Here is a 57,671-nt window from a genome sequence, read left to right as displayed (position 1 = left end):
TATCGAAGGTATGTTCCGCCCCGCGATGCACACCGCCAATACCACCGGTGGCAAATACTTTAATTCCGGCAAGCGCCGCAATAATCATCGTTGAAGCAACGGTGGTTGCGCCATTTTTTCCGGCGGCAACAACAAAAGGTAAATCGCGACGGCTAACTTTGGTTACGTTATGTCCTTCACGACCCAGCAATTCAATTTCTTCTTTGCTTAACCCCACTTTCATCACGCCACCAATAATGGCGATAGTGGCAGGTACAGCGCCCTGTTTACGAATAGTTTCTTCTACTTCAATTGCCGTCTGGGCATTTTGTGGAAACGGCATACCGTGAGAGATAATGGTCGATTCCAGCGCAACTACTGGTTTTTTGCTTTTTAAAGCATCCTGAACTTCCGGGGAAATTTGTAATAATTCAGGGGAAATGTTTAATTCAGACATTCTGCGTTCTCCACTAACGATATAACGTTGGCAATCGATAAATTTGGGTTATTGGTGTATTCACAGGAGAGCGCCATTGACGAACATCCCTGTGCAAAACGAACAGATTCGGCAAACGGCATTCCGTCGACCCAACACGATGCAAGACCTGCCATCATGGCATCGCCCGCTCCGGTAACATTAATGACATTGGTTTTAATCGCTGCAGACCAGCCGTTTTCACCGCCGATTTCACTGTAGTAAACACCGTCTCCGCCCATACTCAGTACCAGGCGGTTCAGGCCATGTTGATGGAACCAGGCGGCAACTTTTGCGACATCTTCACGCCCTGACAGCGCAATCCCGCTCAGGGTTTCCGCTTCAAGACGGTTTGGCTTCAGGGTGTGGATCTGACTTAGACGGTCGCGCACTTTGACGCATTTCCAGGCCGAAACCGGATCGACAAATACAGGTACGTCGGCGGCATTATCCAGAATCCAGACCAACGCCTCTTCACTGATATTACAGTCAGCGACAATGACCTTTGCTCCCTGGATAAATTCACGGTGCTGTGCGAGATATTCCGCAGAAATACAGTTGCTAATATTCATGTCATTTATAGCAACCAGCATTTCACCGGTATTATCGAGCAATGATAAATAGCTCGAGGTATTTTCCCCTGGCACAATCAGGCATTTATCGACATAAACACCGGATTGATTGGTTTGCGTCAGGAGCGATTGGCCATAAAAATCACTGCCTACAGCGCTAAGTAGCCAGACTTTGTTCCCCAGCAACGCCAGATTTTGCGCGATATTGCGCCCTACTCCACCAGGAGTAAATTTTATTTTCCCTGGATTTGAATCCGCATAATTTAATGATTCATGTGAATATCCGGCGACATCAATATTCGCCGAACCTATAATTACGACATATTCCTTTTCGCGCATAGTACGTCCCCTGGTAAAAAATTACCAACTCTGTCAATCCACAAGAATATAGGTACTGCAAATAACGTTTAAACATGTGTTCATATTTAAACATGTGCTCATAGTATGCATGTTTTACTTAAAGTAAATTGCCGCCAGATGGGCAAAATGGGCAGATTTGAACAGGCTCACAAAACGCTATTAAATGCATGGATTAAAAAAACGGAGAATTTGTGATGGGATGCACAGAACAGGAACAATAAAAAAGGGCAGAAATTAATCTGCCCTTGAGGAAATAACGTTGATGTTCGATGAAGATTTCAGGTTTTCACTTAAAGATAAACCATATAAATTCATATAGTTACCTTCAAGAACTTGTCAATCACCTTGCGATCATCAAATGATACAGGGCAGGAAATTTCTGCCCTGTTGTTCACGTTTTATTATGCGGCTTTCGCTACCGCGTCCACTTCCGGACGTTTCAGGAAGGCATAAGCCAAACCCGCCACCAGCGTACCGGCAATAATTGCTACCAGGTAACCCAGTACCGGCGTAATAGCGCCAGGGATCAGCAGAACAAACAGACCACCGTGCGGTGCCATCAGTTTCGCACCAATCGCCATTGAGATTGCGCCAGTCAGCGCCCCACCAACGATACAGCACGGCAGCACGCGCATCGGATCACGAGCAGCAAACGGAATTGCACCTTCCGAAATAAAGCACAGTCCCAGTACCAGAGCGGCTTTGCCGCCTTCCTGCTGCGCTTTGTCGAATTTGCGACGCGCCACCATCGTTGCCAGCCCCATTGCCAGAGGAGGCACCATACCTGCCGCCATAATCGCTGCCATTGGGCCATAGGTTTGGGTACTCAGCAGACCCACACCGAACGCGTATGCCGCTTTGTTAACCGGGCCGCCCATATCAGTACACATCATGCCGCCGAGGATCGCACCCAGCAGAACCGCATTCGCAGTCCCCATCGTTTGCAGCCAGTGAGTCAGAGCTTCGAGGATGCCAGCAACCGGTTTACCGATCAGGTAGATCATCGCCAGACCAACAACCAGACTGGAAATCAGCGGAATGATCAAAATCGGTTTCAGCGCCTCCATACTCTGCGGCAGTTTCAGCTGCGTGCTGATTAGCTTCGCGATGTAACCTGCCAGGAAGCCCGCAATAATACCGCCAATGAAACCAGAACCTGTGCTGACCGCCAGCATACCGCCAATCAGGCCAGGCGTGAGGCCCGGACGGTCGGCAATAGAGAAGGCAATATAACCTGCCAGTACCGGCACCATCAGCGCAAAGGCTGAACTGCCACCAATCTGCATCAGCGCCGCGGCCAGCGTACCCGGCTCTTTAAACGCTTCGATACCAAAAGCAAAAGAAAGCGCGATACACAGACCGCCAGCAACCACCATCGGCAACATGTAGGAAACGCCCGTCAGCAAGTGACGATACGCGCCAGCACTCTCTTTCTTGCCTTCAGTCGCCGCCGTTTGAGCTTTGCCTGCTGGTTCGTAAGGCGTCGCTTCAGCAACGGCTTTATCCAGTTCCTGCGCGGTTTTCTTCAGCGCCAGACCGGTAGAGGTGCGATACATCGGTTTACCAGCAAATTTCGCCAGATCGACTTCAATATCTGCCGCCACAATGACCAGATCCGCCGCTGCCACTTCTTCAGGGGTGATGGCATTACCCGCGCCTACAGAGCCACGAGTTTCAACTTTCACCCACCAGCCACGTTTTTTCGCTTCGGTTTCAATGGCTTCTGCAGCCATAAAAGTGTGCGCCACCCCGGTCGGGCAAGCTGTCACCGCTACTACGCGTTTCGGACCACTGGCAGCAACCGGTGCTGTCGCAGCGACCGGCGCAGTGTAAGGTTTCGCATGGCCTTTGGCTTCACTCAGGAACAGCTCAGGGTGCGCAACTGCCCGGGAAATATCACCCAGCCAGACATTTTTACCGTTCAGCGCGCTGTCATTCGGGATGGAATCACCGAGAACAATCGCCATTTCGGCGTCGTTCGGATTGTCGATGATTTCCAGTTTTGCTTTTCGCGCCGCCGCGCCCAGCAGGGTCTTCGCCATATAGGCGCGTGCCTGACCGAGATTAGCGTCAATAATCAGCAGCGTTTTCATTATGCCTCTCCTGCTGTCAGTTAAAAGGTTGTAAGTCGACGCGCGCCATCATTGCGGCCAACTGCGGACGATCGGTAATACCCACATTGCTTTGACTTACCGCCAGGGCAGCAACAGCTGTCGCCAGACGCAGAGTGTGTTCACTGGATTCACGCATCAGCAAGCCATAAATCAGGCCACCAACCATAGAATCCCCTGCGCCAACGGTGCTTACGACATCGACTGACGGTGGTTTGGCGATCCATTCGCCGGAGGCATTAACCCAAAGCGCGCCTTCGGCACCCAGTGAAATAACGACATGCGCGATACCTTGTTCACGCAGCGCATGCGCAGCTTCAATCACATCTTTCATTTCAGGCAGTTTACGGCCAGCCCAGATTTCCAGCTCGCGGCGGTTAGGTTTCACCAGCCACGGTGCCGCTTTTAAACCTGCCACTAACGCTTCACGACTACTATCAAAGATAATGCAAGGACACTGACTACGCAGGCGAGTCATCCAGTCGGTGAAGGCTTCCGGGCTGACGCCTGATGGTAAACTGCCGCTGACACAGACCATATCGAACTGACCAAGCCAGCTCAGAGAATCCGTCACAAAGCGTTCCCAGTCGGCTGGAGTGACTTCAAAACCCGAGAAGTTGAGGTCGGTCACTTCGCCGTCTTTTTCCGTCAACTTGACATTAATACGGGTGCGCCCCTGTACAACCTGGAAACGGTTGGCAATGCCCAGCTCGCTGAACAATTGCTGAAACCCATCCTGGTTATCTTTACCGAGGAAGCCGCCAACAGTGACATCAATCCCCAGATCTTTCAGAACTTTGGCAACGTTGATACCTTTACCCGCCGCATGCAGACCGGTGGTTTTCACCAGGTTCACTTCGCCGCGTTCAATTTCCGGGCAAAAACCAACAAGGTCATAAGCCGGATTAAGGGTGATCGTAGCAACACGTCTGCTCATTACGCGCCCTCCCCAAGACCTGCGGCGATGGCGTCGCCAATGGCGTTCAGCGCCTGTTCAGCATCTGGTCCCTGGGCGGTAAAGCGTAGGCGATGACCTTTCTTAACGCCAAGTGCTACAACTTTCATCAGACTACGTCCGTTTGCCGGTTTGCCGGTGCCATCAAGGTTTGTCACGGTAATATCACTGTTAAATTGTTTAATGGTATTGACCAACATGGTGCCTGGACGGGCATGCAGGCCGTGTTCATTGCGCACCACAAACTCCGCGCTTAACACGTCGTCGGTCGGCGCATCATCGCTGGTCAGCAGCGCCAGCAACGTTGCTGCATCTGCTTTCAGCAAGCGGTCAGCTTTATTGTCGAGCAGCAAATCGGCGAGACGCTTAAGAACCGCGACGGGCTGATCGTCATTCATCGCCACACTCACCAGCATGGCAGCCGTTTCGCCGTCCACATCAAAAGCATTTGCCGCACGGCTTACCGCAATCGCGCTACGCAGATTACCTTCGGCGCTATCGCTCAGCCAGATGCCTTGCCCGAGATTTAATGGCTGCTCGTTGATGGCTTTGGTGACGAAGGTAGCGTCAACTGCGCCCGCTTCTTTCAGACGAGCGGCGTTTAACGCTTGCAGGGTCAGCAAATCACTGGCAACGATATCCAGTGTCAGCATTTCGTTATCAAGCTTCAGCTGCTCACTCTGCTTTTCGCCCATCAGCAATGCGCGAAGTTCTTCTGCTGTTGTTGCTGACTTCAGTTGTTCAGCAACGGAATCATCGCTCAGTACATGGGTTAGTTGGCGCAGCAAGCCCAGATGTTCATCGGAGCTGGCGGCAATACCGATAGCCACGTACGCGACTTGACCTTCACCCCATGTCACACCTTCCGGGAACTGAAATACCTGAACGCCGGTTTTCAGTACCTGATCGCGGGTGTCGGTAGTACCGTGTGGAATAGCAATCCCGTTGCCGAGAAAGGTTGAGGTTTGCTGTTCGCGTGCCAGCATGCCATTGACGTAGCCTTCCGCTACATTACCGGCTTGCACCAGCGCCGCGGCGACCTTGCGAATAGCCTCTTCTTTGTCTCCGGCCTTCTCGCCCGGATGGATGTCCTGTACGGATAACTGGAACATAGTTCTCCTCTCTTGCTGAATTGAAACGATTCAGCTTCTATGAGAAAAAAAGCGCCAACCTGGCTTAGGATTAAAGACAAGATCGCGCTGAAACGTTTCAATCAAGAATAATACTTCTTCTTCAGCACGCAAGGGAAGCCGCTAAATTATGTCCAAAAGTTTGATGTGCTGCACATTTTTTTGCCAAAAATCTGAAATGCTGACAGTGAAATTAGCCATCAGCATTAGCATTTCGACGGCGTCAGCTGAGGATCAGCAAGAGTGAAATGCCATTTTGATTATTCGTGGCGAGTTTGATTTCACTGACTGTTTATTTTCTGACAGGCAGCGTAAACTCCGCGTCTTCATCTTTCACTGATCGACCAGCATGCATAACTCCCCCGCAGTTTCCAGCGCGAAATCGTTTGACCTGACGTCAGCGGCGTTTTTAATTGTTGCCTTTCTCACCGGTATTGCAGGCGCCCTGCAAACCCCGACGCTAAGTATTTTCCTCACTGATGAAGTGCACGCGCGCCCGGCGATGGTGGGATTCTTCTTTACCGGCAGCGCCGTTATCGGAATTCTGGTCAGTCAGTTTCTCGCCGGACGCTCTGATAAACGCGGCGATCGTAAATCACTGATTGTCTTTTGCTGCCTGTTAGGCATGCTGGCCTGTACCCTTTTTGCCTGGAATCGCAATTACTTTGTTTTGCTATTCGTTGGCGTCTTTCTTAGCAGCTTTGGCTCTACCGCCAACCCGCAAATGTTTGCTCTTGCTCGTGAACATGCCGACAAAACCGGACGTGAGGCGGTGATGTTCAGCTCTTTTTTACGCGCTCAGGTTTCACTGGCATGGGTCATTGGCCCGCCGCTGGCTTATGCCTTAGCGATGGGTTTCAGCTTTACGGTAATGTATCTGAGCGCAGCGGTAGCGTTTATTGTTTGCGGCGTGATGGTGTGGCTGTTTTTACCGTCGATGCAAAAAGAGCTTCCGTTGGCGACCGGCACGGTTGAAGCGCCGCGCCGTAACCGTCGCGATACGCTGTTGCTGTTTGTCATTTGTACATTGATGTGGGGCTCGAACAGCCTGTACATCATCAACATGCCGCTATTTATTATCAACGAACTGCATCTTCCCGAGAAACTGGCCGGTGTGATGATGGGGACCGCCGCCGGGCTGGAAATCCCGACGATGTTGATTGCCGGATATTTTGCCAAACGTCTGGGTAAGCGCTTCTTAATGCGCGTTGCCGCCGTGGGTGGCGTCTGTTTTTACGCAGGAATGCTGATGGCGCATTCACCTGTCATTCTGTTGGGCTTGCAGCTGCTAAATGCTATTTTTATCGGCATTCTGGGCGGTATCGGGATGCTCTATTTTCAGGATTTGATGCCCGGTCAGGCAGGTTCAGCCACCACGCTCTATACCAACACTTCGCGCGTAGGCTGGATCATCGCAGGTTCAGTGGCGGGCATCGTCGCCGAGATCTGGAATTATCACGCGGTGTTCTGGTTTGCGATGGTGATGATTATCGCCACCCTGTTTTGCTTACTGCGGATTAAAGATGTTTAAGGCGCGGTCAACATTTCCAGATCGATAAGCCAGGTCATGGCCTGCTGACGCGTGTTACCGCACATTTCAGCACTGGCCTGCAAGCCTGCGCAAACTTTCGGCCGTAGTGGAGATGTGAAAATTTTACAGCGTTGCTGTTCATCAAGCTGAATGCAGGGCGTATTGGCGGGCTTGCCATCTGGCATACCGGGAATAGGACTGGAGATTGAGGGGGCGGTGCAACACGCCCCGCAACCCGGACGGCATTCCATACGTTGTTCTCTTAAGGTTAACCACCGGATTGAGGAGCGCGCACATTACCACCTTTTTGGCACCAGCAAAAGTGCGAATAGCACTTGCCTGAAAGGCCCGTCGCGAGTAGTTTGTCGCGATATTTTTGACATTTTCGACAACAGGAATTTTTCGATGCCAAGAGCGAACGAAATTAAAAAAGGTATGGTACTGAATTACAACGGCAAACTGCTGCTGGTTAAGGATATTGATATTCAGTCGCCTACCGCCCGCGGTGCCGCTACGCTGTACAAAATGCGTTTTTCAGACGTCCGTACCGGGCTGAAAGTGGAAGAACGCTTTAAAGGCGATGATATCGTTGATACCGTGACGCTGACCCGCCGCTACGTTGACTTCTCCTACGTCGATGGCAACGAATATGTCTTTATGGATAAAGAAGACTATACCCCGTATACCTTCACCAAAGATCAGATTGAAGAAGAACTGCTGTTTATGCCGGAAGGCGGCATGCCAGACATGCAGGTTCTGACCTGGGACGGTCAACTGCTGGCGCTTGAACTGCCGCAGACCGTTGATCTGGAAATCGTTGAAACCGCTCCTGGCATCAAAGGCGCTTCTGCCAGTGCCCGTAACAAACCGGCGACCTTGAGCACCGGCCTGGTGATTCAGGTACCAGAATACTTAAGCCCGGGCGAAAAAATTCGTATCCATATCGAAGAACGCCGTTATATGGGGCGTGCTGACTAACTTCAGCCACATTCAGAAAAGGGACAGCTCAGACTGTCCCTTTTTAATTTATTATACCAATCCTTCATTTTGCGCCTCCTGAACACCTTTCGCCTGCAATATTCACTTGTAAATTGATCGTCCTCACACTTCATCGCATTAACAATCCAGACCAATTTCAATTGCTGTCATATAACTTTACACTAGCGTTGTTAATCAATCGTTACTAAGACGTGACTTCTATGAACACAATTGCCTCCACTACGTTCCCGCCTCACATTCACACTCCACGTTACGATCGCCAGCAATTGAAATCCCGTATCGTTCATTTTGGCTTTGGAGCCTTTCACCGCGCACATCAGGCGTTACTGACCGACCGTGTGCTGAATGCCCAGAGCAGCGATTGGGGGATCTGTGAAATCAGTTTGTTCAGCGGCGATCGGCTAATGAGCCAACTTCGCGAACAGGATCATTTATATACCGTGTTGGAGAAAGGCGCAGACGGCAATCAGGCGATTATTGTCGGGGCCGTTCATGAATGCCTGAATGCAAAACTGGATTCCTTAGCGGCGATTATTGAGAAGTTTTGCGAACCGCAGGTGGCAATTGTGTCCCTGACCATTACCGAAAAAGGTTATTGTATCGACCCGGCCACCGGTGCGCTTGATACCAATAATTCGCGGATTATTCATGACTTACAAAGCCCGGAAGAACCTCACTCCGCGCCAGGCATTCTTGTCGAAGCGCTGAAACGCCGTCGTGAACGTGGCCTTGCGCCGTTTACCGTACTTTCCTGCGATAATATTCCCGACAATGGTCATGTGGTGAAAAATGCGGTGCTGGGGATGGCTGAAAAACGCTCTCCAGAACTTGCCGAGTGGATAAAAGAACACGTCAGCTTTCCGGGAACCATGGTCGACCGCATTGTCCCGGCAGCAACGGAAGAATCACTGGCAGAAATTAGCCAATATCTGGGCGTGAATGATCCCTGTGCCATTAGCTGCGAGCCGTTTATCCAGTGGGTGGTGGAAGATAACTTCGTCGCAGGGCGCCCGGCCTGGGAAATCGCAGGTGTACAAATGGTGGATGATGTCCTGCCGTGGGAAGAGATGAAACTGCGCATGCTTAATGGCAGCCACTCTTTTCTCGCTTATCTGGGCTACCTGGCTGGATTCGCCCATATTAGTGATTGCATGCAGGACCGCGCATTTCGCCATGCCGCCAGAACATTAATGTTGGATGAGCAAGCGCCAACGCTACGGATTAAAGATGTCGATTTAACATACTATGCGGATACGTTAATTGAACGTTTTGCCAATCCAGCGCTGAAACATAAGACCTGGCAAATCGCGATGGATGGCAGTCAAAAATTACCGCAACGCATGTTGGCAGGGATTCACATCCATCTGGCTCGCGAAACAAACTGGCCGTTACTGGCATTAGGCGTCGCAGGTTGGATGCGCTATGTGAGCGGCGTAGATGATGCCGGAAAAGCTATCGATGTCCGCGATCCGCTTTACGATAAAATTCACAACCTCGTTGCGGGCAGTAGCAGTGAACAACGCGTCACCGCCCTGCTTTCTTTGCGTGAAGTATTCGGTGATGACCTACCAGATAACCCGCATTTTGTGCAGGCCATCGAACAAGCCTGGCAACAAATCGCGCAGTTCGGCGCGCATCAGGCGCTATTAAACACCCTCAAAATTTAACGATTTCTGCGGTTAAAGCGGATGGAGCATCGCTTCGTCCGCCCTCTCTCTTCTCTTTTCCGCCTTTTTTAGCCAGGATTAACGCACAGTTAACTCATCTGATTATTGCGGAGCCGTTGTGACCAGGACCAACCTCATCACCGGTTTTCTCGGCAGCGGGAAAACAACCTCTATTCTTCATCTGCTAGCCCACAAAGATCCCAACGAAAAATGGGCGGTTCTGGTTAATGAATTTGGGGAAGTTGGAATTGATGGTGCTTTGCTCGCCGATAGCGGCGCATTGCTGAAAGAGATCCCCGGCGGCTGCATGTGCTGCGTTAATGGTTTACCCATGCAGGTAGGGTTGAATACCTTACTGCGCCAGGGAAAACCAGACCGCTTGCTGATAGAGCCGACCGGACTGGGTCATCCGAAACAGATCCTCGATCTGTTAACCGCGCCGGTCTATGAACCGTGGATCGATCTGCGCGCCACGTTGTGCATTCTCGATCCGCGCCTGCTGCTGGACGAAAAAAGCGTCGGTAATGAAAACTTCCGTGATCAACTGGCTGCCGCAGACATCATTGTCGCCAATAAATCCGACCGTGCTACGCCAGAAAGCGAGCAAGCGTTACAACGCTGGTGGCAACAAAACGGTGGCGAACGGCAATTAATTCACAGCGATCATGGGCAAATTGAAGGTCATCTTCTGGATTTACCTCGTCGAAATTTAACTGAGTTGCCCGCCAGCGCTGCCCATTCGCATCAACATAACGAGAAAAAAGGATTAGCGGCATTAAGCCTGCCAGAGCATCAACGCTGGCGTCGCAGTCTGAATAGCGGACAAGGACACCAGGCCTGCGGTTGGATATTCGACGCTGATACCGTGTTCGACACCATTGGCATTCTGGAATGGGCGCGACTTGCACCGGTCGGACGCGTAAAAGGCGTGATGCGGATACCAGAAGGTCTTGTGCGCATCAACCGTCAGGGCGATGACCTGCACATTGAAACGCAAAACGTTGCACCGCCAGATAGCCGCATTGAGCTGATTTCCAGCAACGAAACTGACTGGAACGCCTTACAGAGCGCGCTGTTGAAGCTTCGTTTAGCGACCAACGCGTAAGGTTGCCTGCGTTTTTCAGTAAGATAATTAGAGAAAATATGATCAAAAATTTGCCGCAAATAGTGCTGTTAAATATTGTCGGCCTCGCGCTGTTTCTTTCCTGGTACATTCCCGCCAATCACGGATTCTGGTTGCCGATTGACGCGGATATTTTTTATTTTTTTAATCAGAAACTGGTCGAAAGCAAGACTTTTTTATGGCTGGTTGCGTTGACTAATAATCGCGCCTTCGACGGTTGTTCACTGCTGGCGATGGGAATACTGATGCTGAGTTTCTGGCTGAAAGAAAACGCCCCCGGCAGACGGCGTATTGTGATTATTGGTCTGGTCATGCTGTTAACCGCAGTGGTATTAAACCAGTTGGGCCAGGCATTTATTCCGGTAAAACGGGCCAGTCCGACATTGACCTTTACAGATATTAACCGCGTCAGCGAACTGCTATCTGTTCCAACGAAAGATGCCTCACGAGATAGTTTTCCCGGCGATCATGGCATGATGCTGCTTATTTTTTCCGCTTTTATGTGGCGATATTTCGGAAAAGTCGCAGGAGTAATCGCCCTTATTATATTTGTGGTTTTTGCATTTCCCAGAGTGATGATTGGCGCACATTGGTTTACCGATATCATTGTCGGTTCCATGACGGTGATATTGATTGGGTTGCCCTGGTGGCTAATGACACCTTTAAGTGATCAATTAATCGCCTTTTTTGACAAATCACTGCCTGGAAAAAATAAACATTCATAAAACAAATAACTCACAGTAATTAACATCATCAGGTTTATTTTCATAGTAGGGATAATCCTGATGATGTGCGACTTTGCTCTCGTTCATTAAGTGAAATGATCATTCTCTAAGCAAATGAATGGATTGCGCATCTTTTAGACAATAGTACTTTAATTGACCAATCCCGTTTATTAACTTTCTGTATCACTTTTTCTTATAAAAAATCATGTAAAACCGCTCGCCAAGACCGCGTCAATCGGGTAATCTCGAACACGTTTTGCCTCGGCGGTAGATTATCCTCACAGCATATAATTTTGTGCGTTAGTCCACAGATTTGGCCTTAAGGAATTGTTTCAACGTGCCCAGGTAATTAGTCTCGTGTCGCTTGGCATTTTTTTATAACGATATTTGTCGTTAAGGACTTCAAGGGAAAACAAACAACATGGTCAAATCTCAACCGATTTTGAGATATATCTTGCGCGGGATTCCCGCGATTGCAGTAGCGGTTCTGCTTTCTGCATGTAGTGCAAATAACACCGCAAAGAATATGCATCCTGAGACACGTGCAGTGGGTAGTGAAACATCATCACTGCAAGCTTCTCAGGATGAATTTGAAAATCTGGTTCGTAATGTCGACGTAAAATCGCGAATTATGGATCAGTATGCTGACTGGAAAGGCGTACGTTATCGTCTGGGTGGCAGCACTAAAAAAGGTATCGATTGTTCTGGTTTCGTACAGCGTACATTCCGCGAACAATTTGGCTTAGAACTTCCTCGTTCAACTTATGAACAGCAGGAAATGGGCAAGTCAGTTTCCCGCAGTAATTTGCGTACGGGTGACTTAGTTCTGTTCCGTGCCGGTTCAACTGGACGCCATGTCGGTATTTATATCGGCAACAATCAGTTCGTTCATGCTTCCACCAGCAGTGGTGTTATTATTTCCAGCATGAATGAGCCGTACTGGAAAAAGCGTTACAACGAAGCACGTCGGGTTCTTAGCCGCAGCTAATAAACCGTTTGGATGCAATCCCTTGGCTATCCTGACGAGTTAACTGAAGGCACTGCTTAAGCAGTGCTTTTTTGTTTTCATTCATCATAGAAAATGATGTTTCCGTGCCTTGAACCAGGCTATAGTCCCGTCATTCTCTTTCACTTCAGCGTTGTCGTAATCTCGGGAATATTAACGGAACCATGTTCATACGCGCTCCCTCTTCCGGACGTAAGATCCTGCTTACCTGCATTATTGCGGGCGTGATGATTGCAATACTGGTCAGCTGTCTTCAGTTTTTGGTTGCCTGGCATAAACACGAAGTCAAATACGATACACTGATTACCGACGTACAAAAGTATCTCGATACCTACTTCGCCGACCTGAAATTAACCACTGACCGCCTACAGCCGCTCACCTTAGATACCTGTCAGCAGGCTAACCCTGAACTAACTGCCCGCGCGGCGTTTAGCATGAATGTTCGCACATTTGTGCTGGTGAAAGATAAAAAGAGCTTTTGTTCATCAGCGACGGGGGAGATGGATATACCGCTCAATGAGTTGATCCCGGCGCTCGATATTAACAAAGACGTCGATATGGCGATGTTGCCTGGCACGCCAATGGTGCCCAACAAACCCGCTATCGTCATCTGGTATCGCAACCCTTTATTGAAAAATAGCGGCGTTTTTGCAGCATTAAACCTGCACCTGACGCCATATCTTCTCTATAGCTCTCGTCAGCAAGATTTCGACGGAATCGCACTCATTATTGGCGATACCGTGCTTTCGACATTTTCGTCGCATTTGATGAACGTCCGTGAGTTATCCGGCAAACCAGTACGCGAAACCAAAATAACAGGCATTCCGCTGACTGTGCGTCTTTATGCTGATGACTGGACATGGAACGATGTGTGGTATGCGTTTTTACTGGGCGGTATGAGTGGAACTGTCGTTGGCCTGCTCTGCTATTACCTGATGAGTGTGCGTATGCGCCCTGGCAGAGAAATTATGGCTGCCATCAAACGTGAGCAATTTTACCTGGTGTATCAGCCGGTGATTGATACACCAACGCTGCGGGTCACGGGCCTGGAAGTGCTGCTACGCTGGCGTCACCCTGTTGCAGGTGAAATCCCGCCGGATGCCTTCATTCAATATGCCGAATCGCAAAAGATGATCGTGCCGCTAACCCAGCATCTGTTTGAGCTTATAGCCCGTGATGCGGCTGAATTACAAAACGTACTGCCGGTGGGCATAAAGTTTGGCATTAATATCGCACCGGAACATCTGCACAGCGAGAGCTTTAAAGCGGATATACATCGGCTGCTCGCCTCCCTACCCGCGCACCATTTCCAGATTGTACTGGAGATAACCGAACGCGATATGCTGAAAGAGCATGAAGCCACAAAACTGTTCGCCTGGCTGCACTCTGTCGGCGTGGAAATTGCTATTGATGACTTCGGCACCGGACACAGCGCGCTTATCTATCTGGAACGCTTCACACTCGAGTATCTGAAAATTGACCGTGGATTTATCAATGCTATAGGTACGGAAACGGTCACATCTCCGGTGCTTGACGCGGTGCTCACGCTGGCGAAACGTCTCAATATGCTGACGGTTGCTGAAGGTGTCGAAACACCGGAACAGGCGCGCTGGCTACGTGAGCGCGGTGTTAATTTCCTGCAAGGCTATTGGATTAGCCGTCCCTTACCGATAGATGATTTTGTCCGCTGGCTGGAGAAACCGCATACGCCGCAGTGGTAAGGTGTGCTTGTGTCCCTTATTATTCATAGTTGAAGCATGCCGGATTGCGGCTAATGATGAGTAAAAGGAAATCCGTTGCAGATGATTGTGCGCATACTGCTGCTGTTTATCACCCTGTTCACCTTCGGTGCGCAGGCGCAAGCTATCAAGGAAAGCTATGCCTTTGCGGTGCTGGGAGAACCCCGGTATGCTTTTAATTTCAACCATTTTGATTATGTGAATCCTGCTGCGCCGAAGGGCGGGCAAATAACGTTATCCTCCATTGGTACCTTCGATAATTTTAACCGCTATGCACTACGCGGAAACCCCGGCGCACGCACCGAGCAACTGTACGACACGCTATTTACCACTTCCGATGACGAACCCGGCAGTTATTATCCGCTGATTGCCGAAAGCGCACGCTATGCTGACGATTATTCCTGGGTAGAAGTCGCTATCAATCCGCGCGCCCGTTTTCATGATGGTTCGCCGATTACCGCACGCGACGTTGAGTTTACTTTTCAAAAATTTATGACCGAGGGCGTGCCACAGTTTCGCCTGGTATACAAAGGCACTACGGTCAAAGCCATTGCGCCATTAACCGTGCGTATTGAATTAGCCAAACCAGGCAAAGAAGATATGCTGAGTCTGTTTTCGCTGCCGGTATTTCCAGAAAAGTACTGGAAGGATCATAAACTTAGCGACCCGCTCTCTACGCCTCCGCTTGCCAGTGGTCCGTACCGCATTACATCCTGGAAAATGGGGCAAAATATTGTCTATTCCCGCGTGAAAGATTACTGGGCGGCCGATTTACCGGTAAATCGTGGTCGCTGGAATTTCGATACCATTCGCTATGATTATTACCTCGACGATAATGTTGCCTTCGAAGCGTTTAAAGCTGGCGCCTTTGATTTACGCATGGAAAACGACGCCAAAAACTGGGCCACGCGCTATACCGGTAAGAATTTCGATAAAAAATACATTATCAAAGATGAGCAAAAGAACGAATCAGCCCAGGATACGCGCTGGCTGGCGTTTAATATTCAACGACCGGTATTCAGCGATCGCCGGGTCCGGGAAGCCATCACCCTCGCCTTTGACTTTGAATGGATGAATAAGGCGTTGTTTTACAATGCCTGGAGTCGCACGAACAGTTATTTTCAGAATACCGAATACGCCGCCAGAAATTACCCCGACGCCGCTGAGCTGGTGCTTCTGGCGCCAATGAAAAAAGATCTACCGCCAGAAGTGTTCACGCAAATCTACCAGCCACCAGTGTCCAAAGGCGATGGCTACGACCGTGACAACCTGTTAAAAGCCGACAAACTTCTCAACGATGCAGGCTGGGTGCTGAAAGGTCAGCAGCGCGTTAATGCCACCACAGGCCAGCCACTCAGCTTTGAATTATTGCTTCCTGCAAGCAGCAATAGTCAGTGGGTATTGCCGTTCCAACATAGCTTGCAACGGCTGGGTATCAACATGGACATTCGCAAGGTGGATAACTCGCAAATCACCAACCGAATGCGCAGCCGCGACTATGACATGATGCCGCGCGTGTGGCGGGCGATGCCGTGGCCCAGTTCCGATTTACAGATTTCCTGGTCATCGGAATATATCAACTCCACTTATAATGCCCCCGGCGTGCAAAGCCCGGTTATCGACTCGCTAATTAACCAAATTATTGCCGCGCAGGGAAATAAAGAAAAATTACTGCCTCTGGGGCGCGCCCTGGATCGCGTATTAACGTGGAATTATTACATGTTGCCGATGTGGTACATGGCGGAAGACCGTCTCGCCTGGTGGGATAAATTCTCCCAGCCGGCCGTGCGCCCCATCTATAGCCTCGGTATCGATACCTGGTGGTATGACGTCAATAAAGCGGCCAAACTGCCGTCCGCGAGCAAACAGGGAGAGTAGATGGGCGCTTACCTGATTCGCCGTCTGTTGCTGGTGATCCCAACATTATGGGCGATTATCACCATCAACTTTTTCATCGTGCAAATTGCGCCTGGAGGTCCCGTCGACCAGGCCATCGCCGCCATTGAGTTTGGTAATGCCGGAGTATTACCCGGCGCAGGCGGTGAAGGCGTTCGTGCCAGCCATGCGCAAACGGGCGTCGGCAATATCAGCGACAGTAATTACCGTGGCGGACGCGGGTTAGATCCAGAAGTGATCGCTGAGATCACCCATCGCTACGGTTTCGATAAGCCGATCCACGAACGTTACTTCAAAATGCTTTGGGACTACATTCGCTTTGATTTTGGCGACAGCCTGTTTCGCAGCGCTTCGGTGCTGACGCTGATTAAAGACAGTCTGCCTGTTTCCATCACCCTAGGATTGTGGAGCACGCTGATTATCTATCTGGTGTCGATTCCGCTGGGTATTCGCAAAGCCGTTTATAACGGCAGCCGCTTTGACGTCTGGAGTAGCGCATTTATCATCATCGGCTACGCCATTCCAGCCTTTTTGTTCGCCATCCTGCTGATTGTCTTCTTCGCGGGCGGCAGCTATTTCGACCTGTTCCCTCTACGCGGCCTGGTTTCCGCTAACTTTGATTCGCTGCCGTGGTATCAGAAAATCACCGATTATCTGTGGCATATCACGCTGCCGGTGCTGGCGACAGTGATTGGTGGCTTTGCGGCGCTGACCATGCTGACAAAAAACTCATTCCTTGATGAAGTGCGTAAGCAATACGTGGTGACCGCGCGTGCGAAAGGGGTAAGTGAGAAAAATATTCTCTGGAAACATGTGTTCCGCAACGCCATGCTGCTGGTGATTGCCGGTTTTCCGGCGACTTTTATCAGCATGTTTTTCACCGGCTCGCTGCTGATTGAGGTGATGTTTTCGCTCAATGGCCTCGGTTTACTGGGCTACGAAGCGACTGTCTCGCGCGATTATCCGGTGATGTTTGGCACCCTGTACATTTTCACCCTGATTGGCCTGCTGCTGAATATTGTCAGCGATATCAGCTATACGCTGGTCGATCCTCGTATTGATTTTGAGGGACGCTAATGTCGCGACTCAGCCCCGTCAATCAGGCCCGTTGGGCGCGTTTTCGTCATAATCGTCGCGGCTACTGGTCGTTATGGATTTTCCTCATCTTGTTTGGTTTGAGTTTGTGTTCTGAACTGATCGCCAACGATAAGCCATTGCTGGTACGTTATGACGGCAGCTGGTATTTCCCGTTGCTGAAAAACTACAGTGAGAGTGATTTTGGCGGCCCGCTGGCAAGTCAGGCTGATTATCAGGACCCGTGGCTGAAACAACGGCTGGAAGATAAAGGCTGGGTACTGTGGGCGCCGATTCGCTTTGGCGCTACCAGTATCAACTTTTCCACCGACAAGCCCTTCCCCTCCCCACCTTCCCGGCAAAACTGGCTGGGAACGGATGCCAACGGTGGCGATGTGCTGGCACGCATTCTGTATGGCACGCGGATCTCTGTTCTGTTTGGCCTGATGTTGACACTCTGCTCCAGCGTGATGGGCGTGCTGGCGGGGGCGCTACAAGGCTATTACGGCGGTAAAGTCGATCTCTGGGGGCAACGCTTTATTGAAGTATGGTCGGGGATGCCGACGCTATTTTTGATTATTCTGCTTTCCAGCGTCGTACAGCCTAACTTCTGGTGGCTGCTGGCAATTACTGTCTTGTTTGGCTGGATGAGTCTGGTCGGCGTGGTGCGGGCGGAGTTTTTACGTACCCGTAATTTCGACTACATCCGCGCGGCGCAGGCGCTTGGCGTCAGCGATCGCAGTATTATCCTGCGTCATATGTTGCCTAATGCCATGGTCGCGACCCTCACCTTTTTACCGTTTATTTTATGTAGTTCGATAACCACCCTGACCTCGCTCGATTTCCTCGGCTTCGGTCTGCCGCTCGGTTCACCATCACTCGGCGAACTGCTGCTACAAGGGAAAAATAACCTTCAGGCTCCGTGGCTTGGGATCACTGCCTTCTTGTCGGTGGCGATATTGTTGTCTTTGCTGATCTTTATTGGTGAAGCCGTCCGCGACGCATTTGATCCTAATAAGGCGGTGTAGCATGACGCAAACTCTGTTAGCGATTGAAAATTTGTCGGTGAGTTTTCGCCATCAGCAAACTGTTCGTACCGTAGTGAATGATGTTTCACTACAGATTGAGGCTGGCGAAACGCTGGCGCTGGTGGGTGAGTCAGGTTCTGGCAAAAGCGTTACCGCGCTGTCAATTTTACGTCTGCTCCCTTCCCCGCCGGTTGAATATCTCTCTGGCGATATCCGTTTTCATGGAGAATCGCTGCTTCATGCCAACGAGCAAACATTGCGTGGCGTGCGGGGAAATAAGATTGCCATGATTTTCCAGGAGCCGATGGTGTCATTAAATCCATTGCATACACTGGAAAAACAGCTTTATGAAGTGCTTTCACTCCACCGAGGAATGCGTCGGGAGGCGGCTCGTGGCGAAATTCTTAACTGCCTTGATCGCGTCGGTATCCGTCAGGCGGCAAAACGGCTGACAGATTACCCGCATCAGCTCTCCGGCGGCGAACGCCAGCGGGTGATGATTGCGATGGCGCTGTTAACGCGACCGGAATTATTAATTGCCGATGAACCAACCACCGCACTGGACGTCTCTGTCCAGGCGCAGATTTTGCAGCTGTTGCGCGAACTGCAAGGCGAGCTGAATATGGGTATGCTGTTTATTACTCATAACCTCAGTATTGTCAGAAAACTGGCCCACCGTGTGGCGGTAATGCAAAACGGTCGCTGTGTGGAGCAAAATAACGCCGTTACGCTCTTTGCCTCCCCTGAACATCCTTATACGCAAAAGCTACTCAACAGCGAACCGTCAGGCGACCCGGTGCCGTTGCCAGAACCGTCCTCAACGTTGCTTGATGTTGAACAGCTTCAGGTCGCCCTCCCCATTCGCAAAGGGATCCTGAAGCGCGTCGTCGATCATAATGTGGTCGTCAAAAATATCAGTTTTACGCTGCGGGCGGGTGAAACGCTGGGTTTAGTGGGCGAGTCCGGTTCCGGCAAAAGCACAACGGGGCTGGCGCTGCTGCGACTGATTACCTCTCAGGGCAGCATCGTCTTTGACGGTCAGCCATTGCAAAATTTAAATCGCCGCCAGCTGTTACCTATTCGCCATCGCATTCAGGTGGTATTTCAGGATCCAAACTCCTCGCTCAACCCACGACTCAATGTGTTGCAGATTATTGAGGAAGGCTTACGGGTTCACCAGCCGACGCTCTCTGCCGTGCAACGCGAACAACAAGTGATAGCCGTGATGCATGAAGTGGGGTTAGATCCTGAAACGCGCCACCGTTATCCGGCGGAGTTCTCGGGTGGTCAGCGGCAACGTATTGCGATTGCCAGGGCATTGATTCTTAAGCCTTCGCTGATCATTCTTGATGAACCAACATCATCGCTCGACAAAACGGTACAGGCGCAAATATTGACGCTATTGAAATCATTGCAACAAAAGCATCAACTGGCCTATTTGTTTATCAGCCATGATTTGCACGTTGTCCGCGCGTTGTGTCATCAGGTTATCGTGCTGCGACAGGGAGAAGTGGTGGAACAAGGACCGTGCGCGCGCGTGTTTGCCGCACCGCAGCAGGAGTATACGCGTCAGCTACTGGCGTTGAGCTGACGCTTAAAATGGATTGTAGTTTGAGAAAGGTTCGGCTATGGCTACACCAAAATTTTTCAGTCGACACGTCGCCGCAAACTCGTCCTGACGATTCACAAAGAGACATGGCTCACCTTCGCACTCGAGAACAGAGCACGGAACTTCAATATCGCTTAATGCCTGGCTGAGTTTGTACATCACCGACCATGCGTTATCGCCATCAGGGCTAAGTAATTTAAGCGCCACCAGGCTGTTGTCGCCGCACTGTCCATTTTGCGGAATCGGTTCAACTTTCGAACCTGCGAAACCAGCAGACCAACGATAGTTCTGCGGCAGTCGATGGACGATTGAGAGTTGTAATGAAGTCACTTATTTTCCCCGGAAGCACATTTACTTCACAATTTATTTACATTAATTTTAACACATCATCAACAATCTGTCCTTCAACAGATCGTAAAGATTGATGCCTCGCCTGCGTGGCCGCTATTGTTCTGATTTAAATGATATCTGCGGGCGTGGTCACGTTTGCGGGGCTATATGTACCCGTTTCTGCGATCTAACTCAACCTTTTTAACTACAATGATGTGACTTTTTACATAAATTGAGTTTACATAAAATAAACATATATCGGGGGAATGATAGATTTGCGGTTGACATGCATCAACAAAGGAAGCCTTTTAGCTTCCCCGTTGTGCAATAGATCACCGTTTTTTCGGTCGACTGGCGTAAAGACAGAAGAGAATGGAACTGGTCGCACAGAAAGCAATGGACCAGATCATTGGCCATGCAGAGTTAAACGTCGCCAGCGAAAGCAGTGCACCAACAATGGCGCCAATACCAAAACGGAAGGTTCCTGCCAGCGACGACGCAGTTCCCGCCATATGGGGGAACTCATCCAGAATGACCGCCATCGCGTTAGAAGACACCATCGATACGCAGCCCACAAACGCCGCAACGCCAACCACCAGCGACCAGAATCCCAGCCCCAGTAGCGCGCTGATAACCATCCACGCCGCCATAATAAATTGTATCCATAACCCCGAGCGGAACATATTTAACGCGCCAATACGGCGAACGAAACGGCTGTTAAAGATGGTCATCACGAACAGGAAAACAATGTTTAGCGCAAAGTAATAACCAAAGTTTTCCGGCGCAACGTGGTTGATTTCAATGTAGACAAACGGTCCGGCGCTTAAGAACGAGAACATCCCGGCAAAGCTGAAACCACTGGCCAGCATATAACTCAGGACACGCTTATGGCGGAACAGCGCAGCAAAGTTACCGATAGTGGTACGAATGTGGAACGGTTGGCGACGCTCCGGCGGTAACGTTTCTTTGATCAGGAAGAAGATCATTGCCGAAGCCAGAATTGCCGCCACAGCGAGGATCCAGAAGATGTAATGCCAGCTCAACCACACCAGCACCCAACCGCCAACAATCGGTGCCATCAACGGTGCAATGGTGGTCACCAGCATGACAAACGACATCATCCGCGAGAACTCTTCTTTCGGGTAGATATCGCGCATCAAAGCGTTGATAACCACGCTGGCCGCAGCCGCAGCCAGACCGTGGAAGAAACGCATCACAATCAGCTGATCGATGGTTTGCGCCAGCGCGCACGCCACCGCCGCCGCGGCAAACACCAGCGTACCACCGAGGACAACCGGCTTGCGCCCGAAGCTATCCGCCATCGGCCCGTAGATTAACTGCCCCAACGCAAAACCCAGAATATAAGTACTCAGGGTCATCTGCGTGCTGCCCGCTGGCACACCAAACTGCGCTGAAATCACTGGCAGCGCGGGCAGATACATATCAATCGACAGCGGCATTAACATGGCCAAAAGGCCAAGGATAAAGACAATAGCAAACGACGAATGCTGTCGAGTGGTCACAACGGGCTCCTGAATAAAATGAAAGTGTTAACCGACGCTGGCAATTTCTTCTGCAGTTAATGGACGATATTCACCTGGGGCTAAATCTTCATCCAGAGTAATACCGCCAATGCGTTCACGATGCAGCTCAACCACGTGGTTACCCACGGCGGCGAACATGCGTTTCACCTGATGATAACGCCCTTCACTGATGGTCAGACGGACCTGCGTAGGGGTAATCACTTCCAGCACCGCTGGCTTAGTGAGATCTTTTTCGTTATGCAGCTGTACGCCTTTGGCAAATTGCTCTGCCGTATCGTCAGCTACGGGTGATTCCAGCGTCACCAGATAGGTCTTCTCGCAATGATGACGCGGAGAAGTAATGCGATGCGACCACTGACCGTCGTCAGTCATCAGCACCAGACCGGTGGTATCAATATCCAACCGCCCCGCCGCGTGCAGTTTCCACGCCACAGGTTCATCCAGAAAATAGAGCACCGTTGGGTGATCCGGGTCATCAGTTGAGCAAACATAGCCCTGGGGCTTGTTGAGCATGAAATAACGCGGGCCGTGTTGCTGCGCCAGCGGATTGCCATCATAAGCAACATCGTGTTCAGGGAGCAGTTTGAACGCTGCATTGCGGACGATTTCGCCATCAACGGTGACACGATTGCCGCGGATTTCACGCCCGGCAATAGCACGGCTAACACCGAGTTGCTGTGCGATAAATTTATCAAGTCGCATGTGTGTGATTTTGCCTGTAAAAACGGAGGTCGGGCATAGACCCGAAAATCAGAACTGTTGTCTGCCCAGTATAGCGGTCTAATAACTTCCCTCAAGGGAAAAAGATCCGTGGCATACTATTAGCAGATTAATCTACCTACGCTAAACCATGATTTTTACACTTCGTCCATACCAGCAAGAAGCCGTGGATGCCACGCTCAACCATTTTCGTCGTCATAAAACCCCTGCCGTTATCGTGCTGCCTACCGGAGCAGGTAAAAGCCTGGTGATTGCCGAACTGGCACGGCTGGCGCGTGGTCGTGTTCTGGTGCTGGCACACGTCAAAGAACTGGTGGCGCAGAACCATGCTAAATACCAGGCGTTGGGGCTGGAAGCCGATATTTTTGCCGCCGGGCTAAAACGCAAGGAGAGCCACGGTAAAGTGGTATTTGGCAGCGTGCAATCGGTCGCCCGTAATCTTGATGCCTTTCAGGGTGAATTTTCGCTGTTGATTGTCGATGAATGCCACCGTATTGGTGACGACGAAGAGAGCCAGTATCAGCAAATCCTCACTCACCTGACAAAAGTGAATCCCCACTTACGCCTGCTGGGGCTGACTGCCACGCCTTTTCGACTGGGCAAAGGCTGGATTTATCAGTTCCATTATCACGGCATGGTACGCGGCGATGAGAAAGCCCTTTTCCGTGACTGCATTTATGAGCTGCCGCTGCGTTATATGATTAAACACGGCTATCTGACGCCACCAGAACGGCTGGATATGCCGGTAGTGCAATACGATTTCAGCCGCTTGCAGGCACAGAGTAACGGGCTGTTCAGCGAAGCTGATCTCAACCGCGAGCTGAAAAAACAGCAACGCATTACTCCACACATCATCAGCCAGATTATGGAGTTCGCCGAAAAGCGTAAAGGGGTGATGATTTTCGCCGCGACGGTTGAACACGCAAAAGAGATTGTCGGTTTGCTACCCGCAGAAGATGCTGCACTGATTACTGGCGACACGCCCGGCGCTGAGCGCGATGTGTTAATTGAAGATTTTAAAGCCCAGCGTTTTCGCTATCTGGTCAACGTTGCGGTGCTGACCACCGGATTTGACGCCCCGCACGTCGATCTTATCGCCATTCTGCGCCCTACCGAATCAGTGAGCCTTTACCAACAAATTGTCGGGCGCGGTCTGCGTCTGGCGCCGGGTAAAACAGATTGCTTAATTCTCGATTATGCGGGCAATCCTCATGACCTCTACGCACCGGAAGTTGGTACACCGAAAGGCAAAAGTGACAACGTCCCGGTGCAGGTTTTCTGCCCTGCCTGCGGCTTTGCTAACACCTTCTGGGGGAAAACGACCGCCGACGGGACATTGATTGAACACTTTGGTCGCCGCTGTCAGGGATGGTTTGAAGATGACGACGGTCATCGCGAACAGTGTGACTTCCGTTTCCGTTTTAAAAATTGTCCGCAATGTAACGCAGAAAATGATATTGCCGCCCGCCGTTGCCGCGAATGTGACACCATTCTGGTTGACCCGGATGATATGTTAAAAGCGGCGCTACGACTGAAAGACGCCCTAGTATTACGCTGTAGCGGCATGTCTTTGCAGCATGGGCACGACGAGAAAGGCGAATGGTTGAAAATCACCTATTACGATGAAGACGGCGCTGATGTGAGTGAGCGTTTCCGTCTGCAAACGCCCGCCCAGCGTACTGCCTTCGAACAACTTTTTATCCGCCCACATACGCGTACACCGGGCATCCCTTTGCGTTGGATCACCGCTGCCGATATCCTCGCCCAACAAGCCTTATTGCGCCATCCGGATTTTGTCGTCGCCCGCATGAAAGGCCAGTACTGGCAGGTGCGTGAAAAAATATTCGATTACGAAGGTCGTTTTCGGCGGGCGCACGAATTACGCGGTTAATGGTAGTTTTGATTGATGTATAAGGCGATTGAGTATAGAATCTCGCCCGCTTTTGCATACGCAAAGCAGATCACTTACCTGTTGCTGGGTCGCCTGTAGCAGGAATCATTTAAGAGAGAAAGAAATGTTTACTATCAACGCAGAAGTACGTAAAGAGCAGGGTAAGGGTGCGAGCCGCCGCCTGCGTGCCGCTAACAAGTTCCCGGCAATCATCTACGGTGGCAAAGAAGCGCCGCTGGCTATCGAGCTGGATCACGACAAAGTCATGAACATGCAAGCTAAAGCTGAATTCTACAGCGAAGTTCTGACCATCGTTGTTGACGGTAAAGAAATCAAAGTTAAAGCTCAGGACGTACAGCGTCATCCGTACAAACCGAAGCTGCAGCACATCGACTTCGTTCGCGCTTAATCGCTGAATAAGTTGAACAAAAGAAAACGGCCTTTACGGGCCGTTTTCTTTTTTAGCGACTGACAAATACCTGCACTACTTAATCTTCACATCAAACTGATGGCAGTTGTTGCAATAGAGTGGCTGTGGTTCCTTCTCATGTGACGTATGGCATACCGTACAGCGAATTTCCCCGCCATGAGAGTTATGGAAAGAAGCAACTCGTGTTTTACCCGACTCCGGATACTCTTTTAACACTGAGTTACCTTCTGAATCCTTCTTACCATGATAATAACGCTCACCAGGCGCATGGCAGCTAACGCACGTTGGCGTCATATTCTTGTTGGCTTTAACATCATCAACATGGCAGTTATTACATTCCAGACCAATGGTCTTGTGCATTTTCATGCCAACAATCTCTTGTGCACTGGCAGAAACCATACCGATAACGGTGCACATTACGCCAGCAAGAATGATTGTGACAATGTTCTTCAATAGCTTGTTCATTTGCCACCTCCCTGTGCCTGCATTCTGGTGCTTATAATATGTTTCGCTGCCATACGTCCCGACGTCAACGCAAAGCCAGAAGCCGATCCTTCAAGTACCAAATCATAGGAGCTGTCATACAGACCGCCCATATCCTGCCCGACAACATACAGACCCGGAATAATCTTCTCATTGGTATCGTAGACCTGCAGATCGCTGTTCATTTTCAAACCACCCAGCGTCAGGAAATAAGCCCGAATACCTTTCACGGCGTAATACGGTCCTTTATCCTGAAATTTAAACAGATGCTCTTTCTTGCGCCCCCAGTCAGGATCGAAACCTTCATCCGTATACTTGTTTACTTTCGCAATCGTCGCTTTCAGATTGTCTGCAGGAACATTGATCTGTTTTGCCAGATCGTCCAACGTTTCACCTTTAAACAACCACCCTTCTTTCATGCCGATCTCGATCGCCTGATCCAGCGCCTTCATCGGTTGCCCTGGCAACACAATGGCGTTAAACGGCGTGACCGGCCCTTCGTTAACCATCTTCTGACGCATTGCGTCATCCCAGACGGAATACATGACTCCGCCATTCATGGTGATAGCGTTATAAACGAGGGTAAAACTGGAACCGAGTGACTCATCAAAGAAACGCTCGCCTTGTCGGTTAATCCACAGGAATGGCTGGCTTAATGATGTTCTGGCCTGTTTTTGGTAATCCGCGCCATTAAACTGACGGATAGGAGGGTCTTGATCGACATATGGGCTATTGCCAGCAATGGTTTGCATCCCGGCAGTATCAGCGCCAATGTCTTGCCCCATTTTGATACCATCGCCTTCGCGTCCATCAATCAGGGGGCCACGTAGTTTGACCGGCACCATGTTTTTCTGATTCACATCGGTGATGTATTTTTCAATCATGTCACGGTTGTTGGCAAAACCACCGGTCGCCACAATCACACCTTTACCATAGGCAATGATTTTTTCCCCTGTTACGCTATTAACCGCTTCGACGCCAACGACATCACCGCTTTGTTTATCGCGAATAATCTTCTTAACAGGAGTTTCGGTGTAGATTTGACCACCGCCATCAAGGATCTTCTTGTAAAAGCTTTTAGTAACAGATGCACCGTTATGCTTATACATATGCCAGGTCCATAATGAATCTGACTGAGGATAAATGGTGGTTTTTAAGGTCGTAAACTCAACGCCATTACTGGCAACCCAATCAATGGTTTCGCCTGAGTTTTTCATTAATGCGTGCAATGCACTGGCATTGGCTCGCCAGTGATGGAAATCGATCGCCTTACCAAAGGCTTGATTCAGCGTGGCACCTTTCCCCTCTTTTTTCTGCATAAGGGTGCCAATGCCTAAACTGCCTTCAGGATAAACGCCTGCCCCTCCAAGGCTTGGTAGTTTTTCAAAAATAACAACCTTGGCTCCGCCCTGTACTGCAGTCAACCCTGCGGACATGCCAGAAAGCCCACCGCCAATAACAACAACATCTGTTTGGATTATTCTCTCACTAACTGGTTCGACGGATGGATTCGACAGATTGATATGCGGGATCTTATTCATATTTCTGTCAGCATAGGCGCTTAGGGAAAGCGCCGTTAATACCCCAGCTAATAAGAATCCCCTTTTTAGTTTCCTCATAACATGGTCCTTTTGCATAAAAATTTAAATCAACATGAAACCCTTCTTGTTTTTATTTGAAACCAAACAGACATGACATTCATGTATTAATGACTAATGAACTGCTGTTGCAACTGCTGGTAATTTATGTGCAATGCCGGCATGACAATCAATGCATGTTTTCCCTTCTTTAAGAGAAGCCTCATGGAACGGCGCCATAAATTTTTTCTGTAATTTAGAAATATCGTGGCAGTTTCTGCATTCCTGCGAATTGTTTGCTTTCATTCTTGCCCATTCCGCTTTTGCCATTTCGCCACGATGTGCATCGAATTTTTCAGCCGTATCAATTACGCCTGTCATATGACCCCAAACCTCTTTAACGGCGTGGGCTTTTCTGATCATCTTAGGGACAAATTCATCAGGAATATGGCAATCAGCACAAGCGACCTTCACGCCAGTACGATTACTGCCATGAATGGATTTTTTGAAGGTCTCGGTGAGGATGTTGTCTTTCATTTCATGACAACCCAGGCAAAAGCTGTCAGTGCTGGTGTTGTGAATGACCGTGTTCATGACGACAAATAAACAGCCACTGAATACAATGAGGGTAAAGATAAAACATACCAGTAACTTTCTGGTTAAAGAGAACGTTTTTTTCGGTCGACAACACTTTTTATCTTCAGGATTTTCTTGCTCCATGCGGTGAATCCTTAAAATCATTCATACGATTAATATAATGAGTCAAACACAACGGCAATAATATTGACATTAAAAATATACTTGCATTTTATATAGGCAAAGCAAATAACAAAATATAACGCCAGGAAAACTCAATATAATTAAACAGAATGTTTTTTCCAGTGTTACAGCTCACAAAAAACGGCGGAAATAGTTACCAGACCGATTTATTATCGAATAAAGAGGAAGAGAAAAATATTTACTGCAACATTTAATATGATAACAGAGAAAATATTTTCGAATGAAAGGTCAATCAGCAAGTTATCTTACTCACTGATTGACAAGAATTGTGATTACCCCGCAACTGTTTCTCTAAAAAGAAACATTCGCGTTGGAGATTTAGTTCCCGCCAGACGTCCGGCGCTGCAATTGATCGCGCAAATTCGGCGGCGTACCTTTAATGGTCAGCGTATCGGTCGCTGGATCCCAGAAGATGCGTTCACCTAACAGCATCGCATCAAAGTTAATGGTCAAGCCACCGCCGCTACCGGCAAACTTCGTCAATTGACGCAGCGTGCTACGGTCTGCCGGGAAGCTCTCTTCCAGTTCGTAGCCTTTTTCAGCAGCAAACTCCGTGAAGCTCACTTCGCTGACGCCTGCCAGCTCCTTCGACAGCGATTCCAGTTCAATCTCTTCGCCGGCCTGCAGCTGCTCATTACAGTAGCTATAAACCTGCTGGCGCACGTTCTGTCGCTCTGCTTTATCCAGTTGCGCTTCGGCAGTGAAATCATCAACCGCTTGCAACAGACCGCGGTTTTGCGCTTTGGCGTTCAACCCTTCGCTGGCACCGAGGAAATCCATAAAGAAATCCGCCACTTTGCGTCCGACTCGCCCTTTCAGGAAAGTCAGGTAGCGTGTCGATTCCGGATTGGTTTCCCACTCAGTTAAATCAATACGCGCCACAATATCCGCATGATTGATATCAAGATAATGGGTCGGGTTGATGTCGAGATTTTCGTTGACGCGCATACTGCTTAGATTGCTCAGCACGCAAATCAGCAAATACTCAACTGCCAGATAACGATAGTGGCAAAACAGGACGAAACCGCCATCAGCAAAAGGATATTTCGCCAGTTCGTCACGCAGGCGACCGGTTGCCGCGCGGCTAAATGCCAGAAAGTCCTCTTCGCCCTGACGCTGTAAGCGCAGCGTCTGCGCCAGTTCACTCTCTTCGCTGAACAATCCGTAGGCTTTATTCTTGGCGCTATAGACCCGATGCAACTCTGCCACCATCTCAACGACGGTTTCCGTCGGTTCCAGCAATGAATCGCGCAACACCAGCTCAAGGTTCTGCTCATCACGCTTGATAAGCTGGTGCAGAGCAATCTGGTTGATATCCAGACTCATGATAAACTCTCCTTTAAGACCGGGCGGTATTCAACCACCACCGGTAAAGCGACGCAATAAAAGTTGGCGGCCATTTTACAGAAGGCTGCGTAAGGAGAATGATTGAAAGCATAAAAAAGCAGAAAAAAAACCGTTGCTACGGTAATATGTTGCCCTTTCATCAACTAACTGATTTCGATTTATGCCACAAATTTCCCGCTACAGTGATGAACAGGTTGAACAATTGCTCGCAGAGCTGCTCAACGTACTGGAAAAACATAAGGCTCCGACCGACCTTTCCCTGATGGTGTTAGGCAACATGGTCACTAACCTTATCAATACCAGCATTGCCCCGGCTCAACGCCAGGCAATTGCCAACTCTTTTGCCCGCGCTTTGCAGTCCTCGATCAACGAAGACAAAGCGCACTAAGGGAAACAGATAACAGGTTATGGTAACTCATCGTCAGCGCTACCGTGAAAAAGTCTCCCAGATGGTCAGCTGGGGGCACTGGTTTGCACTGTTCAACATTCTGCTCTCACTTGTCATTGGCAGTCGTTACCTGTTTATCGCCGACTGGCCGACAACGCTTGCGGGTCGTATTTATTCCTATGTAAGCATTATCGGCCACTTCAGCTTTCTGGTGTTCGCCACCTACTTGCTGATCCTCTTCCCGCTGACCTTTATCGTCGGCTCACAGAGGCTAATGAGGTTTTTGTCCGTCATTCTGGCCACTGTGGGAATGACGCTGTTACTGATCGACAGCGAAGTCTTTACCCGTTTCCATCTCCATCTTAACCCCATCGTCTGGCAGTTGGTTATCAATCCGGACGAGAATGAGATGGCGCGCGACTGGCAGCTAATGTTTATCAGCGTGCCAGTTATTTTATTGATTGAACTGGTGTTTGCGACGTGGAGCTGGCAAAAGCTGCGCAGTCTGACGCGTCGTCGACGCTTCGCCCGTCCGCTGGCTGCATTCTTATTTATCGCCTTTATCGCCTCACACATGGTGTATATCTGGGCCGATGCTAACTTCTATCGCCCTATCACCATGCAGCGCGCTAACCTGCCGCTTTCGTACCCGATGACGGCACGACGTTTTCTTGAGAAGCATGGTCTGCTTGATGCGCAGGAGTATCAACGCCGTCTGATCGAGCAAGGCAATCCAGACGCTGTTTCCGTACAGTATCCGTTAAGCGAATTGCGCTACCGCGATATGGGCACCGGGCAAAATGTGTTGTTGATTACTGTCGATGGCCTGAACTACTCACGCTACGAGAAGCAGATGCCTGCACTGGCGGGTTTTGCCGAACAAAATATTTCGTTCACGCGCCATTTGAGTTCCGGCAACACCACCGACAACGGTATCTTTGGCTTGTTCTATGGTATCTCGCCAAGCTATATGGACGGTATTCTGTCGACCCGTACGCCTGCGGCGTTAATTACCGCGCTCAACCAGCAAGGCTATCAGTTGGGCTTATTCTCGTCAGATGGCTTTACCAGTCCGCTGTATCGCCAGGCATTGTTGTCAGACTTCTCGATGCCGAGCGTACATACACAATCCGATGAGCAGACCGCCACGCAGTGGATCAACTGGCTTGGCCGCTACGCGCAAGAAGATAACCGCTGGTTCTCGTGGGTATCTTTCAATGGCACCAATATTGATGACAGCAATCAGCAGGCATTTGCCCGGAAATATAGCCGTGCGGCAGGCAATGTCGATGACCAGATCAATCGTGTCCTGAATGCGTTACGTGAATCCGGGAAACTGGACAACACGGTGGTGATTATCACTGCTGGTCGCGGCATTCCGCTGAGCGAAGATGAAGAAACCTTTGACTGGTCACGTGGCCATCTTCAGGTGCCATTAGTCATTCACTGGCCAGGCACACCGGCACAGCGTATTAATGCCTTGACCGATCATACTGATCTTATGACCACGCTGATGCAACGCCTGCTACACGTCAGTACGCCTGCCAGCGAATACTCACAAGGTCAGGACTTGTTCAACCCTGAGCGCCGTCATTACTGGGTAACAGCTGCGGATAACGATACGCTGGCAATTACCACACCGAAAATGACGCTAGTACTGAACAATAACGGTAAATACCGCACTTACAACTTACGTGGTGAAAGAGTGAGAGACGAAAAACCACAGTTGAGTTTGTTATTGCAGGTGCTGACAGACGAGAAGCGTTTTATCGCTAACTGATTAATTATAAATCAGTTAGCAAAATATCTTACTTGCAATCGGTGTGGAAAACGGTAGTATAAGCAGCCACGAGTCGGCACGTAGCGCAGCCTGGTAGCGCACCGTCATGGGGTGTCGGGGGTCGGAGGTTCAAATCCTCTCGTGCCGACCAAAAATCCCAAGAAAACCAACCGCAAAGGTTGGTTTTTTTATATCTACGTCATTCCCCTTCTACCCACACTTACAGTTTTCACTACATGCCCATACATAAAATGGGGTAACATTCACGCGCCTGGTAGCGTAACCAACGCTACGCTAAAACATAATGATTCTAATAAAACCTCAGGAGACTACTATGCCTGAAGCAACGCCTTTTCAGGTGCTGATTGTGGATGATCATCCACTTATGCGACGCGGTGTTCGTCAGTTACTGGAGCTTGACCCTGGCTTTGAAGTGGTCGCCGAAGCAGGCGACGGCGCTAGTGCTATCGATCTGGCGAATAGACTGGATATCGACGTGATCTTGCTGGATCTCAATATGAAAGGTATGAGTGGCCTGGATACCCTCAATGCCTTGCGCAGGGATGGCGTTACCGCGCAAATTATAATCCTGACCGTTTCAGATGCCTCCAGCGATATCTTTGCATTGATAGACGCAGGCGCTGACGGTTATCTGTTGAAAGATAGCGATCCGGAAGTGTTGCTGGAAGCGATTCGCGCCGGAGCAAAAGGTAGCAAAGTCTTTAGTGAACGCGTAAGTCAGTACTTACGCGAGCGTGAAATGTTTGGCGCTGAAGAAGACCCCTTCAGCGTGCTAACGGAGCGTGAATTAGATGTTCTGCACGAACTGGCACAAGGACTGTCCAATAAGCAGATCGCTTCGGTACTGAATATTTCTGAGCAGACGGTAAAAGTCCATATCCGCAATCTGCTGCGTAAACTCAACGTCCGCTCACGCGTGGCGGCCACCATTCTGTTCCTGCAACAACGCGGGGCGCAATAAAAAAATAGCCCGATGGATTTACCATCGGGCTGATATTGATGACAAACGCAAAACTGCCTGATGCGCTACGCTTATCAGGCCTACACGGATCGAGCAATGTATTGAATTCGCACGATTTTGTAGGCCGGATAAGGCGTTCACGCCGCATCCGGCATAAACTAAGCGCACTTTGTCATCAGTCTGGCCCCGATGGCATCACCATCGGGCTGATATTGATGACAAACGCAACACTGCCTGATGCGCTACGCTTATCAGGCCTACACGGATCGAGCAATGTATTGAATTCGCACGATTTTGTAGGTCGGATAAGGCGTTTACGCCGCATCCGGCATAAACAAAGCGCACTTTGTCATCAGTCTAGCCCGATGGCATCACCATCGGGCCTCTTTTTATTTACTCTCCTGCGGCGACAAATGTTGCATCGCCTGCGCGATACTGCGTTCAATCACCGCACGGCGAGTATCGTTGGCAGGTAAGAGTTTCAACATCATCTCCCACGCGGCAACGGCTTCGCCAAATCGCTGCTGCTCAAAGGCATTAAACGCATACATGCTTAACACACGGATATTGCTATGGTCCGTTCTCACCAACTGGCGCAGCAGTTCGCCGCCGAGGCGGTTGTCGCTGGGATCAGATGAACGTGTCAACGCTTCAGCGTATCCCAGTGCAGCATCGCTGTTCTTCGGATCGAGGCGATACGCAGTGGCGTATGCATCGGTCGCGATACTGGCGTTACCCAGCGCCATGCCAACGCGGCCCAACATAATCCAGCCTTCTATATCTCCCGGATTTTTTTGCAGTTGAGTACGCATTCCAAGCGCAAGGCGCGACATCTCTTCTTCGTTGAGCGGATCGGCTTTCGGATCCAGCGCCCTGTCCAGCAATGCCGGAGCCTGTGCCGTGGCCTGCTGCCAGATTTTTACCTGCTGATAATTGCCAGTCTGGTAGTAGCTGACGCCAGCCACAATTAACGCCACCACAATACCTGGCAGGTAAACAGCAAATCCGGCACGCTTACCTTCCGGCACGCTTTGTTCAGGAAACGCTTCCGGCACCACGCGTACCCGACACCGCGAGCGGGCGTAAATGACCCAACCGCCAATGCCAATAGCCACTACCGGAAGCACCCACAGCAACACGGTCAGCGGCGTTAACGGCGGATCGTAAGTAACGAAGTTGCCATAACGCGCCACCATATAATCGACAATCTCTTTCTTACTTTTACCTTCCTGCATCAGTTCGTACACTTTCTGGCGCAGGTCGGTGGCAATCATCGAGTTAGAATCGGCAATGCTGTTGTTCTGGCATTTCGGGCAGCGTAGTTCTTCAGTGAGTTGGCGAAACTGCTGTTCCTGTGCTTCATCTTTAAACTGCAACACATCGATGGTCGCCAGCGCTGAACCGGAGATCATCAGCATCAGCACACCCAATAAAAACCTCATTGTGCGGCCTCCTTACTGTATTTCTCCCACAGCGGCTTGATCTCTTCTTCCCAGACGCGAGGATTGAGATCGCCCGCATGGCGGTAGCGAATAATGCCATTGCCATCGATGAGGAACGTTTCTGGCGCGCCATAGACACCGAGATCCAGCCCTAACATGCCGTCGCCATCAAACAGGCTTAGCGCGTAAGGATTGCCCAGCTCTTTCAGCCAGCTAATTGCCTTCTGGCGATCGTCTTTATAGTTCATGCCGACCACGCGAATGCCCTGCGCAGAAAGCTGATTCAGATATTGATGTTCCGCACGACAGGTCGGACACCAGGTCGCCCAGACGTTAAGCAGCACCGGTTTGCCCTGAGTCAGCACATCCGCCTGATAAAACTGCCCCGGATTGTCCAGTGATTCGAGGCGAAATTTCGGCACTGGCTTGCCAATGAGCGCCGATTCCAGATTGGTCGGATCATCCCCTTCGGCATTACGCGCCAGCTGCCACAGCAGCGCCGCGGCAATCGCCAGGAAGATAATCAAAGGAAGTAACAATACTTTGCGCTTCATACAGCCTCCGGCGCAGTTTTTTGCGGGTTCACGCGCTTACGATAGCGAGGATCAAACAGACACAGCAGTCCGCCCAACGCCATCATCAGCCCGCCCGCCCAAATCCAGCGAACAAACGGTTTGTAGTAAAGGCGCACAGCCCACGCGCCGTTTTCCAGCTCTTCACCGAGCGCGGCGTACAGATCACGCGTGATGCCGCCGTCAATCGCCGCTTCGGTCATCATCGACCCGGCAGTGTTGTAATAACGTTTTTCCGCATACAGCACCGTTTCCGGTTTACCCTCTCGCGTTACGCCGATAGTCGCCACACCGCCACGCCAGTTCGGGCCAGTCACCTCTTTGACATCACGGAAGGTGAAGCGATATTCATGAATATCGACGCTATCGCCGGACTTCATGCGCACATCACGCTCAACGCTATAGTTCTGGCTAAAGGCAATGCCAACAATTGTCACCGCCAGCCCCAGGTGAGCCGCCACCATCCCCCAATAACTGAAGGTGGTTTTCGTGCCGCGTGAAATACGCAGCACAGCTTCCGCAATTGCCAGCACCGCAATCCAGCAGGCCATTGCCAGGCCGAGCACCGTCATCGCCACAACTTTGCTTTCGAACAGCCACGGCAACAGCAGAGACAACACCAGCGTAGAGATGAAGGCGATAATCAACAAATTGCGGATTTTACGCGGTCGGTCGCGCCCCCAACGCACCAGCGGACCAATGCCCAGCACCAGTGCAAATGGCACCATCAGCCAGGTAAACATGCTGTTGAAGAACGGTTCGCCAATCGAAATACTGCCGAGTCCCAGTTGCTTGTGCACCAGCGGCAGCAGCGTCCCCAGCAATACCACCAGCATCGCGGCGACCAGCAAAACGTTGTTCGCTAACAGCAAAGATTCCCGCGACCACAGCGCATTGTTTACGCGTGAGCGAACTTTGTGTCCACGCGCGGCAAACAACAGCAGCGAACCGCCAATCACCAGCACCATAAAGGCGAGGATAAACATACCGCGCGCCGGATCAGACGCAAACGCGTGTACCGATACCAGCACGCCGGAACGCACGAGGAAGGTCCCCAGCAGACACAGCGAGAAAGCACTGATTGCCAGCAGTAATGTCCACGCTTTGAAGCTGGCGCGTTGTTCAGTCACCGCCAGCGAGTGCATCAGCGCAGTCCCCACCAGCCACGGCATAAACGAGGCGTTTTCTACCGGATCCCAGAACCACCAGCCGCCCCAGCCGAGTTCGTAATAGGCCCATGCGGAACCGAGTACGATACCGAGCGTCAGGAAGATCCACGCTGCCAGCGTCCACGGACGAGTAAAACGCGCATAAGTGCTGTCCAGACGCCCACTCAGCAAAGAAGCAATAGCAAAAGCAAACGCCACCGAGAAACCAACGTACCCCATATAAAGCAGAGGCGGATGGAAGATCAGCCCCGGATCCTGCAACAACGGGTTAAGGTCGCGCCCTTCAATCGGGAAGTTCGGCAATGTGCGAGAGAACGGGTTAGAGGTAAAGAGAATGAACAGCAAAAAGCCGACGCTGACCATGCCCATTACCGCCAGTACGCGCGCCACAATATCCAGCGGAATACGCTGGCTAAAAATCGCCACCGCAAACGTCCAGCCGCTCATTAGCAGCACCCATAGCAGCAGCGAACCTTCATGCGCCCCCCACGTGGCCGCCACGCGATACCACACCGGAAGCTGGGTATTGGAGTTACTGGCGACATAGGTGACGGTGAAGTCGTTTACCACGAAGGCGTTAACCAGCACCAGAAACGCGCCAGCCACGCACATAAACAGCAGCCAGGCAAACAGCCGGGAGGAGGCCATCATCCGCGCATCTCCACGCGCCACACCCCATAGCGGATAAACAGACAGCAAAAGTGCAATCCCTAACGCCAGGCACAGCAGTCCGTTACCAATTTCTGGCATCATGATGCGGGATCCTTATAAGCACTTGCCGGGCGACGATGGTTAGCATCCATCGCCTTTTCAACTTCTGGCGGCGTGTAGTTTTCGTCGTGTTTCGCCAGTACTTCTTTAGCGAGGATATGATTGCCTTTTTCCAGCTCGCCCTGAACCACAACGCCCTGCCCTTCACGGAACAGGTCCGGCAAAATGCCTTCGTAAGAGACATCAACTGAACCTTCAGCATCGTAAATGGTAAACGTCACTTTCAGTGAGTCAGGATCGCGCTGCACGCTACCCGGCATCACCATCCCGCCCACGCGCAGACGCTGACCAACTTCCGGCATCTGCTGCGTTTCACGCTTTCCGTAGAGAATTTCTCCCGGTGTATAGAAAAGATCGATATTAGAGCGCAGCGCATACAGCACCAGACCGATGGTCAGCGCCAAACCTGCCAACACGGCGCAGGCAATCCACAAACGATTTTTACGGCGAATATTCATGCGGCCTCCTGCTGTTGCATGGCACGTAACCGCGCCTCACGCGCCCGCTGTTGCGCCACACCACGCAAAATTGCGCGATGCCGCATCACCGAGTGCACGACCAAAGCCACCAGCGGAATAACGGTCATCACCACCGCCAGCCAGACAAAAAAGGCGTAACCGCCCATTGCGAAAAATTCATTCCAGGAAGCAAATGCAGGGGTCATTTACGGCCTCTTTTCAATATCAGTTCACTCACCCACGGACGGCGTTTTTCCATCAGCAAAATCAAATTGCGCATCCGCATTAGCGTCAGCGTGGCAGAAAGCAGCAGGAAGCCAAAAATCGACCAGCGCAGCGGCGAACGCATTGCCGGATCGATACTTTGCTGCATCCGCGTTGATCCCTGATGTAGGGTGTTCCACCACTCCACGGAATAATGAATAATCGGCAGATTCACCACGCCAATCAGCACCAGAATACCTGCCGCACGGCCCGCCAGACGGCGGTCGTCGAAGGCGTGCCACAGGGCAATCACACCAACATACAAAAACAGCAGCACCAGTTCAGAAGTCAGACGCGCGTCCCACACCCACCAGGTGCCCCACATTGGTTTTCCCCATGCAGAGCCAGTAACCAGGGCAATAAAAGTAAATACCGCGCCAATAGGCGCCATCGCCGCGACCGCCAGGTTAGCCATTTTCATCTGCCAGACAAGACCGATGAACGCCGCTACCGCCATCGAGGCATAAATACCCATCGACCAGATTGCCGCTGGCACATGTAGATAAATAATGCGGTAGCTATTTCCTTGCTGATAATCAGCCGGAGCAAAGCCGAATCCCCAGATCCAGCCGACGGTGAGCACGACCACACTGGCGATTGCCAGCCACGGTATAAACCAGCCACAGATTTGATATAACCGTGGAGGGATCGCCAGTTGATGTAGTGTTTTCCACATAGTTTCGATACCAGACTCGAACAAAAATCAGTAATCCAGCGTTATTGAATGCTGATTCGTAACGCTGCCGCCGTCGCAAAAGGACTTAATGTCGCGGTGCCAGCCAGCAACGCGCCTAAAATTGCCAGATACCCGTCCACGGGCAAATGCATCGAAGCCGCGTCCATCGCAGCGGTGGCAAAGATGAGTAAGGGGATGGTGAGTGGTAACACGAGAATGCTGAGTAGCACTCCACCGCGCTTAAGTCCGACCGTCAGCGCCACGCCTGGCGCACCAAGAAAGCCAAGCGTGGGGGTTCCCAACAACAGCGTAAGCGCCATCACTTGCCAACCGTACACGTCCATTCCCAGTAGCAATGCCACCAGTGGTGAGAGAATGAGCAGAGGCAAACCTGTCACCATCCAGTGCGCCATCACCTTCGCCAGCACAACGGCGGGCAAGGGTAATGGCAACAACATCAGTTGTTCAAGACTGCCGTCCTGCAAATCGTCACGAAATAGTCGCTCCAGCGCCAGCAAGGAGGAAAGCAGCGCCGCCACCCAGATAATGCCCGGTGCAATCCTCGCCAGCAATTGCGGCTCCGGACCGATACTAAGTGGAAAAAGGGTAATAACAATCAGGAAGAACCACAGCGGGTTAGCGATTTCGGCGCTATGGCGAAACGCCACGCGCAGCTCAAGACGGAAAATGCGCCAGAACATCATGCGCCCCTTGTATGCGTCAGAGAAATGCGGCGGATTTTACTTTCAGCAACGTTGAGCGGCTGGTGGGTGGTCAGAATCACAATTCCCCCCTGCTCCGTATGCTGCGCCATGCGCTGGGTCAGACGATCGACGCCGTTGACGTCAATCGCGGTAAAAGGTTCGTCGAGGATCCACAACGTAGCGCGGGTCAGCCATAATCGCGCCAGCGCGACGCGGCGTTGTTGCCCGGCAGAGAGCTGGTTTACGGGAATATCTTCGAATCCGGCAAGCCCGGCCTGCGCCAGAGCGTCCAGACATTGTGCGGTATCACCGTCACGGTGATAGAAGTGCAGATTTTCTAACGCCGTCAGCCGGGTTTTAATCCCCGGCTGATGGCCTATCCATAACAGGTTTTGATGGTAGCTGTCGCGTACCTGATGCAAGGGCTGCCCTTGCCAGAGAACCTCACCGGCGTCAGGGCGAGACAACCCAGTCAGCAGACGAAGAAGCGTTGTCTTCCCCGCACCGTTGCTGCCGGTGATTTGTACCCACTCTCCTGCGTTCAGCGTAAATGACAAACCACTAAACAAGGTTCGTTCATCCCGCTCGCAGAGCAATTCTCTGGCTTCAAGCATCCCCACGCAATGACATCCTGTTAAAAACCTGGTTCGACTTCACGCATATCGGGTAGCTTGTGCGCGATCCCTTTATGGCAGTCAATACAGGTTTGCCCATCTTTCACCGCTTGATCGTGCATCTTCGCGGCAACACCTTTCTGGGCGGTTAAATCCATAAACTCGAAGTTGTGACAGTTACGGCACTCCTGCGAATTGTTGTCCTTCATTCGCCGCCACTCATTCTGTGCCATAGTCAGGCGATGAGCTTCGAATTTCTGCGGCGTGTCAATAACGCCCAGAATTTTACCATACAGCTCTTTACTTGCTTTGAGCTTGCGTATCATTTTCGGCACAAACTCGTGCGGAACGTGACAATCCGGACAAGTCGCACGAACGCCGCTACGGTTGTTGTAATGCACGGAATCCATGTATTCCTGATACACCGTGTTGCGCATTTCGTGGCAGCTAATGCAAAACTCTTCAGTGTTAGCTTTTTCCATCCCAGTGTTAAAGCCGCCCCAGAAGACGATGCCGCCGACAAAACCGATCAACAGCAGCGTCCCCAGCGCCAGACGGCTGGGGGTACGCCACCATTTCCACAGGCGCTTAATCAGACCAGGCTTACGGTCAGAATTTCCCATAATAACCTCTTATTTCCCGTAACCTTTTGATGGGGTAAAGGTATTCCCCACGATTGGCGCGGTATCGGCCTGCGGTACGTGACATTGCAGACAGAAATAACGACGCGGAGCCACTTCTGCGCCCACTTTGCCGTCGCTGTCCATAAAGTGAGTAGGACTGATGCGCGGTGCGCCAGTGGTGCGATAGCTTTCAACACCGTGGCACTGTAAGCAGCGGTTGGTATTGGTCGTTACCTGATAACCTTCAACGCTATGCGGGATCATTGGCGGCTGATTCACATAGTTCAGCGGCATCCGATCCTGCTCTTTTGGCATCCGAATGGCCCCTTCCTGCGTCCCGGATACTTCCGGCGACTGGCTAAAATCGACGCCATTTGCCGCCCAAACCGCGCCGCTCACCACCAGGGCCAGCATCGCCGTCCATTGACACAGCGCTTTCTTCAGGTCATGGCTTTTCATGATTTCGCTCCCGAACTCCATCGTGTAGTTATTGTAAATACATCCTCAGAACAGACATCCACGCAGCGACCGCACGTCATGCAATCGCGGCTGGTGACCTGCACCGGGCTTTGTTCATCCAGCACCGGGGCACGTAGCACATGCGGTTCCGGGCAAACATGAAAACAATCCATACAGCGGTTACATTTCTGCCGATCGGTGGCCGCAACGGTAATTACACCTTTGCTACCCAACACGCCATACAGCGCGCCGACCGGACAAATATGGCCGCACCAGCCGTGTTCAACGACCAGTAGATCAAATAAAAACAGCGCGAGAATGAGCAGCGCGCCGCTGCCGAATCCCATTACCAGGCTACGCCCCATCAGAGATACGGGGTTGATCCATTCCCAGATGAGCGTGCCAGTTAAGGCGGATCCCACCAGAATGACCACCAACAGCACGTAGCGAATGTGGCGAGGGATCGTCGCAGACTGATTGAGATCAAATCGTCTGCGTAACCAGTTTGCTAAATCGGTAATCGGGTTCAGCGGGCAGACCCAGCTGCAAAATAATCGCTTTCCTGCCAGGGCGTAGAGTACGGTGATAATCACCGCACCGATCAGCGCCACCGTGGCAGGCAGATGACCGCTGGCAAGGCTTTGCAGCGTCATCAGCGGATCGGTCAGCGGAACGGTGTCGAATAACAGGCTACTGCTGTAGTTGCCATGTAAGATCCACACACCAAACCACGGGCCGCTCAAAAACATCCCCAGCACGAAGAACTGACAAAGGCGACGTAACACCAGCCAACGGTGACTGCGCCACCAGCCTTTTTTCTCCAGCGCCTCGCGCCCGGCGTCACGTTTACGATTTGCCATTGTTCCCCTCCAGCCAGCCGAAGCGGTAATGGTGACCTAACTCCCCTTTCGCCAGTGACAGCGGTAACACCTTGATTGCCGGTTGTTCCAGCACGCATACTTTTTCGCACTTACCGCAACCGGTACAGGCGTCGCTGTGAACCGTCGGCAGAAAACGGGCGTGCTTACCGGTACGCGTGTTGCGCTCCAGCTCCAGGGTGATTGCCTCATCAATTTTCGGGCATTCGCGATAACAAACATCACAGCGCAGCCCCTGAAAGTTGAGACAGTTTTCCTGGTCCACCAACACCGCCAGCCCCATCCGCGCGTCGTCGATCGATTCGATCTCACGATCCAGCGCGCCGCTGGGGCATACTTTGGCGCACGGGACGTCCTCACACATTTCGCAAGGAATATCCCGTGCGACAAAATATGGCGTACCCGCCGACAGGCCAGAGGCCAGCGTCGCCAGTTTTAAGGTGTCGTAAGGGCAAGCCTGAACACACTGACCGCAACGCACACAGGCACTGGCAAAGGCGTTCTCGTTTATGGCTCCGGGCGGGCGCAACCGCACGCCTGATGCGCGTGCGGTTTGCTGTTGTAACCCCAGCGCCACACCCACGGCAGCCAGACCGCCTGCTGTGCGAACAACATCACGCAGAAAGCGGCGGCGACCATTTTGAGGTTTCGCTGACCGGGACATAATGGCTTACACCTTCTCCAGTTTGACCGCGCACTTCTTGAAATCCGTCTCTTTCGAGAGCGGATCGGTCGCGTCCAGCGTCAGTTTGTTAACCAGCTGTGCGGCGTCGAAGAACGGCATGTACACCAGGCCCTGCGGCGGACGGTTACGACCGCGCGTTTCGACAATCGAGATCACTTCGCCACGGCGAGAAACCACTTTCACTTTGTCGCCACGACGCAGATCGCGCGCTTTCGCATCCAGCGGGTGAATAAACAGGACCGCTTCCGGGAAGGCGCGGTGCAGTTCCGGTACACGGCGAGTCATACTGCCGGTGTGCCAGTGCTCCAGAACGCGTCCGGTAGAGAGCCACAGGTCGTACTCTTCATCCGGTGCTTCCGCCGCCGGTTCGAACGGCAGCGCGAAGATCACCGCTTTGCCATCCGGTTTACCGTAGAACTTATAGCCTTCGCCCGCTTTCACGTACGGGTCGTTACCTTCGCTGTAACGCCACTGCGTTTCTTTACCGTTCACCACCGGCCAGCGCAGACCGCGCGCTTTGTGGTAGTCATCGAACGGCGCGAGATCGTGACCGTGACCGCGACCAAACCATGCGTACTCTTCGAACAGCCCTTTTTGCAGATAGAAGCCCAGCTCGCGGGATTCATCGTTCAGCTGATCTTCCGCCAGTTCGGATACCGGGAATTTGCTCACTTCGGGGGTGGCATACAGAACTTCGTACAGCGTTTTGCCACGCAGTTCCGGTTTCTTCGCCAGCAGCTCTTCCGGCCATACTTCTTCAGTTTTGAAGCGGCGGGAGAACTGGACTAACTGCCAGAGATCCGATTTCGCTTCGCCCGGAGCCTGTACCTGCTGACGCCAGAATTGAGTACGGCGTTCGGCGTTACCGTAAGCGCCCTCTTTCTCTACCCACATTGCTGTCGGCAGGATCAAGTCCGCTGCCAGCGCACTGACTGTCGGATACGGATCGGAGACGATGATAAAGTTGCGCGGATCGCGCCAGCCCGGCATACGCTCCTCATTAATATTCGGCCCGGCCTGCATGTTGTTGGTACACATGGTCCAGTAAACATTCAGCTTGCCGTCTTTCAGCGCACGGTCCTGTGCTACCGCGTGCAGACCGATTTTCGCCGGAATGGTGCCGCTCGGGATATTCCACTTCTTCTCGCAGATATCACGGTGTTTCTCGTTAGTCACCACCATGTCCGCAGGCAGACGGTGAGCAAAGGTGCCCACTTCACGCGCAGTACCACACGCGGAAGGCTGCCCGGTCAGAGAGAACGGGCCGCAACCCGGCTGGGAAATTTTGCCGGTCAGCAGGTGCAGGTTGTAGACCAGGTTGTTGGCCCACACGCCACGGGTATGCTGGTTGAAGCCCATCGTCCAGTAGGAGATGACTTTCTTGTTCGGATCGGCATACAGCTGCGCCAGCTGTTCCAGCTGATCTTTTGGTACGCCGGTCATTTCAGCGGTTTTTTCCAGCGTATATTCGGCAACGAAGGCTTTGTAATCTTCGAAGCTCATCGGTTCGGAGGCGTCAGAACCCGGATTCTTCGCTGCTTTTTCCAGCGGATGGGTCGGACGTAAACCGTAGCCGATGTCCGTCGCCCCTTTGCGCAGGTTAACGTGCTTGCTGAAGAAGTCCTGATTTATCGCATTGTTTTGAATGATATAGTTGGCGATGTAGTTCAGGATCACCAGGTCAGATTGCGGCGTAAAGATGATGCCGTTATCCGCCAGCTCGAAGCTACGATGCTGGTAGGTAGAAAGCACCGCCACGGTGACGTTCTGGTTAGAGAGACGACGGTTAGTGATGCGCGACCAGAGGATCGGGTGCATCTCCGCCATGTTCGCGCCCCACAGCACAAATGCGTCAGCCTGCTCGATGTCGTCATAGCAGCCCATCGGCTCATCCATACCAAAGGTACGCATAAAGCCAACCACCGCCGACGCCATACAGTGACGCGCGTTCGGGTCGATGTTGTTCGAGCGGAAGCCCGCTTTAAACAGCTTGGACGCAGCATAACCTTCCCAGATAGTCCACTGACCAGAACCGAACATACCGATCGATTCCGGCCCTTTTTCTTTCAGGGCGGTTTTGAATTTCTCTTCCATCACATCGAAGGCCTGATCCCAGGTGATTGGGGTAAATTCGCCTTCTTTGTCATATTTACCGTTTTTCATACGCAGAAGCGGCTGCGTCAAACGGTCTTTACCGTACATGATTTTGGGCAGGAAATAGCCCTTAATGCAGTTCAGACCACGGTTAACCGGTGCATCCGGGTCGCCCTGACAGGCCACCACACGCCCCTGCTGCGTTCCGACCAGAACGCCGCAACCGGTACCGCAGAAACGGCACGGCGCTTTATCCCATTTAATGGCTTCCTGCTGACCAACAACGGCGCGGGCAACGCCCGGCACGCTGAGACCGGCAGCCGCCGCAGCGGCCGCAACGGCGTTAGCTTTCATAAAGCTACGACGACTGAGTTTCATGGTGTTTCCTCACCTTGCTCTTCCTGCTGGTGATAAACCAGCGACACCGCCAGCACGCCCTCTACGTTGCGTACTGACTCAATGGTTTGGATCAGCGTTTCGCTGTCTTCTGCTTCCACCACCACAATCAACTGACCGCTCGGCGCGTCGCTGACAGCAACTTCACAGCCGGGAAAGGCGTTCAGTTGGGTGCTGATGTCTGAAATTCGTTCGCTTTTGGCCTGCACGACCAGGCTGCAAACTTGCCAGTTAGTGTGCATGGAGATACTCCGCAGTTATGGCTGATACCGGACAACTGGCTGCACATGCTCCACATCCGTTGCAAAGTTGGCTATTAAGTTGCGGCTGGTAGATCCCGGAGAGCGTCGGGCGAAAGATAATTGCCATTGGCTCACAGCTATCCTGACAGCGGCGGCATTCAACTGACTGATACGCCAGGCACGCGTCCCCAATGGTGAACTGCAAATCCCAGGCCCTGGTGTGGCGCGGAGAAAATAGCGATTCGGGGCAAGCCTGCGCGCAGGCGTAACAGAAGCTGCACTCGTTATTTTTGAAATTAACGCTCGGATAGCCACCCGCGCCGCGTTGCAGAATGTTGTTTTCACAAGCATTAATACAGGCATCGCAGCGGGTGCAATGGGTCAGAAAATGAGATTCATCACCGGACCAGGGCGGACGGATTCCGTTACTGGCTTTGCGCCAGCGACCAGTCAGTATGCCCCGACGGGATGCATCAATCTTCACATTGACCTTCCATCATTAACGTGCTCTGAAAATTGAGAGCGACCAAATAAACCGCATAATTAATAAGCCATTTTTATAGGCGCTAAGATATTAAAGGATGTGTCAAAGATGCATACCCCGATCGGGGTAAAACCTGTAGCAGGATCAAAAGAGTGGCGGGAAGGCTGGCAAAAATGGGCTTTTATTCACATTTCAAACGGTTATAAACAATTTTACATAGCGATAAATTCACCAAAGATATTTATCCAGCCTTCGCCATCCATCAGCATATAACTCCAAAAGAGAAGGTAAAGTTGTCTGAATATTCTATGCATTATTCATAAAGCAAATTAATAAATCTGATGAATATGTTAACCTTCAGCGACATCATCGGTGAAAACCTATAAATGAAGAAGGAAAGCAAAAATGAAGACTATTCTACCTGCAGTATTGTTTGCCGCTTTCGCCACAACTTCAGCCTGGGCGGCAGAAAGCGTCCAGCCACTGGAAAAAATCGCCCCTTATCCGCAAGCTGAAAAAGGGATGAAGCGTCAGGTGATTCAGTTAACTCCGCAAGAAGATGAATCTACCCTGAAAGTAGAACTGTTAATCGGTCAGACGCTGGAAGTTGACTGCAATTTGCATCGTCTCGGCGGAAAACTGGAAAGCAAAACGCTGGAAGGCTGGGGCTATGATTATTATGTTTTTGATAAAGTTAGCTCCCCGGTTTCCACGATGATGGCCTGCCCGGATGGCAAAAAAGAGAAGAAATTTGTCACCGCGTATCTGGGCGATACCGGAATGCTGCGTTACAACAGCAAGCTGCCGATCGTGGTGTATACGCCAGACAATGTAGATGTGAAGTACCGTATCTGGAAGGCGGAAGAGAAGATTGACAACGCGGTAGTTCGCTAAACACAGCGTAACGCCCGTCGGTCGGATAAGGCGGTTACACCGCACCGACATGCAACGCCCGAGCCGGTTGCCTGATGCGACGCTGGCGCGTCTTATCAGGCCTACGCCGCGGTTAAGTGCTGCAACCGCCAGGTCGGATAAGGCGGTCACGCCGCATCCGACATTTGACGCCCGACCCGGTTGCCTGATGCGACGCTGATGCGTCTTATCAGGCCTACGCCGCATCCGGCATACCATGCCGGATGCGGCACATCATTACAATGCAATATCCGCGACTTCTTTTTGAACGGGTTGCGGTTTCAACTGCGGTTTCGGCGTACTGTCTGCCGCCTGCGGCTTGTCGTATTTCAGCCCCAGCACTTCGCTGGTGTACTGCAACTCACGTTCTGTTGCCGCCACATCACCATTCAGCTTACGTCCATAAGACGGAACGATCGCTTTCAACGTCGCCTGCCATTGCGGGCTGGAAACGCGATCGCCAAATACTTTTTCCAGCAGATTCAACATAATCGGCGCAGCGGTTGACGCCCCTGGCGATGCCCCCAGCAGCGCGGCAATGGTCCCTTGCTGGTCACTGACCACTTCTGTTCCCAGACGCAGTACGCCACCTTTCTCGGCATCACGCTTGATAATCTGCACACGCTGCCCCGCTTGCCACAAACGCCAGTCCTCTTTTTTCGCCTGCGGATAGTACTCTTTCAACGCTGCAAAACGATCCTCTTCACTCAACATCACCTGACTCACCAGATATTTCACCAGATCGAAATTATCCAGCCCGACGTGCATCATCGGCATCACGTTTGACGTTGTGGTGGAACTCATCAGATCCCACAGCGAACCGTTTTTGAGGAATTTGGTTGAGAAAGTAGCAAATGGTCCAAACAGCACTACGCGTTTACCGTCCAGAACACGGGTATCGATATGCGGAACCGACATCGGCGGCGCACCGACAGATGCTTTACCGTAAACCTTCGCCAGATGGTGATTAATCACGTCAGGGTTTTCCGAGACGAGGAACTGACCGCCCACCGGGAAACCAGCGTACTCTTTCGCTTCCGGGATACCGGATTCTTGCAAAAGCTTCAGCGCCGCACCGCCCGCACCGATAAAGACAAATTTCGCGCGAATGTTCTGTACTGTGCCATTTTTCAGATCGGCAATGGTGACGGTCCAGGTGTTGTCGTCATTACGTTTGAGGCCACGGACTTCGCTACTGAGTTGCAGAGAGAAGTTAGATTTTTTCTGCAAGGAAGCAATTAACTGGCGAGTGATTTCACCATAGTTTACATCGGTGCCGATTTCTGTACGTGTCGCTGCCACTTTCTGCTGCGGATCGCGTCCTTCCATCACGAGTGGCGCCCACTCTTTGATTTGCGCGTGATCTTCGGAGTAACGCATACCGCGGAACAACGAACTTTGTTGCAAGGCCGCGTAACGGGCGCGCAGGAAGTTGACGTTATCCTCGCCCCAGACAAAGCTCATGTGCGGAACGGTGTTAATAAATGAGCGCGGGGTACGCAGCACGCCGCGCTCGACCTGGTGCGCCCAGAACTGGCGGGAAATCTGGAATGCTTCGTTAATGGCGACTGCTTTTTCGATACTGATGCTACCATCGGCGTTTTGCGGGGTGTAGTTCAGCTCCATCAACGCAGAATGCCCGGTTCCGGCGTTGTTCCAGCCGTTCGAACTCTCCTGCGCAACACCTTCCAGGCGCTCCACCATTGTCATCGACCATTCCGGTTCCAGCTCCCGTAAATAGGTCCCCAACGTGGCGCTCATAATGCCGCCGCCAATCAACAGTACATCAGTTTCCTGCTCCTCGGACGCTTTCGCTTTTGCCGCCATCGAAACGGCATTAAGCCCCACGGCCATCGAGAAGAGCATGGCAGTCACTTTTTTCATCTTGTTAATGCCTTACTTTTAGTCGCTTTATTGCAGGTGAGATTTGCGCGGCATCAACGGTAACACTTAAGTAACAACATTTAAATAATGTTTATAAATTATCTTCTAATTTTATAAACATTATAATTTCGTTGATTAATTATAGGGTTATTAGAAACGAAGGGATTTTTTACCTGACGGCAGCAGTCCGCCAGGTAAGAGTCAAAACATTATGCCGTCCGGGCAACGGCATCACGAGAAGCAGCGTCACGCTCTGCGCCCGTCAGCTCGCTAAGTTGCCCGTTGCGCATTTCCAGCAGGCGGTCGGCGTGGATAAAGTAATGGTCATCATGACTGATGGCGAAAATAGTTTTCCCCATCTCCTGCATCAGCGGCAGCAGCACCTGATAAAACTCACGGCGGAAATGTGGATCCTGATCCGCCGCCCATTCATCCAGCAGAATAATATCGCGTTCTTCTGCCAGAGCCAGCAACAGCGCCACGCGCTTTTTCTGCCCTTTCGATAACTTCAGGTTAACAATACGCCCGTTACTTAACTCAAGCTTATGACCCATTTTCAGCTGCGCCAGCCACTTCTCAACCAGTTGCGGGTTAGCAGGTTTACCTTCCGGCCCCAGCAGTTGATCAAACAGCCAGACATCGGTAAACACTGCCGAAAACAGTTTGCGATAATCTTCCGGTTTTTCACCGCTGACAGGTTTGCCATCCAGCAAGATTTCGCCGCTTTGTGGCTGATACAACCCCGTCAGCAACATCGCCAGCGTCGATTTGCCGCTACCATTGCCACCAATCAGAAACAGCAGTTCGCCACGTTTAATGGTGAGGTTAATCGGCCCAACGGAAAACGCGTTATCCTGATAGCTAAACGTAACATTACGCAGCTCAAGCGTTTGCCAGTTGGGAAACGCCTGCGGACGCGGAAACTCCGCTTTGAAAGGTGCGAGCGCGAATTTGTTCAGCTTGTTAAACGCCACCTGCGCCGTCAGCAGCGTCGGCAATGCGCCAACCGCCGAAAGCAGTGGCGTACGCAGGAATAACAGCGTCAACGAATAGGTCGCGGCAACGTTGGTATCAGCCCAACCGAGGCTGTTTGCCATCCAGAACACCAGGCCGATTGCGCCCAGCATCATGATGTTTGACCAGTTCACGGCACTAAGATGGAAGGTGTCTGCGCGGATAATATGATGACGATACTCTTGCGCATCAGGGATGTAGAGGTTGTTAAACACATACTCGGCGCGCTCGCGATTCAGCGTCAGCTCTTTGCGCCCTTCCAGCACGGTTTGAAAATCCGTGTACAGCTTGTCTTCGGTTTCACGCAGGGTCGCCATATGTTTGTACACCCGCGTCACCAGTACAAAACCGCCCCAGATGGTGACTGCCATCCAGATAGCCGTTACCAGCAACATTTTGCCCGACAACATCCAGAGATACGCCGCTGAACCGATAGTGAGAATGATCCCCTGCACCAGTTCCGGCAGACGCACAAACGCAATGGTGATATTGCGCACATCGCTGGTTAACCCCGCCAGCAACGAGGCGCTACCAAGTTGTTCAATGCGCTCGACGTGGGTATCCAGTATCCGCTTGATAAATTCGCTACGCAGTCGGTAAACGAAGTGATGGCCCAGCGTAGTAAGTGCCAGTTGCGATCCGAGAGTTACCGCCATCAACAGCAGCAATAATCCCAGAAACTCCGGCAACACCAGCAGACTGGTATCCGCCGTTTCGATAAGGCGCTGATTGATAAAAGCAATTAAGCCAATGCCTAATGCCGCACTGGCGAGGCTTAGCGCCATCACACTGATAAATGGCCAGCGATACTGCCGCCAAACAAGTACAAGAAGTTCCATGCAGAAAACCCGGACAATGAATTACAGCCCGCAGTTTAAACATCTCCGCGCGCACAGCAATAATAATTCTTATTTTTATTCTTTTTTACCTGCCTGACGGAAGGTCAGGTTGTAACGGCAGTCGGCGGTGAGTGGATGAAACCCAGCTTTTAGTGGTTGAATACCGTGATAAAACAGCCGTGATTCACCGCCCCACACCACCACATCGCCATGTTCCAGCAACAAACGTTTGAGCGGATCATTTCGTTTCAGGCCGCCAAATTGAAAAATCGCGGGTAAGCCCAGAGAAACAGAAACAATCGGTGCGCGCAGATCCGGTTCGTCTTTATCCTGATGCAGCGACAGTTTCGCGCCCGGGGCGTAGCGGTTAATAAGGCAAGCGTCAGGCTGGAAATCTGGATAGCCCGCTGCCGTGGCCGCGCGGCGACATAAATCATAAAAACTTTGCGGCATGGCAGGCCACGGTTGATTTGTTTGCGGATCAATGGGCGAATAGAGATAACCTTGCCGATTGGTCGTCCAGCCCAGATGCCCGCAGTTGGTCATCGCCACCGACATGGTATATCCGCCAGGAGTGACCATCTGGCGAAACGGCGACTGGCTGGCAATGCCACTGATATCGTGCATCAGTTGTTCCGCTACGTTAAAAGCAAAACGGCGCAAAATCACCGCGCCGGAAGCCAGCGATTCGTGCCACGGTTCAGCATCGGCAAACAGATCCAACATTACCTCTCCTCATGTTCAGCTTCGCGGCGCAGCAAGTGCGCTTTGCGCGACACGCCCCAGCGGTAACCAGAAAGTGTGCCATCACCGCGTACTACCCGATGACAAGGGATAATAATAGCTAATCTATTGGCGGCACAGGCGCTGGCTACGGCGCGAACGGCTTTTGGTTTGCCAATCGCGTTCGCCAGTTGCTGGTAACTCACCGTTTCACCACAAGGTATAGTGCGTAGCGCCTGCCAGACTTGTTGCTGAAAAGCGGTGCCGCGAATATCCAGCGGTAACGTCAGCGGCGTATCGCGGTTATTGAGGCTGGCAATAACCTCACGTATATGTTGCTGAAATATCGGATCCGCCGGCGCGTTGTCAGCGGCAGGAAACATCTGACGGAGTTCGCTGATTAATGTCGCGTCATCGTCGCCCAGCAGAATCGCGCAAATCCCCCGCTCGCTTTCCGCCACCAGGCAACGCCCCAGTTCACAATCGGCCAGCGCATAACGCACTGCCAGTTTTTCGCCACCGTGACGAAACTGTTTAGCCGTCATACCCAACGTTTCGTCAGCTTTGCGGTAGTAACTGCTGCCGTCGGGGAATCCAGCGTTCAGAATCGCCTGGGTGACGCTCTCCCCTTTCGCCAGCGATTCGCGCAAGCGACGAGCGCGCCAGGCCTGTTGCCAGGCTTTTGGCGTCATTCCGGTGGTGGCTTTAAATAAACGATGCAGATGGAATGGACTCATCGCCACCTGGTCGGCCAAGGCTTCCAGCGTTACAGGCGTTTCCTGTTCCAGCAGTCGACACGCGTGGGTGATTTTATCCAACCGATGTTGCTGGGCGTTGGCTTTATCAGGTTGGCAGCGTTTGCAGGGGCGAAATCCGGCGGCAAGTGCCTCACTGGAATTGGCATAGAAAGAAACGTTTTCCCGCAAAGCATGTCTGGCTCGGCAAGACGGGCGGCAAAAGATACCCGTGGTGCGCACGGCGAAAACGAATTCGCCGTCGGCGTGCGGGTCGCGGGCTAAGACAGATTGCCAGCGTTGATCGTCAGTTAAGCGTGTGGCGTTTTTCATAATCAGCTCCCTGGTTAAGGATAGCCTTTAGTCTGCCCGGTCACCATCACGCAAAAACCAACAATCTTGCGCTTTAATTTTTTTCGCTGACAAGGAAGCTTTTAAACTGCGGCGACATCCAGGTTTTAAAACTATCACCTTCTTTGGTGATCATATAAACCGCCAGCCCTTCCCGGCGAACGACTTCTTTGGCTTTCTCTGGCCCGAGCACCATCAGACCTGTATCCCAGGCGTCGGCTTCCAGCGCCGTCGGGGCAATCACCGTCACGGACACCAGATTATGTTCAATGGGACGCCCGGTTTGCGGATCGATAACATGGGAAAGGCGTTTGCCGTCCAGTTCGTAATAGTTGCGATAACTGCCGGAGGTGCTGATACCGTGGCCGTTGATATCCACCACCGCCTGAACTGCGTTTTCTTTATCGGTTGGTTTTTGAATCGCCACTCGCCACGGCTGGCCTTCACCGTTCATACCACGGCTGTTCAGCGCGCCCCCCACCGACACCAGATAGCGGGAAATACCTTCCTGCTCCATCAAGCGTGCCAGATGATCGGCTGCATAGCCTTCGCCGACGGTGGAGAGATCGACATATAAATCCGGAAGATCTTTTTGCAGGTACTGCTGATGATACTGATTGATGACCGTCAGGTGCTGTAAGCCGGTTTTGGCTTTCATTGCATCAATTTGTTCCTGGCTCGGAATTTGTACCGGCTGTTGTTCCGGGCCAAAGCCCCACAGATTCACCAGTGGCCCGACAGTAATATCCATCGCGCCATCGGTCTTTGCGCCAATACGCAGCGAAGTAGTGACGATATCCGCCATCGCTTCATTTACCGGCCACGGTGTCAGGCTTTGCGAGTCGTTAAAGCGCATCAGCGCGGAGTCTTTTTTATAGGTCGAAAGCAGCTGATCGTCAGCGTCCAGCTGGGTCTGAATCTTCTCTTTGAGCTCGGCGCTACGTTTGGCATCAATGCCCGGGATGCTGGCACGCCAGAAGGTTCCCATGGTTTTGCCTTCAAGAACGGTAACTTCAGGAGCGTGGGAGTTGGCGGGTTGTGGTTTTTGATCGCAACCAACAAACAAGAGCGCGGCAGCCAGCAATGCCACACGGGTAAAGTTTATTTCCATATGTGATTATCCTCATGCGAACGGTCGCAAGAGTACACCAAAAAAACGCGTTTGTACGCTGAAAACAATGAAAAAAGGGCCCGAAGGCCCTTTGTTCGATATAAATCGAGATTAGAACTGGTAAACCAGACCCAGAGCTACGATGTCATCAGTGTTGATGCCAGCAGCGCGGGTGAACTGGTTGTCGTCCAGCAGGTTGATTTTGTAGTCAACGTAGGTGGACATGTTTTTGTTGAAGTAGTAGGTAGCACCAACATCAACATATTTCAGGATATCTTCGTCGTCGTAGTTACGACCAGCAACGACACCCAGGTTTTTACCTTTAGACTGCAGGTATGCTACAGACGGACGCAGACCGAAGTCGAACTGGTACTGAGCAACAGCTTCGAAGTTCTGTGCTTTGTTCGCCCAACCCAGGGAACCTACGCGAGTTGCGTTGTAGGTCTGGGTGTACTGAGCAGCCAGGTAGATGTTGTTAGCGTCGTATTTCAGACCACCAGTGTAGGTTTCAGCACGGTCGCCGTTACCGATGTAAGCAATGCTGTTCTGATCATCAGTACGTTTGGAGCTGGAAACTGCAGCACCGATACCGAAGCCTTCGTAATCATAAGTGATAGAACCGCCGACACCGTCGCCGTTCTGACGCAGAGCGCCACGACCGTTGTTGGTCATGCCTTCGCCGCTTACGCTACCGTTTTTGCCCTGGTACTGAACAGCAAAGTTCAGACCGTCAACCAGACCGAAGAAATCGGTGTTACGGTAGGTCGCGAAGCCGTTACCACGCTGCTGCATGAAGTTGTCAGAACCGTAGGTGTCGCCACCGAATTCTGGCAGTACGTCGGTCCAGGAAGTTACGTCGTAAACAACGCCGTAGTTACGACCGTAGTCGAAAGAACCGATGTCCTGGAATTTCAGACCAGCAAATGCCACACGGGTCCAGGAGTTGTTTTCGCTTTCCGGAGCGTTGCCCTGGATCTGATATTCCCACTGGCCGTAACCGGTCAGCTGGTCAGTAACCTGAGTTTCACCTTTGAAGCCAAGACGCATGTAGGTCTGGTCGCCATCTACAGACTTGTCGTCAGAGAAATAGTGCAGGCCGTCTACTTTACCGTACAGATCTAATTTGTTGCCGTCTTTGTTGTAAACTTCAGCAGCATTTGCTGCGCCTGCTACCAGCAGAGCTGGGACCAGGAGGGACAGTACTTTAACTTTCATGTTATTAACCCTCTGTTATATGCCTTTATTTGCTTTTTTATGCCACTGCATACTGATTAACCCTCATTAATCAGTCGGCAGGTCCATTCTCCCCAAAAATGCAGAATAATCCAACACGAATATGATACTAAAACTTTTAAGATGTTTCAAATATCCACATAGGTATTTCAAAATGTAAATATGATGGAACTTTTTCAAATTCTAATGGTTGAGCAAATAACGCACTAAACATCAAGTAAGATTATTTCGACCTTTAAAACAATAACTTAATCTTAAGTCTTTGACCGCACTGAATGTTAAAACAAATTCTTCACTCGCAACTAAAATATGTCTCGCTATCATCATTAACTTTATTTATTACCGTCATTCATTTCTGAATGTCTGTTTACCCCTATTTCGGCCGGATGCATCGCATCCGGTTTTTTTTACCCTTCTTTACACATCTTTTATTTTCCTGTGCTACCGTAGCAAAATTATAACAATCGTTAACCATTTCGTAAAAAACGACAACAATTACCGACAAAATCTATCTGCGCTATTTTCCTGATAATTTTCTTCACGCCTGTGGGTTATTTGTACATTAACAACGCATTTGTACATTTATTTACCGCAGCGCAAAATGTGAAATATCGTCGGCGAATGCCTTAACATCAATCAGGTAAGAGTCTGGAATTTCACACTGTACCCTTTATACTGCCCTATCACTTTGCGAAGTTTTAACAGGTCATAAACACGAATGCGTCAGAAAGAGACAACGGCCACGACCCGCTTTTCACTCCTACCGGGGAGCATTACCCGCTTCTTTTTACTGCTGATCATCGTGTTACTGGTGACGATGGGTGTAATGGTACAAAGCGCCGTTAACGCCTGGCTGAAAGATAAAAGCTACCAGATCGTTGATATTACCCATGCCATACAAAAGCGTGTCGATACATGGCGTTATGTGACCTGGCAAATCTACGACAACATTGCCGCGACGGCCTCTACCACCTCCAGCGAAGGGTTGCAGGAGACGCGCCTGAAACAGGATGTCTATTATCTGGAAAAACCGCGCCGCAAAACGGAAGCCCTGATCTTTGGTTCCCACGACAACTCAACGCTTGAAATGACCCAAAGAATGTCCACTTATCTGGACACATTATGGGGCGCAGAGAATGTTCCCTGGTCGATGTACTATCTGAACGGTCAGGATAACAGCCTGGTTTTGATCTCCACCCTACCGCTCAAAGATCTCACCTCGGGATTTAAAGAGTCGACCGTCAGTGACATTGTTGATTCTCGTCGCGCAGAGATGTTGCAACAGGCCAACGCCCTGGATGAACGCGAAAGTTTTTCTAACCTGCGCCGCCTGGCCTGGCAGAACGGCCATTATTTTACCCTGCGCACCACCTTTAACCAGCCGGGGCATCTGGCGACGGTAGTCGCTTTTGATCTGCCTATTAATGATTTGATCCCGCCGGGGATGCCGCTGGATAGTTTCCGTCTGGAGCCAGACGCGACAGCTGCGGGAACCAATAATAATGAGAAAGAAGCCACGGATAGCGTCAGTATCCACTTTAATAGTTCGAAGATTGAAATCTCTTCGGCGCTAAACTCCACGGATATGCGTCTGGTCTGGCAGGTTCCTTATGGCACATTGCTGCTGGATACGTTGCAAAACATTCTCCTGCCGCTGCTGCTGAACATCGGTTTGCTGGCGCTGGCGCTGTTTGGCTATACCACCTTCCGCCATTTCTCTGGCCGCACCACCGAAAGCGTACCCAGCACGGCAGTGAACAATGAACTGCGCGTTTTGCGGGCCATCAATGAAGAGATAGTCTCACTGCTGCCGCTCGGCCTGCTGGTTCACGATCAGGAATCGAATCGCACAGTAATAAGCAACAAAATTGCCGACCACCTGCTGCCGCATTTGAATCTGCAAAACATCACCACTATGGCGGAGCAGCATCAGGGCATCATTCAGGCGACGATCAATAACGAACTGTATGAGATCCGTATGTTCCGCAGCCAGGTCGCGCCGCGTACACAAATCTTCATTATTCGAGATCAAGATCGCGAAGTACTGGTGAACAAGAAACTCAAGCAGGCGCAGCGTCTGTACGAGAAAAATCAGCAAGGCCGGATGGCCTTTATGAAAAATATTGGCGATGCACTAAAAGAACCAGCACGCTCCCTGGCGGCAAGCGCAGCCAAACTCAACACACCGGAAAGCAAACAACTGGCGAATCAGGCTGATGTGCTGGTGCGCCTGGTCGATGAAATCCAGTTAGCAAATATGCTTGCCGACGATAGCTGGAAAAGCGAGAGCGAGCTTTTCTCCGTGCAGGATTTAATTGATGAAGTCGTGCCTTCCGTGTTGCCAGCCATCAAGCGTAAAGGTTTGCAGCTATTGATTAACAATCATCTAAAAGCACACGATATGCGCTGCGGCGATCGCGATGCCCTACGCCGTATTTTGCTGTTACTGATGCAATATGCTGTCACCTCAACGCAAATGGGGAAAATTACCCTTGAGGTTGACCAGGACGAATCTTCCGAAGAACGTCTGACTTTCCGCATTCTGGACACCGGAGATGGCATAAGCATTCATGAAATGGATAATTTGCACTTCCCGTTCATCAACCAGACCCAAAGCGATCGCTACGGTAAGGCGGATCCGTTAGCATTCTGGTTGAGCGATCAACTGGCGCGTAAGCTAGGCGGTCATTTAAACATCAAAACGCGCGACGAGCTTGGTACACGTTATTCCGTGCATATCAAAATGCCCACTGCGGAACCGGAAGTAGAAGAGGAAGAAGAGCGTTTACTGGATGATGTTAGCGTGATGATGGACATAACTTCCGCAGAAATTCGGAATATTGTCACTCGCCAGTTAGAAAATTGGGGGGCAACCTGCATCACACCGGATGAAAGATTAATTAGTCAAGATTATGATATCTTTTTAACGGATAATCCGTCTAATCTTACTGCCTCTGGCTTGCTTTTAAGCGATGATGAGTCTGGCGTACGGGAAATTGGACCTGGTCAATTGTGCGTCAACTTCAATATGAGCAACGCTATGCAGGAAGCGGTCTTACAATTGATCGAAGTGCAACTAGCGCAGGAAGAGGTGACAGAATCGCCTCTGGGCGGAGATGAAAATGCACAACTCCATGCCAGCGGCTATTATGCGCTCTTTGTAGACACAGTACCGGATGATGTTAAGAGGCTATATACTGAGGCAGCAACCAGTGACTTTGCTGCGTTAGCCCAAACGGCTCATCGTCTGAAAGGCGTGTTTGCCATGCTTAATCTGGTACCCGGCAAGCAGTTATGTGAAACGCTGGAACATCTTATTCGCGAGAAGGATGTCCCAGGAATAGAAAAATACATCAGCGACATTGACAGCTATGTCAAGAGCTTGCTGTAGCAAGGTAGCCTATTACATGAACAATATGAACGTAATTATTGCTGATGACCATCCGATAGTCTTGTTCGGTATTCGCAAATCACTTGAGCAAATCGAGTGGGTGAATGTTGTCGGCGAATTTGAGGACTCTACAGCACTGATCAATAACCTGCCGAAGCTGGATGCGCATGTTTTGATTACCGATCTCTCTATGCCAGGCGATAAATACGGCGATGGCATTACCTTAATCAAGTACATCAAGCGCCACTTCCCAAGTCTGTCGATTATTGTTCTGACCATGAACAACAACCCGGCTATTCTTAGCGCGGTACTGGACCTGGATATCGAAGGGATCGTTCTGAAACAAGGTGCGCCGACCGACCTGCCGAAAGCCCTCGCCGCGCTACAAAAAGGTAAGAAATTTACTCCGGAAAGCGTTTCTCGGCTGTTAGAGAAAATCAGTGCTGGCGGTTACGGTGACAAGCGCCTCTCACCAAAAGAGAGTGAAGTTCTGCGCCTGTTTGCCGAAGGCTTCCTGGTGACCGAGATTGCTAAAAAGCTGAACCGGAGTATTAAAACCATCAGTAGCCAGAAAAAATCCGCAATGATGAAGCTGGGTGTCGAGAACGATATCGCTCTGTTGAATTATCTCTCTTCTGTGACGTTAAGTCCGGCGGATAAAGAGTAATTTCCCGCAGTCCCGATAAACTCCGATTACCGGATGCAGCGTAAACGCCT

54 protein-coding genes and 1 tRNA gene (1 of these 55 only partly in view) are annotated in these 57,671 nt (G+C 51.2%); 21 read left to right on the top strand and 34 right to left on the bottom strand.

Going from position 1 to position 57,671, the window contains the following annotated elements; all coding sequences use genetic code 11:
• The 5 genes from psuG to fruB all read right to left on the bottom strand — a co-directional run.
• On the bottom strand, positions 1 to 436 hold the 5' portion of the coding sequence (gene psuG / locus D9736_RS01500; protein ID WP_130257513.1) for a pseudouridine-5'-phosphate glycosidase. The gene continues 503 nt to the left of window position 1, outside the view; only the first 436 of its 939 coding nucleotides appear in the window; its start codon is at positions 434 to 436; the stop codon falls past the left edge of the window.
• The gene (locus D9736_RS01495) at positions 424 to 1,365 is read right to left on the bottom strand and encodes a pseudouridine kinase (protein WP_130257512.1); all 942 of its coding nucleotides are present in this window, start codon (positions 1,363 to 1,365) and stop codon (positions 424 to 426) included. Before D9736_RS01495 ends, psuG begins: the two co-directional genes overlap by 13 nt.
• Positions 1,366 to 1,787: 422 nt before the next feature.
• Positions 1,788 to 3,479, bottom strand: coding sequence for a PTS fructose transporter subunit IIBC (fruA, locus tag D9736_RS01490; protein ID WP_130221882.1), 1,692 nt, complete (start codon positions 3,477 to 3,479; stop codon positions 1,788 to 1,790).
• A gap of 16 nt (positions 3,480 to 3,495) precedes the next feature.
• Complete coding sequence (fruK, locus tag D9736_RS01485; RefSeq protein WP_000091270.1) at positions 3,496 to 4,434, bottom strand: 1-phosphofructokinase; 939 nt, start codon at positions 4,432 to 4,434, stop codon at positions 3,496 to 3,498.
• Positions 4,434 to 5,564 (bottom strand): fused PTS fructose transporter subunit IIA/HPr protein, encoded by a 1,131-nt coding sequence (gene fruB / locus D9736_RS01480; RefSeq protein WP_130207094.1) that lies wholly within the window; start codon positions 5,562 to 5,564, stop codon positions 4,434 to 4,436. Before fruB ends, fruK begins: the two co-directional genes overlap by 1 nt.
• Positions 5,565 to 5,931: 367 nt before the next feature.
• On the opposite strand from fruB, the gene setB reads away from it, so the two are divergent.
• Positions 5,932 to 7,113 carry a sugar efflux transporter SetB gene (gene setB / locus D9736_RS01475; RefSeq protein WP_130221884.1) on the top strand — a complete coding sequence of 394 codons (1,182 nt, stop codon included), beginning with the start codon at positions 5,932 to 5,934 and terminating at the stop codon, positions 7,111 to 7,113.
• On the opposite strand, the gene D9736_RS01470 is transcribed toward setB, so the two are convergent.
• Positions 7,110 to 7,364 carry a YkgJ family cysteine cluster protein gene (locus tag D9736_RS01470; protein WP_064526801.1) on the bottom strand — a complete coding sequence of 85 codons (255 nt, stop codon included), beginning with the start codon at positions 7,362 to 7,364 and terminating at the stop codon, positions 7,110 to 7,112. The genes setB and D9736_RS01470 overlap by 4 nt on opposite strands.
• A 154-nt stretch (positions 7,365 to 7,518) precedes the next feature.
• Between D9736_RS01470 and yeiP the strand changes: the two genes are divergently transcribed.
• The 10 genes from yeiP to yejF all read left to right on the top strand — a co-directional run bounded on the left by yeiP (position 7,519) and on the right by yejF (position 19,961).
• On the top strand, positions 7,519 to 8,091 hold the full coding sequence (gene yeiP, locus D9736_RS01465; protein WP_001136827.1) for an elongation factor P-like protein YeiP: 573 nt from the start codon (positions 7,519 to 7,521) through the stop codon (positions 8,089 to 8,091).
• A 221-nt stretch (positions 8,092 to 8,312) separates the two neighbouring features.
• Complete coding sequence (locus tag D9736_RS01460; RefSeq protein ID WP_130257511.1) at positions 8,313 to 9,779, top strand: mannitol dehydrogenase family protein; 1,467 nt, start codon at positions 8,313 to 8,315, stop codon at positions 9,777 to 9,779.
• 118 nt (positions 9,780 to 9,897) lie between these two features.
• Positions 9,898 to 10,884 (top strand): zinc-binding GTPase YeiR, encoded by a 987-nt coding sequence (gene yeiR / locus D9736_RS01455; RefSeq protein ID WP_130257510.1) that lies wholly within the window; start codon positions 9,898 to 9,900, stop codon positions 10,882 to 10,884.
• Positions 10,885 to 10,922: 38 nt separating this feature from the next.
• Positions 10,923 to 11,627 carry a Kdo(2)-lipid A phosphotransferase gene (gene lpxT / locus D9736_RS01450; RefSeq protein ID WP_130257509.1) on the top strand — a complete coding sequence of 235 codons (705 nt, stop codon included), beginning with the start codon at positions 10,923 to 10,925 and terminating at the stop codon, positions 11,625 to 11,627.
• 421 nt (positions 11,628 to 12,048) lie between these two features.
• A complete protein-coding gene (gene mepS, locus D9736_RS01445; RefSeq protein ID WP_000241011.1) occupies positions 12,049 to 12,615 on the top strand; it encodes a bifunctional murein DD-endopeptidase/murein LD-carboxypeptidase in 567 nt (188 codons plus the stop codon).
• Between the two features lie 182 nt (positions 12,616 to 12,797).
• Positions 12,798 to 14,354 (top strand): cyclic di-GMP phosphodiesterase, encoded by a 1,557-nt coding sequence (locus D9736_RS01440; protein ID WP_130257508.1) that lies wholly within the window; start codon positions 12,798 to 12,800, stop codon positions 14,352 to 14,354.
• Positions 14,355 to 14,435: 81 nt separating this feature from the next.
• Entirely contained in the window at positions 14,436 to 16,250 is a 1,815-nt protein-coding gene (locus D9736_RS01435; protein ID WP_130207106.1) for an extracellular solute-binding protein, read from the top strand.
• On the top strand, positions 16,251 to 17,345 hold the full coding sequence (locus D9736_RS01430; RefSeq protein WP_000501604.1) for a microcin C ABC transporter permease YejB: 1,095 nt from the start codon (positions 16,251 to 16,253) through the stop codon (positions 17,343 to 17,345). It begins immediately after the preceding gene.
• Positions 17,345 to 18,370: an ABC transporter permease gene (locus tag D9736_RS01425; RefSeq protein ID WP_130217098.1), complete on the top strand. Its 1,026-nt coding sequence runs from the start codon at positions 17,345 to 17,347 to the stop codon at positions 18,368 to 18,370. Before D9736_RS01430 ends, D9736_RS01425 begins: the two co-directional genes overlap by 1 nt.
• 1 nt (position 18,371) lies before the next feature.
• Positions 18,372 to 19,961 (top strand): microcin C ABC transporter ATP-binding protein YejF, encoded by a 1,590-nt coding sequence (yejF, locus tag D9736_RS01420; protein WP_130257507.1) that lies wholly within the window; start codon positions 18,372 to 18,374, stop codon positions 19,959 to 19,961.
• A gap of 3 nt (positions 19,962 to 19,964) precedes the next feature.
• Here yejF and D9736_RS01415 read toward each other — a convergent pair whose 3' ends face one another.
• The 3 genes from D9736_RS01415 to rsuA form a co-directional block, all read right to left on the bottom strand.
• Positions 19,965 to 20,309 (bottom strand): YejG family protein, encoded by a 345-nt coding sequence (locus D9736_RS01415; protein ID WP_064526789.1) that lies wholly within the window; start codon positions 20,307 to 20,309, stop codon positions 19,965 to 19,967.
• A gap of 332 nt (positions 20,310 to 20,641) precedes the next feature.
• Complete coding sequence (gene bcr, locus D9736_RS01405; protein WP_000213385.1) at positions 20,642 to 21,832, bottom strand: multidrug efflux MFS transporter Bcr; 1,191 nt, start codon at positions 21,830 to 21,832, stop codon at positions 20,642 to 20,644.
• Positions 21,833 to 21,859: 27 nt separating this feature from the next.
• Positions 21,860 to 22,555, bottom strand: a complete 696-nt coding sequence (gene rsuA / locus D9736_RS01400; protein WP_130207114.1) for a 16S rRNA pseudouridine(516) synthase RsuA — start codon at positions 22,553 to 22,555, stop codon at positions 21,860 to 21,862.
• 148 nt (positions 22,556 to 22,703) lie between these two features.
• Between rsuA and D9736_RS01395 the strand changes: the two genes are divergently transcribed.
• Both D9736_RS01395 and rplY read left to right on the top strand, forming a co-directional pair.
• Positions 22,704 to 24,464 carry a DEAD/DEAH box helicase gene (locus D9736_RS01395; RefSeq protein WP_130207116.1) on the top strand — a complete coding sequence of 587 codons (1,761 nt, stop codon included), beginning with the start codon at positions 22,704 to 22,706 and terminating at the stop codon, positions 24,462 to 24,464.
• A gap of 124 nt (positions 24,465 to 24,588) precedes the next feature.
• Positions 24,589 to 24,873, top strand: a complete 285-nt coding sequence (gene rplY / locus D9736_RS01390; RefSeq protein ID WP_000494183.1) for a 50S ribosomal protein L25 — start codon at positions 24,589 to 24,591, stop codon at positions 24,871 to 24,873.
• Between the two features lie 75 nt (positions 24,874 to 24,948).
• Here rplY and D9736_RS01385 read toward each other — a convergent pair whose 3' ends face one another.
• The 4 genes from D9736_RS01385 to yejK form a co-directional block, all read right to left on the bottom strand.
• The gene (locus tag D9736_RS01385) at positions 24,949 to 25,359 is read right to left on the bottom strand and encodes a cytochrome c3 family protein (RefSeq protein ID WP_130217092.1); all 411 of its coding nucleotides are present in this window, start codon (positions 25,357 to 25,359) and stop codon (positions 24,949 to 24,951) included.
• Positions 25,356 to 26,996 carry an FAD-dependent oxidoreductase gene (locus D9736_RS01380; protein WP_240725519.1) on the bottom strand — a complete coding sequence of 547 codons (1,641 nt, stop codon included), beginning with the start codon at positions 26,994 to 26,996 and terminating at the stop codon, positions 25,356 to 25,358. The genes D9736_RS01385 and D9736_RS01380 overlap by 4 nt, the downstream gene beginning before the upstream one ends.
• Positions 26,997 to 27,089: 93 nt before the next feature.
• Entirely contained in the window at positions 27,090 to 27,674 is a 585-nt protein-coding gene (locus D9736_RS01375; RefSeq protein ID WP_130257506.1) for a NapC/NirT family cytochrome c, read from the bottom strand.
• A gap of 378 nt (positions 27,675 to 28,052) precedes the next feature.
• On the bottom strand, positions 28,053 to 29,060 hold the full coding sequence (gene yejK, locus D9736_RS01370) for a nucleoid-associated protein YejK (RefSeq protein WP_130207118.1): 1,008 nt from the start codon (positions 29,058 to 29,060) through the stop codon (positions 28,053 to 28,055).
• Positions 29,061 to 29,241: 181 nt separating this feature from the next.
• Between yejK and D9736_RS01365 the strand changes: the two genes are divergently transcribed.
• From D9736_RS01365 to narP, 4 genes are all read left to right on the top strand, one after another.
• On the top strand, positions 29,242 to 29,469 hold the full coding sequence (locus tag D9736_RS01365) for a YejL family protein (protein WP_001135667.1): 228 nt from the start codon (positions 29,242 to 29,244) through the stop codon (positions 29,467 to 29,469).
• Between the two features lie 19 nt (positions 29,470 to 29,488).
• Positions 29,489 to 31,249: an LPS biosynthesis-modulating metalloenzyme YejM gene (gene yejM, locus D9736_RS01360; RefSeq protein ID WP_130257505.1), complete on the top strand. Its 1,761-nt coding sequence runs from the start codon at positions 29,489 to 29,491 to the stop codon at positions 31,247 to 31,249.
• 74 nt (positions 31,250 to 31,323) lie between these two features.
• Positions 31,324 to 31,400: transfer RNA gene (locus D9736_RS01355), tRNA-Pro, on the top strand.
• A 183-nt stretch (positions 31,401 to 31,583) separates the two neighbouring features.
• Complete coding sequence (gene narP, locus D9736_RS01350) at positions 31,584 to 32,231, top strand: nitrate/nitrite response regulator protein NarP (protein ID WP_064526779.1); 648 nt, start codon at positions 31,584 to 31,586, stop codon at positions 32,229 to 32,231.
• 389 nt (positions 32,232 to 32,620) lie between these two features.
• Here the strand turns inward: narP and ccmH are convergent, their stop codons facing one another.
• From ccmH to napF, 15 genes are read right to left on the bottom strand one after another with little or no spacing between them, the layout of a single operon-like run.
• On the bottom strand, positions 32,621 to 33,673 hold the full coding sequence (gene ccmH, locus D9736_RS01345; RefSeq protein ID WP_130257504.1) for a cytochrome c-type biogenesis thiol:disulfide oxidoreductase CcmH: 1,053 nt from the start codon (positions 33,671 to 33,673) through the stop codon (positions 32,621 to 32,623).
• Positions 33,670 to 34,227, bottom strand: a complete 558-nt coding sequence (dsbE, locus tag D9736_RS01340; protein WP_033545454.1) for a thiol:disulfide interchange protein DsbE — start codon at positions 34,225 to 34,227, stop codon at positions 33,670 to 33,672. Before dsbE ends, ccmH begins: the two co-directional genes overlap by 4 nt.
• On the bottom strand, positions 34,224 to 36,167 hold the full coding sequence (gene ccmF, locus D9736_RS01335; protein WP_130257503.1) for a cytochrome c-type biogenesis heme lyase CcmF: 1,944 nt from the start codon (positions 36,165 to 36,167) through the stop codon (positions 34,224 to 34,226). The genes dsbE and ccmF overlap by 4 nt, the downstream gene beginning before the upstream one ends.
• Positions 36,164 to 36,643, bottom strand: coding sequence for a cytochrome c maturation protein CcmE (ccmE, locus tag D9736_RS01330; protein WP_130221898.1), 480 nt, complete (start codon positions 36,641 to 36,643; stop codon positions 36,164 to 36,166). The genes ccmF and ccmE overlap by 4 nt, the downstream gene beginning before the upstream one ends.
• Positions 36,640 to 36,849 carry a heme exporter protein CcmD gene (gene ccmD, locus D9736_RS01325; protein WP_130217080.1) on the bottom strand — a complete coding sequence of 70 codons (210 nt, stop codon included), beginning with the start codon at positions 36,847 to 36,849 and terminating at the stop codon, positions 36,640 to 36,642. Before ccmD ends, ccmE begins: the two co-directional genes overlap by 4 nt.
• Entirely contained in the window at positions 36,846 to 37,583 is a 738-nt protein-coding gene (gene ccmC / locus D9736_RS01320) for a heme exporter protein CcmC (RefSeq protein ID WP_001295447.1), read from the bottom strand. The genes ccmD and ccmC overlap by 4 nt, the downstream gene beginning before the upstream one ends.
• Positions 37,584 to 37,624: 41 nt before the next feature.
• Positions 37,625 to 38,287 (bottom strand): heme exporter protein CcmB, encoded by a 663-nt coding sequence (gene ccmB / locus D9736_RS01315; protein ID WP_000971724.1) that lies wholly within the window; start codon positions 38,285 to 38,287, stop codon positions 37,625 to 37,627.
• Positions 38,284 to 38,907, bottom strand: a complete 624-nt coding sequence (ccmA, locus tag D9736_RS01310) for a cytochrome c biogenesis heme-transporting ATPase CcmA (RefSeq protein ID WP_214678548.1) — start codon at positions 38,905 to 38,907, stop codon at positions 38,284 to 38,286. The genes ccmB and ccmA overlap by 4 nt, the downstream gene beginning before the upstream one ends.
• A gap of 14 nt (positions 38,908 to 38,921) precedes the next feature.
• Positions 38,922 to 39,524: a cytochrome c-type protein NapC gene (gene napC, locus D9736_RS01305; RefSeq protein ID WP_130207128.1), complete on the bottom strand. Its 603-nt coding sequence runs from the start codon at positions 39,522 to 39,524 to the stop codon at positions 38,922 to 38,924.
• Positions 39,525 to 39,533: 9 nt separating this feature from the next.
• The gene (napB, locus tag D9736_RS01300) at positions 39,534 to 39,983 is read right to left on the bottom strand and encodes a nitrate reductase cytochrome c-type subunit (protein ID WP_000835174.1); all 450 of its coding nucleotides are present in this window, start codon (positions 39,981 to 39,983) and stop codon (positions 39,534 to 39,536) included.
• Positions 39,980 to 40,843, bottom strand: coding sequence for a quinol dehydrogenase ferredoxin subunit NapH (gene napH, locus D9736_RS01295; protein ID WP_053882131.1), 864 nt, complete (start codon positions 40,841 to 40,843; stop codon positions 39,980 to 39,982). Before napH ends, napB begins: the two co-directional genes overlap by 4 nt.
• Positions 40,830 to 41,525, bottom strand: a complete 696-nt coding sequence (napG, locus tag D9736_RS01290) for a ferredoxin-type protein NapG (protein ID WP_000091300.1) — start codon at positions 41,523 to 41,525, stop codon at positions 40,830 to 40,832. The genes napH and napG overlap by 14 nt, the downstream gene beginning before the upstream one ends.
• A 6-nt stretch (positions 41,526 to 41,531) precedes the next feature.
• The gene (gene napA / locus D9736_RS01285) at positions 41,532 to 44,018 is read right to left on the bottom strand and encodes a periplasmic nitrate reductase subunit alpha (protein WP_000778067.1); all 2,487 of its coding nucleotides are present in this window, start codon (positions 44,016 to 44,018) and stop codon (positions 41,532 to 41,534) included.
• Positions 44,015 to 44,278, bottom strand: a complete 264-nt coding sequence (gene napD / locus D9736_RS01280) for a chaperone NapD (RefSeq protein WP_000557378.1) — start codon at positions 44,276 to 44,278, stop codon at positions 44,015 to 44,017. The genes napA and napD overlap by 4 nt, the downstream gene beginning before the upstream one ends.
• A complete protein-coding gene (gene napF / locus D9736_RS01275; RefSeq protein WP_000686723.1) occupies positions 44,268 to 44,762 on the bottom strand; it encodes a ferredoxin-type protein NapF in 495 nt (164 codons plus the stop codon). Before napF ends, napD begins: the two co-directional genes overlap by 11 nt.
• Positions 44,763 to 44,870: 108 nt before the next feature.
• Here napF and D9736_RS23710 point away from each other — a divergent pair, with 108 nt between their 5' ends.
• Positions 44,871 to 45,035, top strand: a complete 165-nt coding sequence (locus D9736_RS23710; protein WP_276319961.1) for a hypothetical protein — start codon at positions 44,871 to 44,873, stop codon at positions 45,033 to 45,035.
• A 132-nt stretch (positions 45,036 to 45,167) separates the two neighbouring features.
• Positions 45,168 to 45,656 (top strand): serine protease inhibitor ecotin, encoded by a 489-nt coding sequence (eco, locus tag D9736_RS01270; protein ID WP_130207134.1) that lies wholly within the window; start codon positions 45,168 to 45,170, stop codon positions 45,654 to 45,656.
• A 255-nt stretch (positions 45,657 to 45,911) separates the two neighbouring features.
• On the opposite strand, the gene mqo is transcribed toward eco, so the two are convergent.
• From mqo to ompC, 6 genes are all read right to left on the bottom strand, one after another.
• On the bottom strand, positions 45,912 to 47,558 hold the full coding sequence (mqo, locus tag D9736_RS01265; RefSeq protein ID WP_130257502.1) for a malate dehydrogenase (quinone): 1,647 nt from the start codon (positions 47,556 to 47,558) through the stop codon (positions 45,912 to 45,914).
• A 209-nt stretch (positions 47,559 to 47,767) separates the two neighbouring features.
• On the bottom strand, positions 47,768 to 49,411 hold the full coding sequence (gene yojI / locus D9736_RS01260; RefSeq protein ID WP_130257501.1) for a microcin J25 efflux ABC transporter YojI: 1,644 nt from the start codon (positions 49,409 to 49,411) through the stop codon (positions 47,768 to 47,770).
• A 75-nt stretch (positions 49,412 to 49,486) separates the two neighbouring features.
• A complete protein-coding gene (gene alkB / locus D9736_RS01255; RefSeq protein WP_130207140.1) occupies positions 49,487 to 50,137 on the bottom strand; it encodes a DNA oxidative demethylase AlkB in 651 nt (216 codons plus the stop codon).
• The gene (gene ada / locus D9736_RS01250; RefSeq protein WP_130257500.1) at positions 50,137 to 51,201 is read right to left on the bottom strand and encodes a bifunctional DNA-binding transcriptional regulator/O6-methylguanine-DNA methyltransferase Ada; all 1,065 of its coding nucleotides are present in this window, start codon (positions 51,199 to 51,201) and stop codon (positions 50,137 to 50,139) included. The genes alkB and ada overlap by 1 nt, the downstream gene beginning before the upstream one ends.
• A 73-nt stretch (positions 51,202 to 51,274) precedes the next feature.
• The gene (gene apbE, locus D9736_RS01245) at positions 51,275 to 52,330 is read right to left on the bottom strand and encodes an FAD:protein FMN transferase ApbE (protein ID WP_130257499.1); all 1,056 of its coding nucleotides are present in this window, start codon (positions 52,328 to 52,330) and stop codon (positions 51,275 to 51,277) included.
• 111 nt (positions 52,331 to 52,441) lie between these two features.
• On the bottom strand, positions 52,442 to 53,545 hold the full coding sequence (ompC, locus tag D9736_RS01240) for a porin OmpC (RefSeq protein WP_130207146.1): 1,104 nt from the start codon (positions 53,543 to 53,545) through the stop codon (positions 52,442 to 52,444).
• Positions 53,546 to 54,281: 736 nt separating this feature from the next.
• Here ompC and rcsD point away from each other — a divergent pair.
• Together rcsD and rcsB are read left to right on the top strand one after the other, a co-directional pair.
• A complete protein-coding gene (rcsD, locus tag D9736_RS01235) occupies positions 54,282 to 56,954 on the top strand; it encodes a phosphotransferase RcsD (RefSeq protein ID WP_130217062.1) in 2,673 nt (890 codons plus the stop codon).
• A gap of 16 nt (positions 56,955 to 56,970) precedes the next feature.
• Positions 56,971 to 57,621, top strand: coding sequence for a response regulator transcription factor RcsB (gene rcsB / locus D9736_RS01230; RefSeq protein ID WP_042290573.1), 651 nt, complete (start codon positions 56,971 to 56,973; stop codon positions 57,619 to 57,621).
• The last annotated feature ends 50 nt before the right edge of the window (positions 57,622 to 57,671 follow it).

Origin of the sequence: Escherichia sp. E10V10, from assembly GCF_004211985.1 — a bacterium.
GTDB lineage: Bacteria > Pseudomonadota > Gammaproteobacteria > Enterobacterales > Enterobacteriaceae > Escherichia.
The sequence above is the reverse complement of the archived record's forward strand: the minus strand, read 5'-3'. Positions and strand labels throughout refer to the sequence as shown.

Excerpts from the sequence above, each read along its gene's own strand:
- napC (WP_130207128.1), bottom strand. The coding sequence starts at position 39,524 with ATGGGAAATTCTGACCGTAAGCCTGGTCTGATTAAGCGCCTGTGGAAA.
- fruA (WP_130221882.1), bottom strand. The coding sequence starts at position 3,479 with ATGAAAACGCTGCTGATTATTGACGCTAATCTCGGTCAGGCACGCGCC.
- napB (WP_000835174.1), bottom strand. The coding sequence starts at position 39,983 with ATGAAAAGCCATGACCTGAAGAAAGCGCTGTGTCAATGGACGGCGATG.
- D9736_RS01440 (WP_130257508.1), top strand. The coding sequence starts at position 12,798 with ATGTTCATACGCGCTCCCTCTTCCGGACGTAAGATCCTGCTTACCTGC.
- ccmC (WP_001295447.1), bottom strand. The coding sequence starts at position 37,583 with ATGTGGAAAACACTACATCAACTGGCGATCCCTCCACGGTTATATCAA.
- D9736_RS01495 (WP_130257512.1), bottom strand. The coding sequence starts at position 1,365 with ATGCGCGAAAAGGAATATGTCGTAATTATAGGTTCGGCGAATATTGAT.
- D9736_RS01395 (WP_130207116.1), top strand. The coding sequence starts at position 22,704 with ATGATTTTTACACTTCGTCCATACCAGCAAGAAGCCGTGGATGCCACG.
- D9736_RS01435 (WP_130207106.1), top strand. The coding sequence starts at position 14,436 with ATGATTGTGCGCATACTGCTGCTGTTTATCACCCTGTTCACCTTCGGT.
- rsuA (WP_130207114.1), bottom strand. The coding sequence starts at position 22,555 with ATGCGACTTGATAAATTTATCGCACAGCAACTCGGTGTTAGCCGTGCT.
- lpxT (WP_130257509.1), top strand. The coding sequence starts at position 10,923 with ATGATCAAAAATTTGCCGCAAATAGTGCTGTTAAATATTGTCGGCCTC.
- D9736_RS01380 (WP_240725519.1), bottom strand. The coding sequence starts at position 26,996 with ATGAGGAAACTAAAAAGGGGATTCTTATTAGCTGGGGTATTAACGGCG.
- eco (WP_130207134.1), top strand. The coding sequence starts at position 45,168 with ATGAAGACTATTCTACCTGCAGTATTGTTTGCCGCTTTCGCCACAACT.
- apbE (WP_130257499.1), bottom strand. The coding sequence starts at position 52,330 with ATGGAAATAAACTTTACCCGTGTGGCATTGCTGGCTGCCGCGCTCTTG.
- D9736_RS01365 (WP_001135667.1), top strand. The coding sequence starts at position 29,242 with ATGCCACAAATTTCCCGCTACAGTGATGAACAGGTTGAACAATTGCTC.
- ccmF (WP_130257503.1), bottom strand. The coding sequence starts at position 36,167 with ATGATGCCAGAAATTGGTAACGGACTGCTGTGCCTGGCGTTAGGGATT.
- dsbE (WP_033545454.1), bottom strand. The coding sequence starts at position 34,227 with ATGAAGCGCAAAGTATTGTTACTTCCTTTGATTATCTTCCTGGCGATT.
- narP (WP_064526779.1), top strand. The coding sequence starts at position 31,584 with ATGCCTGAAGCAACGCCTTTTCAGGTGCTGATTGTGGATGATCATCCA.
- ada (WP_130257500.1), bottom strand. The coding sequence starts at position 51,201 with ATGAAAAACGCCACACGCTTAACTGACGATCAACGCTGGCAATCTGTC.
- fruB (WP_130207094.1), bottom strand. The coding sequence starts at position 5,564 with ATGTTCCAGTTATCCGTACAGGACATCCATCCGGGCGAGAAGGCCGGA.
- D9736_RS01470 (WP_064526801.1), bottom strand. The coding sequence starts at position 7,364 with ATGGAATGCCGTCCGGGTTGCGGGGCGTGTTGCACCGCCCCCTCAATC.
- rcsD (WP_130217062.1), top strand. The coding sequence starts at position 54,282 with ATGCGTCAGAAAGAGACAACGGCCACGACCCGCTTTTCACTCCTACCG.
- D9736_RS01425 (WP_130217098.1), top strand. The coding sequence starts at position 17,345 with ATGTCGCGACTCAGCCCCGTCAATCAGGCCCGTTGGGCGCGTTTTCGT.
- yejF (WP_130257507.1), top strand. The coding sequence starts at position 18,372 with ATGACGCAAACTCTGTTAGCGATTGAAAATTTGTCGGTGAGTTTTCGC.
- yojI (WP_130257501.1), bottom strand. The coding sequence starts at position 49,411 with ATGGAACTTCTTGTACTTGTTTGGCGGCAGTATCGCTGGCCATTTATC.
- yeiP (WP_001136827.1), top strand. The coding sequence starts at position 7,519 with ATGCCAAGAGCGAACGAAATTAAAAAAGGTATGGTACTGAATTACAAC.
- ompC (WP_130207146.1), bottom strand. The coding sequence starts at position 53,545 with ATGAAAGTTAAAGTACTGTCCCTCCTGGTCCCAGCTCTGCTGGTAGCA.
- yejM (WP_130257505.1), top strand. The coding sequence starts at position 29,489 with ATGGTAACTCATCGTCAGCGCTACCGTGAAAAAGTCTCCCAGATGGTC.
- mepS (WP_000241011.1), top strand. The coding sequence starts at position 12,049 with ATGGTCAAATCTCAACCGATTTTGAGATATATCTTGCGCGGGATTCCC.
- setB (WP_130221884.1), top strand. The coding sequence starts at position 5,932 with ATGCATAACTCCCCCGCAGTTTCCAGCGCGAAATCGTTTGACCTGACG.
- napH (WP_053882131.1), bottom strand. The coding sequence starts at position 40,843 with ATGGCAAATCGTAAACGTGACGCCGGGCGCGAGGCGCTGGAGAAAAAA.
- D9736_RS01430 (WP_000501604.1), top strand. The coding sequence starts at position 16,251 with ATGGGCGCTTACCTGATTCGCCGTCTGTTGCTGGTGATCCCAACATTA.
- ccmE (WP_130221898.1), bottom strand. The coding sequence starts at position 36,643 with ATGAATATTCGCCGTAAAAATCGTTTGTGGATTGCCTGCGCCGTGTTG.
- napA (WP_000778067.1), bottom strand. The coding sequence starts at position 44,018 with ATGAAACTCAGTCGTCGTAGCTTTATGAAAGCTAACGCCGTTGCGGCC.
- napG (WP_000091300.1), bottom strand. The coding sequence starts at position 41,525 with ATGTCCCGGTCAGCGAAACCTCAAAATGGTCGCCGCCGCTTTCTGCGT.
- yejK (WP_130207118.1), bottom strand. The coding sequence starts at position 29,060 with ATGAGTCTGGATATCAACCAGATTGCTCTGCACCAGCTTATCAAGCGT.
- ccmB (WP_000971724.1), bottom strand. The coding sequence starts at position 38,287 with ATGATGTTCTGGCGCATTTTCCGTCTTGAGCTGCGCGTGGCGTTTCGC.
- D9736_RS01460 (WP_130257511.1), top strand. The coding sequence starts at position 8,313 with ATGAACACAATTGCCTCCACTACGTTCCCGCCTCACATTCACACTCCA.
- mqo (WP_130257502.1), bottom strand. The coding sequence starts at position 47,558 with ATGAAAAAAGTGACTGCCATGCTCTTCTCGATGGCCGTGGGGCTTAAT.
- alkB (WP_130207140.1), bottom strand. The coding sequence starts at position 50,137 with ATGTTGGATCTGTTTGCCGATGCTGAACCGTGGCACGAATCGCTGGCT.
- fruK (WP_000091270.1), bottom strand. The coding sequence starts at position 4,434 with ATGAGCAGACGTGTTGCTACGATCACCCTTAATCCGGCTTATGACCTT.
- D9736_RS01375 (WP_130257506.1), bottom strand. The coding sequence starts at position 27,674 with ATGGAGCAAGAAAATCCTGAAGATAAAAAGTGTTGTCGACCGAAAAAA.
- napD (WP_000557378.1), bottom strand. The coding sequence starts at position 44,278 with ATGCACACTAACTGGCAAGTTTGCAGCCTGGTCGTGCAGGCCAAAAGC.
- D9736_RS23710 (WP_276319961.1), top strand. The coding sequence starts at position 44,871 with ATGCATACCCCGATCGGGGTAAAACCTGTAGCAGGATCAAAAGAGTGG.
- rcsB (WP_042290573.1), top strand. The coding sequence starts at position 56,971 with ATGAACAATATGAACGTAATTATTGCTGATGACCATCCGATAGTCTTG.
- D9736_RS01385 (WP_130217092.1), bottom strand. The coding sequence starts at position 25,359 with ATGAACAAGCTATTGAAGAACATTGTCACAATCATTCTTGCTGGCGTA.
- rplY (WP_000494183.1), top strand. The coding sequence starts at position 24,589 with ATGTTTACTATCAACGCAGAAGTACGTAAAGAGCAGGGTAAGGGTGCG.
- ccmD (WP_130217080.1), bottom strand. The coding sequence starts at position 36,849 with ATGACCCCTGCATTTGCTTCCTGGAATGAATTTTTCGCAATGGGCGGT.
- ccmH (WP_130257504.1), bottom strand. The coding sequence starts at position 33,673 with ATGAGGTTTTTATTGGGTGTGCTGATGCTGATGATCTCCGGTTCAGCG.